At 65.2% G+C, this 57671-nt stretch carries 42 protein-coding genes and 1 pseudogene (2 of these 43 cut by a window edge); 34 read left to right on the plus strand and 9 right to left on the minus strand.

Translation table 11 applies throughout. The features are described 5' to 3' along the window. Both ACZYSP_RS32520 and ACZYSP_RS32525 read right to left on the minus strand, forming a co-directional pair. Positions 1 to 517: pseudogene (locus ACZYSP_RS32520) on the minus strand (site-specific integrase); its annotated part reaches 281 nt to the left of the window's first position; the annotation flags it as partial. A 343-nt stretch (positions 518 to 860) separates the two neighbouring features. After that, the gene (locus tag ACZYSP_RS32525) at positions 861 to 1763 is read right to left on the minus strand and encodes a LysR family transcriptional regulator (RefSeq protein ID WP_489018656.1); all 903 of its coding nucleotides are present in this window, start codon (positions 1761 to 1763) and stop codon (positions 861 to 863) included. A gap of 116 nt (positions 1764 to 1879) precedes the next feature. Here ACZYSP_RS32525 and mdlC point away from each other — a divergent pair, with 116 nt between their 5' ends. The 7 genes from mdlC to ACZYSP_RS32560 all read left to right on the plus strand — a co-directional run bounded on the left by mdlC (position 1880) and on the right by ACZYSP_RS32560 (position 11458). Further along, positions 1880 to 3502 carry a benzoylformate decarboxylase gene (gene mdlC / locus ACZYSP_RS32530; RefSeq protein ID WP_489018658.1) on the plus strand — a complete coding sequence of 541 codons (1623 nt, stop codon included), beginning with the start codon at positions 1880 to 1882 and terminating at the stop codon, positions 3500 to 3502. A gap of 66 nt (positions 3503 to 3568) precedes the next feature. After that, a complete protein-coding gene (locus ACZYSP_RS32535) occupies positions 3569 to 5017 on the plus strand; it encodes an aldehyde dehydrogenase (RefSeq protein WP_489018660.1) in 1449 nt (482 codons plus the stop codon). A gap of 9 nt (positions 5018 to 5026) precedes the next feature. Beyond that, a complete protein-coding gene (gene pobA / locus ACZYSP_RS32540) occupies positions 5027 to 6217 on the plus strand; it encodes a 4-hydroxybenzoate 3-monooxygenase (protein ID WP_489018662.1) in 1191 nt (396 codons plus the stop codon). A gap of 153 nt (positions 6218 to 6370) precedes the next feature. Then, positions 6371 to 7741, plus strand: a complete 1371-nt coding sequence (locus ACZYSP_RS32545; RefSeq protein ID WP_489018664.1) for an MFS transporter — start codon at positions 6371 to 6373, stop codon at positions 7739 to 7741. A gap of 123 nt (positions 7742 to 7864) precedes the next feature. Beyond that, positions 7865 to 9361 carry an indoleacetamide hydrolase gene (iaaH, locus tag ACZYSP_RS32550; RefSeq protein WP_489018746.1) on the plus strand — a complete coding sequence of 499 codons (1497 nt, stop codon included), beginning with the start codon at positions 7865 to 7867 and terminating at the stop codon, positions 9359 to 9361. Further along, on the plus strand, positions 9358 to 10281 hold the full coding sequence (locus ACZYSP_RS32555) for a ketopantoate reductase family protein (RefSeq protein ID WP_489018666.1): 924 nt from the start codon (positions 9358 to 9360) through the stop codon (positions 10279 to 10281). The genes iaaH and ACZYSP_RS32555 overlap by 4 nt, the downstream gene beginning before the upstream one ends. 46 nt (positions 10282 to 10327) lie before the next feature. Further along, positions 10328 to 11458: an alpha-hydroxy acid oxidase gene (locus ACZYSP_RS32560; protein ID WP_489018668.1), complete on the plus strand. Its 1131-nt coding sequence runs from the start codon at positions 10328 to 10330 to the stop codon at positions 11456 to 11458. A gap of 4 nt (positions 11459 to 11462) precedes the next feature. On the opposite strand, the gene ACZYSP_RS32565 is transcribed toward ACZYSP_RS32560, so the two are convergent. Next, positions 11463 to 12443 (minus strand): AraC-like ligand-binding domain-containing protein, encoded by a 981-nt coding sequence (locus ACZYSP_RS32565; protein ID WP_354338923.1) that lies wholly within the window; start codon positions 12441 to 12443, stop codon positions 11463 to 11465. A gap of 270 nt (positions 12444 to 12713) precedes the next feature. On the opposite strand from ACZYSP_RS32565, the gene ACZYSP_RS32570 reads away from it, so the two are divergent. From ACZYSP_RS32570 to ACZYSP_RS32595, 6 genes are read left to right on the plus strand one after another with little or no spacing between them, the layout of a single operon-like run. Next, a complete protein-coding gene (locus ACZYSP_RS32570; RefSeq protein WP_489018670.1) occupies positions 12714 to 14027 on the plus strand; it encodes an ABC transporter substrate-binding protein in 1314 nt (437 codons plus the stop codon). Between the two features lie 9 nt (positions 14028 to 14036). Next, positions 14037 to 14780, plus strand: coding sequence for an ABC transporter ATP-binding protein (locus tag ACZYSP_RS32575; RefSeq protein WP_354338919.1), 744 nt, complete (start codon positions 14037 to 14039; stop codon positions 14778 to 14780). After that, entirely contained in the window at positions 14767 to 15459 is a 693-nt protein-coding gene (locus ACZYSP_RS32580; RefSeq protein ID WP_489018673.1) for an ABC transporter ATP-binding protein, read from the plus strand. Before ACZYSP_RS32575 ends, ACZYSP_RS32580 begins: the two co-directional genes overlap by 14 nt. 1 nt (position 15460) lies before the next feature. Further along, positions 15461 to 16327 (plus strand): branched-chain amino acid ABC transporter permease, encoded by an 867-nt coding sequence (locus ACZYSP_RS32585; protein ID WP_354401406.1) that lies wholly within the window; start codon positions 15461 to 15463, stop codon positions 16325 to 16327. Beyond that, positions 16324 to 17325, plus strand: a complete 1002-nt coding sequence (locus ACZYSP_RS32590) for a branched-chain amino acid ABC transporter permease (RefSeq protein WP_489018676.1) — start codon at positions 16324 to 16326, stop codon at positions 17323 to 17325. Before ACZYSP_RS32585 ends, ACZYSP_RS32590 begins: the two co-directional genes overlap by 4 nt. 47 nt (positions 17326 to 17372) lie before the next feature. Continuing rightward, entirely contained in the window at positions 17373 to 18386 is a 1014-nt protein-coding gene (locus ACZYSP_RS32595; protein ID WP_489018678.1) for a nitrilase, read from the plus strand. 254 nt (positions 18387 to 18640) lie between these two features. Here ACZYSP_RS32595 and ACZYSP_RS32600 read toward each other — a convergent pair whose 3' ends face one another. Next, entirely contained in the window at positions 18641 to 18955 is a 315-nt protein-coding gene (locus ACZYSP_RS32600) for a hypothetical protein (RefSeq protein WP_489018680.1), read from the minus strand. A 156-nt stretch (positions 18956 to 19111) separates the two neighbouring features. On the opposite strand from ACZYSP_RS32600, the gene gspG reads away from it, so the two are divergent. The 9 genes from gspG to ACZYSP_RS32645 all read left to right on the plus strand — a co-directional run bounded on the left by gspG (position 19112) and on the right by ACZYSP_RS32645 (position 30963). Then, positions 19112 to 19564 carry a type II secretion system major pseudopilin GspG gene (gene gspG / locus ACZYSP_RS32605; RefSeq protein WP_489018682.1) on the plus strand — a complete coding sequence of 151 codons (453 nt, stop codon included), beginning with the start codon at positions 19112 to 19114 and terminating at the stop codon, positions 19562 to 19564. 83 nt (positions 19565 to 19647) lie between these two features. Continuing rightward, positions 19648 to 20604 (plus strand): type II secretion system minor pseudopilin GspK, encoded by a 957-nt coding sequence (gene gspK / locus ACZYSP_RS32610; protein WP_489018684.1) that lies wholly within the window; start codon positions 19648 to 19650, stop codon positions 20602 to 20604. 1 nt (position 20605) lies between these two features. Next, entirely contained in the window at positions 20606 to 21862 is a 1257-nt protein-coding gene (gspL, locus tag ACZYSP_RS32615) for a type II secretion system protein GspL (protein WP_489018686.1), read from the plus strand. Next, positions 21859 to 22488: a type II secretion system protein M gene (locus ACZYSP_RS32620; protein ID WP_489018688.1), complete on the plus strand. Its 630-nt coding sequence runs from the start codon at positions 21859 to 21861 to the stop codon at positions 22486 to 22488. Before gspL ends, ACZYSP_RS32620 begins: the two co-directional genes overlap by 4 nt. Then, positions 22485 to 25253: a type II secretion system secretin GspD gene (gene gspD, locus ACZYSP_RS32625; RefSeq protein ID WP_489018690.1), complete on the plus strand. Its 2769-nt coding sequence runs from the start codon at positions 22485 to 22487 to the stop codon at positions 25251 to 25253. The genes ACZYSP_RS32620 and gspD overlap by 4 nt, the downstream gene beginning before the upstream one ends. Continuing rightward, the gene (gene gspE, locus ACZYSP_RS32630; protein WP_489018692.1) at positions 25250 to 26701 is read left to right on the plus strand and encodes a type II secretion system ATPase GspE; all 1452 of its coding nucleotides are present in this window, start codon (positions 25250 to 25252) and stop codon (positions 26699 to 26701) included. Before gspD ends, gspE begins: the two co-directional genes overlap by 4 nt. Before the next feature lie 11 nt (positions 26702 to 26712). Further along, positions 26713 to 27915 carry a type II secretion system inner membrane protein GspF gene (gene gspF / locus ACZYSP_RS32635; protein ID WP_489018694.1) on the plus strand — a complete coding sequence of 401 codons (1203 nt, stop codon included), beginning with the start codon at positions 26713 to 26715 and terminating at the stop codon, positions 27913 to 27915. 396 nt (positions 27916 to 28311) lie between these two features. Continuing rightward, a complete protein-coding gene (locus tag ACZYSP_RS32640) occupies positions 28312 to 29538 on the plus strand; it encodes a substrate-binding domain-containing protein (protein WP_489018696.1) in 1227 nt (408 codons plus the stop codon). Positions 29539 to 29802: 264 nt separating this feature from the next. Continuing rightward, on the plus strand, positions 29803 to 30963 hold the full coding sequence (locus tag ACZYSP_RS32645) for a substrate-binding domain-containing protein (protein ID WP_489018698.1): 1161 nt from the start codon (positions 29803 to 29805) through the stop codon (positions 30961 to 30963). A 162-nt stretch (positions 30964 to 31125) separates the two neighbouring features. On the opposite strand, the gene ACZYSP_RS32650 is transcribed toward ACZYSP_RS32645, so the two are convergent. Genes ACZYSP_RS32650 through ACZYSP_RS32660 form a run of 3 tightly spaced genes read right to left on the minus strand, consistent with a single transcriptional unit; the run spans position 31126 to position 32693 of the window. Further along, positions 31126 to 31806, minus strand: coding sequence for a type II secretion system protein GspJ (locus ACZYSP_RS32650; RefSeq protein ID WP_489018700.1), 681 nt, complete (start codon positions 31804 to 31806; stop codon positions 31126 to 31128). Then, on the minus strand, positions 31803 to 32204 hold the full coding sequence (gene gspI / locus ACZYSP_RS32655) for a type II secretion system minor pseudopilin GspI (RefSeq protein ID WP_489018702.1): 402 nt from the start codon (positions 32202 to 32204) through the stop codon (positions 31803 to 31805). Before gspI ends, ACZYSP_RS32650 begins: the two co-directional genes overlap by 4 nt. Positions 32205 to 32207: 3 nt before the next feature. Continuing rightward, positions 32208 to 32693 (minus strand): prepilin-type N-terminal cleavage/methylation domain-containing protein, encoded by a 486-nt coding sequence (locus ACZYSP_RS32660; RefSeq protein ID WP_489018704.1) that lies wholly within the window; start codon positions 32691 to 32693, stop codon positions 32208 to 32210. Positions 32694 to 33005: 312 nt separating this feature from the next. On the opposite strand from ACZYSP_RS32660, the gene ACZYSP_RS32665 reads away from it, so the two are divergent. After that, entirely contained in the window at positions 33006 to 33323 is a 318-nt protein-coding gene (locus ACZYSP_RS32665; protein WP_489018706.1) for a type II secretion system protein N, read from the plus strand. 213 nt (positions 33324 to 33536) lie between these two features. Further along, on the plus strand, positions 33537 to 34166 hold the full coding sequence (locus ACZYSP_RS32670) for a transposase (RefSeq protein ID WP_489018708.1): 630 nt from the start codon (positions 33537 to 33539) through the stop codon (positions 34164 to 34166). Positions 34167 to 34207: 41 nt separating this feature from the next. Here the strand turns inward: ACZYSP_RS32670 and ACZYSP_RS32675 are convergent, their stop codons facing one another. After that, positions 34208 to 34720, minus strand: a complete 513-nt coding sequence (locus ACZYSP_RS32675) for a hypothetical protein (protein ID WP_489018710.1) — start codon at positions 34718 to 34720, stop codon at positions 34208 to 34210. Between the two features lie 286 nt (positions 34721 to 35006). On the opposite strand from ACZYSP_RS32675, the gene ACZYSP_RS32680 reads away from it, so the two are divergent. The 5 genes from ACZYSP_RS32680 to ACZYSP_RS32700 all read left to right on the plus strand — a co-directional run bounded on the left by ACZYSP_RS32680 (position 35007) and on the right by ACZYSP_RS32700 (position 51648). Next, complete coding sequence (locus ACZYSP_RS32680; protein WP_489018712.1) at positions 35007 to 35657, plus strand: TonB C-terminal domain-containing protein; 651 nt, start codon at positions 35007 to 35009, stop codon at positions 35655 to 35657. Further along, on the plus strand, positions 35654 to 36166 hold the full coding sequence (locus tag ACZYSP_RS32685; RefSeq protein ID WP_489018714.1) for an RNA polymerase sigma factor: 513 nt from the start codon (positions 35654 to 35656) through the stop codon (positions 36164 to 36166). Before ACZYSP_RS32680 ends, ACZYSP_RS32685 begins: the two co-directional genes overlap by 4 nt. Before the next feature lie 104 nt (positions 36167 to 36270). Then, positions 36271 to 37254 carry a FecR family protein gene (locus ACZYSP_RS32690; protein ID WP_489018716.1) on the plus strand — a complete coding sequence of 328 codons (984 nt, stop codon included), beginning with the start codon at positions 36271 to 36273 and terminating at the stop codon, positions 37252 to 37254. 297 nt (positions 37255 to 37551) lie between these two features. Next, entirely contained in the window at positions 37552 to 50919 is a 13368-nt protein-coding gene (locus ACZYSP_RS32695; protein ID WP_489018718.1) for a filamentous hemagglutinin family protein, read from the plus strand. An 87-nt stretch (positions 50920 to 51006) separates the two neighbouring features. Beyond that, the gene (locus tag ACZYSP_RS32700) at positions 51007 to 51648 is read left to right on the plus strand and encodes an RNA polymerase sigma factor (protein WP_489018720.1); all 642 of its coding nucleotides are present in this window, start codon (positions 51007 to 51009) and stop codon (positions 51646 to 51648) included. A 22-nt stretch (positions 51649 to 51670) separates the two neighbouring features. Here the strand turns inward: ACZYSP_RS32700 and ACZYSP_RS32705 are convergent, their stop codons facing one another. After that, complete coding sequence (locus ACZYSP_RS32705; protein ID WP_489018722.1) at positions 51671 to 52021, minus strand: hypothetical protein; 351 nt, start codon at positions 52019 to 52021, stop codon at positions 51671 to 51673. Between the two features lie 261 nt (positions 52022 to 52282). Between ACZYSP_RS32705 and ACZYSP_RS32710 the strand changes: the two genes are divergently transcribed. The 5 genes from ACZYSP_RS32710 to ACZYSP_RS32730 all read left to right on the plus strand — a co-directional run. Beyond that, complete coding sequence (locus ACZYSP_RS32710; RefSeq protein WP_489018724.1) at positions 52283 to 53899, plus strand: ShlB/FhaC/HecB family hemolysin secretion/activation protein; 1617 nt, start codon at positions 52283 to 52285, stop codon at positions 53897 to 53899. Between the two features lie 65 nt (positions 53900 to 53964). Then, positions 53965 to 55770, plus strand: a complete 1806-nt coding sequence (locus ACZYSP_RS32715; RefSeq protein WP_489018726.1) for a DUF2341 domain-containing protein — start codon at positions 53965 to 53967, stop codon at positions 55768 to 55770. A 12-nt stretch (positions 55771 to 55782) separates the two neighbouring features. Beyond that, positions 55783 to 56199: an ExbD/TolR family protein gene (locus ACZYSP_RS32720; RefSeq protein WP_489018728.1), complete on the plus strand. Its 417-nt coding sequence runs from the start codon at positions 55783 to 55785 to the stop codon at positions 56197 to 56199. A gap of 10 nt (positions 56200 to 56209) precedes the next feature. Further along, a complete protein-coding gene (locus ACZYSP_RS32725; RefSeq protein WP_489018730.1) occupies positions 56210 to 56938 on the plus strand; it encodes an energy transducer TonB family protein in 729 nt (242 codons plus the stop codon). 89 nt (positions 56939 to 57027) lie between these two features. Beyond that, positions 57028 to 57671, plus strand: the beginning of a protein-coding gene (locus ACZYSP_RS32730; protein WP_489018732.1) for a putative porin. 1126 nt of this gene lie beyond the right edge of the window; 644 of the gene's 1770 nt are visible here — the first part of the coding sequence; it begins with the start codon at positions 57028 to 57030; the stop codon falls past the right edge of the window.

Below are 57671 nucleotides of genomic sequence, written 5' to 3' on the forward strand. Positions count from 1 at the left end.
GGTCATTGCCGTTCTTGTCCCGCGGATCCTTCCGGTCGCGCACGATCACGGTACGGGCCTTGGCATCGATGTCCTCCCATCGGATGCGGCAGATCTCGTCCTGGCGCATCGCGGTGGCGACCGCGAACCGCATGATTCGCCCCAAGGGGATGATCTGCCGCGAATTGCTGGCGAAGTAGTCGGCAAGCGCCTGCAGTTCGCCGAGGGTAGGGCGGCGGTCGCGTTCCCGCCCCTTGCCGACCAGGCCCAGGCGCTTGAGCGCGATGCGAGCCAGATCGATGGGCTCTACCGGAACGCGAACCCCGTGAACGGCTGCGGCGTGAGAAACTACCAGCTTGATGTAGCCGATGTCCATGCTGATGGTGACGGGGCCGGCACCTTCCTTGGCGCGGTCCTTGCCGAACTGGATGAGCCGCTCGCGCGTGACGTCCTTCAGCTTCAGCTTGCCCAGCTTCGTCTTGAGCGCATCGAGGGTGAAGGCCTTGGAGCGCCGAGGCGCTCGCAGCACTTCCTTCATGTCGGTGATGGATTGAGCCACTTCGCGGCCATGTGCCGACTACCATGTGAGCCAGGCATATCGCCCCAAAGGCCGCATCTGTAGTTGATTTTCTGTTCGTACGGGTGGCGCAGTCGAAAGTTGGCGCGGTGGCTCAGATTGGCATCGGCGCAAACACGCTCAGCACCTGAGCGGGCGGAGTTTCAGCAGCAACCTCTTTCGCTGATACGCGTGGGCGAAGACACCCGCATCCAGGTGCTGCTCGACGGCAAAACGGCCATTGACGTCGAGGACACCCACATCGCAGGTCCCGGCGCAGTGGGTGTATGGACTAAGGCTGACAGCGTCACAGCCTTCGACGACTTCAGTTTGCTGTCAACGCGCGAAGCTCTTCGAGAAGCTTGGTCGAAGGGCCCGGCAGCATGCCTGCCCGTCTCCGGAAGGCGGTCAAGGTCCTCTTGTCGCTCGCCCCGGGGATGTCTAGCGCATCGATCAGCCCGGCCTTTCGCTCCGCGTCGTACATCGGCGCCGGCATCCACCCAAGAAAACCCGAGTGGCCGATCAAGCTCTTGAGCGCCATCACAGAACGGGTCTCGACGACCACGTTGGGCAGAGCAAGGTTCTGCCGCGCAAATACGCTCTTCATGTGCTCGAACGGTCCCGTCCCCTTTGGAAGGATCGCCCAGCGCTCGGCCAGAGTGTCTGACAGCTTCAGCTTCGGTTTCTTGCGCAGAGGATGGTGACGGCCCGCAACGACGTAGCTGGTGTCTTCCCATCTACAGTCCTTGACGGCAACGATCTCGCCTGTGTCCTCTACGTCAACCCCTAGCGCCAGGTCGATCTCGTGCGAGACGAGCGCGTCCGCCAGCCGATCCCATACGCCTTCGATGATCTGAACCTGAAGGTTCGGCCACTTCTTGCAAGTTCGGCCGATGGCCAAAGGAAGCACAAGGCAAGCGATGCTCCCAACTGCACCGACGCGGATCGTTCCCTTCGCCAGCCCGAGCATGGCCTTGATGTTCTCGCTTGCGTGCTCCGATTCGCGCTGCAGCAGCAGTGCATGCGGCTGCAGCGCCCGGCCCACATCGGTGAGCTGCATTCCCTTCGAATGGCGCTCGAACAGCGGTGCCCCAGCCTGTTCTTCCAATCTGCGAATCGTGCGACTCAACGCAGGTTGAGTGATGTTCAGCGCATCGGCCGCTCGCCCAAGGCTGCCCGACGAAACGATGGCGTTGAAAGCGACGAGCTGTTGCAGATCAAAAGTCATGCATAACGGTAATGACTTTTTCTCAAAAAGGCAATTTTCAAGATGAGTGTGCGGTTTCACACTCCCGCCATCGAGACAGCATTGCGAGTTCGCGGTGCACAGCAGGAGAGCACGAAATGACCGCACCCATACCGCACGCCGTCGTCGCAAAGGCCACGCAGCCAGCAAACGCCATCACCGTCCGCGAGGCCGTGTTCGACTTAATGCGCCGCTTCGGGATGACCTCCGTGTTCGCGAATCCAGGGTCGACCGAGCTTCCGATGTTCCGCGACTTCCCGAGCGACTTCCGCTACATCCTCGGTCTGCAGGAAGCCTGCGTGGTCGGCATGGCAGACGGCTACGCGCAGGCGACTCGAAACGCTGCGTTCGTGAACCTTCACTCGGCGGCCGGCGTGGGCAACGCCATGGGCAACATCTTCACCGCCTACAAGAACCGCACGCCCATGGTGATCACGGCCGGGCAGCAGGCGCGTTCGATCCTTCCCTTCGACCCGTTCCTGTCTTCAGCCCAGGCGACCGAACTGCCGAAGCCCTACGTCAAATGGAGCATCGAGCCCGCCCGTGCAGAAGACGTGCCGATTGCGATCGCCCGGGCCTACTACCTGGCCATGATGCCGCCTTGCGGCCCGGTCTTGGTTTCGGTGCCCGTCGACGACTGGGACCAACGCGCAGAGTTGGTTCCGACCCGGGTCGTGAGCACCCGAATGCGTGCGGAGCCCGAACTAATCGCCCGGGTCTCGGCTGCGCTGGAAGCAAGCGAGCGCCCGGCATTCGTGGTGGGCGCTGCAGCCGACCGGGACGACGCGTGGAACGAAGTCGTCGCACTGGCAGAGGCTCACAACGCGCGCGTGTGGGTCGCTCCGATGTCCGGGCGCTGCAGCTTTCCGGAAGACCATCGCTTGTTCGCCGGCTTCCTTCCGGCAATGCGCGAGCGGATCGTCGAATTGCTCGACGGCCACGATCTCATCCTCGCCATCGGCGCGCCGGCGTTCGCTTATCACGTCGAAGGCGCGGGACCTCATGTGCCTGCCGGCGCAGCCCTCTGCCAGTTGACCGAGGACCCCGATACGGCAGCTTGGGCGCCTGTCGGCATCTCGGCGGTCGGCAGCATCCGTTTGAGCGTGCTCGACCTGCTGGCCCTGCCGCCGAAGAAGACCCGCCCGCTTCCCCCCGCAAGAAACGCCGCGCCGCGCGCAGAGCCGACGCCGCTGATGTCGGTGGCCTATGTGCTCCAGACGCTCGCCGAAGCAAAAAAGCCGGAACACATCGTGGTCGAAGAGGCGCCGAGCGCAAGGCCCGTGATGCAGGCGCATCTACCGTTCACTCGCAGCGAAACCTTCTACACGATGGACAGCGGCGGCCTCGGCTACGGCATGCCCGCATCGGTGGGCGTTGCCTTGGGCAAGCCCGGCAGCCGGGTCATTTGCCTGATCGGCGACGGGTCGAGCATGTACTCCATCCAGGCGCTATGGAGCGCGGCTCAGAACAAGCTGCCGATCACTTTCGTGATCCTGAACAACCGCCGGTACGCCGCACTCCAGGATTTCGCGCCGGTGTTCGGCTTCTCGCCCACCGATGTCGTGCAGGGCACCGAACTCCCCGACCTCGATTTCCAGTCGCTGGCCAAAGGGATGGGATGCACGGCATCGCGTGTGACCGATCCGGCCGATCTGCGCAAGGCCCTCGACGAGGGCTTGTCCAGTGACACGCCAAGCGTCGTGGAGGTCCGAGTCGCCTGACCTTGCCAATCATTCCCGTTCCAACGGACGACGCATTCTTTCAAACCACCATACGGAGACAAGCCGATGAAGATTTCGATGTTGATCAATGGCGAGCGCACGGACGCTCGCAACGGCGCAACCTTTGAGCGGCGCAATCCTCTGGACGGCAGCGTCGCGACGACCGCACCCGCGGCCACGACGCAAGACGCCATTGCCGCGGTGGATGCCGCAGCCGAGGCCTTCAAGACCTGGTCGACCACCGGTCCCGGCGAACGCCGGGTGCTGCTCATGAAGGCTTCGCATGCGCTGGAAGCCAAGGCGGAGGCCTTTGCAGCGGCCGTGGCCGCCGAGACCGGCGCATCGGCCATCTGGGCAGGCTTCAATGTCCACCTGGCCGCCGGCATGCTGCTGGAGGCCGCATCGCTCACCACCCAGATCAGCGGCGAGGTCATCCCCTCGGATGTGCCGGGCAACCTGGCCATGGCCGTGCGGCAGCCTGCGGGCGTCGTTCTTGGCATCGCGCCCTGGAACGCACCGGTGATCCTGGCCGTGCGTGCCATCGCGACGCCGCTGGCCTGCGGCAACACGGTCGTTCTCAAGGGCAGCGAAATCTGTCCGGCCACGCATGGGCTGATCATCGAGGCGCTGCAGGAGGCCGGCCTCCCCAAGGGCGTGGTGAACTTCGTGACCAACGCGCCTGCGGACGCCGCTGCCATCGTCGAAGCGATGGTGGCGCACCCCGCGGTTCGGCGTGTCAACTTCACGGGTTCGACCCACGTCGGCAAGCTCATCGCGGCCACCTGCGCCAAGTACCTCAAGCCCGTCGTGCTCGAACTCGGCGGCAAGGCGCCTTTGGTCATCCTGGACGACGCCGACGTTGATGCTGCCGTCAACGCAGCGGTGTTCGGTGCATTTGCCAATTCGGGACAGATCTGCATGTCGACGGAACGCGTCGTCGTCGACGAGAGCATCGCCGATGAATTCGTTGCCAAGCTCAGCGCACGGGCCGCGAGCCTTCCGCTGGGCGACCCGCGACAGGGACCTGTGGTGCTCGGTTCGGTGGTCGACATGAGCACGGTCAACCGCTGCAACGAACTGATCGACGACGCGATTTCCAAGGGCGCCCGGCTCGTCATCGGCGGCAAGGCGAAAGACACCCTGATGCCCGCGACGCTGCTCGATCACGTCACCTCGGAAATGCGCATCTTCCGGGAGGAGGCTTTCGGCCCTGTGAAAGGCATCGTTCGGGTCAGCGGTGTGGAAGCGGCCGTTGCCTGCGCCAACGACAACGAGTACGGCCTTGCGGCCGCGGTGTTCGGCCGCGACGTGGCGCGCGCCATTCATGTGGCGGGGCGCATCGAGTCGGGCATCTGCCATGTGAACGGTCCCACCGTCCACGACGAAGCACAGATGCCGTTCGGCGGCGTCAAGGGCAGCGGTATCGGCCGCTTCGGCGGAAAGGCCGGCGTGGAAGCCTTCACCGAACTGCGTTGGCTGACCGTGCAGACCACGCCGCGCCAATACCCCTTCTGAATGTCGAACATGAAGACCCAAGTCGCCATCATCGGTGCTGGCCCTGCGGGGCTGATGCTGTCTCACATTCTTCACCTGCAAGGCATCGATTCGATCGTTCTGGAAACGCGCAGCCGTGCCGCCATAGAAGCAACCATCAGGGCCGGCGTTCTGGAACAGGGGACGGTCGACCTGATGAAGGAGATCGGCGTCGGTGCCCGCATGGAGCGCGAGGGGTTTCGGCACGAGGGAACCATTCTTCGCTTTGATGGAATCGACCGGCGCATCGACTTCCCGGAGCTGACGAACGGCAAGGCCGTGATGGTCTACGCGCAGCATGAGGTCATCAAGGACCTCGTGCAGGCACGTCTGGCCACGGGCGGCGACATCCGGTTTGAAGTGGCCGATGTCAGCCTTCACGACCTGGATTCGAAGTCTCCGCATGTGCGCTTTCGCCAACCAGGCGGCGAACTGCAGACCATCCAGGCGGATTTCATCGCCGGCTGCGATGGCACGCAAGGTGTCAGCCGGCCGGCGATTCCGCAGGGAGTTCTCAAAGGCTTCGAGCGCCTCTATCCGTTTGGATGGCTCGGCATTCTCTGCAAGGCTCCCCCTTCGTCCGAGGAGCTCATCTACGCGCTCAGCGACCGCGGCTTCGCATTGGTAAGCACCCGGTCACCCGATGTGCAGCGCATGTACCTTCAATGCGAGCCGACGGACAAGATCGAGAACTGGTCGGACGACCGCATCTGGAGTGAGTTCCGCGCTCGTCTGGCAACTCGCGACGGCTGGGCTCCCATCGAAGGCGAGATCTTCAGCAAGACCGTTGTCGGGATGCGCAGTTTCGTGACCGAGCCGATGCAGTACGGCCGTCTTTTCCTGGCAGGGGATGCCGCGCACGTGGTCCCTCCAACGGGCGCAAAAGGGTTGAACCTCGCGGTAGCCGACGTGCGGGTTCTTGCTCGTGCTTTCGTGGAGTTCTACAAGTCAGGCCGGGAAGACCTTCTCGAACGCTACAGCGACACCGCGCTGCGACGCATCTGGAAGGCGCAGCGCTTCTCCTGGTGGATGACCTCGATGCTGCATCGCTTCCCGGGTGCCGATGACTTCCAGCACAAGGTGCAGATCGCGGAACTCGACTACGTCACCGGCTCGCGCGCCGCTTCGACCGCCCTGGCAGAGAACTACGTTGGACTGCCATTCGACGAACTCGTCGACTGATTCGTACACGACCGCCCATCAATAGGCGGCAGCCAATCGTTGGCGCTGCACACCCTGAGCGCCAGGCAATGCCGGGCGCCCCATCTGGAGACAAGACATGAACCATCATTTTTCGTTGGCGCTCGACGAGCCGTTCAACTTGCGGGGGCGCCCATGAGCGCTCCTGCTGTTCCCTTCAAAGGCAACGCAGACATCGGCCGGCTGCTGGACGACGGCGCATACACAACCATGCAGAAGGTCGTGGTTTTCCTGGCAGCCCTTTCGATCGTGATGGATGGGTTCGATGGACAACTCATCGGGTTCGCGATTCCATCGATGATCAAGGAGTGGGGCATTACGCGCGGAGCCTTCGTTCCGGCTGTGGCGGCGGGCCTGGTCGGCATGGGCATCGGAAGCGCTTGCGCGGGGCTGTTCGCCGACCGTTTCGGCCGGCGGATGGCTGTCATCGCAAGCGTTTTCCTGTTCGGCGCCGCGACCTGCGCGATCGGCTTTGCGCCGGACGTGTCGACCGTCGCTGTGCTTCGATTCATCGCCGGCCTCGGCATCGGCGGTGCGCTCCCGAGCTCGACCACGGTCACCGCCGAGTTCACGCCCGCCCGCCGCAGGACGCTCGCCGTGACGGCGACGATTGTCTGCGTACCCCTCGGCGGCATGCTGGCAGGCCTCTTCGCTGCGGAAGTGCTGCCGACCTTTGGATGGCGCGGATTGTTCTTCATCGGCGGCATTTTCCCGATGGCGTTGGCGGTGCTCCTGCTCTTCACGTTGCCGGAGTCGCCGCGGTTCCTCGCCCGCCATCCGGCGCGCTGGGGCGAGCTGAGCAGACTGCTTGGACGCATGGGCCGCCCCATGGCTCAGGACGTTACCTACACCGATGTCGCTGAACAAGTCGTCGAAAGGCGCGCTGGCTTCTCCGCACTCTTTTCAAACGGCCTGGCCCGCGACACGCTGGCGACCTGGGCTGCGTTCTTCATGTGCCTGACTGCCGTGTACACCGCCTTCAGTTGGCTGCCGACGATGCTGGCGTCGGAGGGGCTTTCGATGGCGGTCGCCGGCTCGGGACTGACGGCATACAACCTCGGAGGCGTGATCGGGGCGCTGGCCTGCGCGGTGGCAATAACCCGCTTTGGATCTCGCTGGCCGCTGGTCCTGTGCTGCGCCGGTGCCGCTGCAAGCGCGTTCGCCTTGCAGACCCTGAACGTGGGAAAGGATACAAACCTGCTCATCTTCGGATTCGGCGTGCACGGCATGTTCGTGAACGCCGTGCAGTCCACCATGTACGCGCTGTGCGCATTCATGTACCCCACCAGCGTGAGAGCGACGGGAACTGCATCCGCATTGGCGTTCGGGCGCCTGGGAGCCATCCTGAGCGCCTTCGCGGGAGCTGCGGTGATCACGGCAGGCGGAGCCATGGCGTATCTGGCGTTGCTGGGCTCGGCGATGTTCTTCGCAATGGTCGCGCTGCTCGTCGTTCGCCGGCACATTCCTGGGCGCGAAGTGCTCCTCCATCGCGGCCATGACGCCTGAATGCGTACTTCCAGGTTGCCGCCCATCAACTTCCATAGGTGTCCAATGTCCGTTGAATCTTCACGTCGAGGCTTTCTGAAAGTTTCCAGCACCATCACTGCTTCCTCGTTGCTGGGCGGCGTCATGAGTGGTTGTGCTTCCACATCTCTCGGCGGACTGTCCAAGGCCGACCAACTCGGTTTGACAGCGTCGCAGGCGGTGGAAGCAATCAGCACCGGTCGACTGTCAGCCGAGGTGTACATGACAACGCTTGTTGCCCAAGCCGAAGAGTTCTCCTACCTCAACAGTCTCATCACGCTGAACAAGGCTGGGGCCCTCGCGGCAGCGAAGGCCGTGGATGCCAAGCGTGCCCGTGGCGAGGAGCTGCCACCGCTGGCGGGCTTGCCGATCGTAGTCAAGGACAACATCAACACAAGCGACCTGCCGACCACGGGGGGAACGCCCGCGCTGCGCGATCTTCGACCCACGGCCAACGCGCCGACCCTCCAGAAGCTCCTTGATGCGGGTGCCATCGTGCTTGGCAAGGCGAACATGCACGAGCTGGCGTTCGGCGCCACCAGCACAAACTTCTCGCCGTTCGCGGGGATGGCGCGCAACCCCTACGATATGACGCGCGTCCCAGGCGGCTCTTCGGGCGGCACGGGAGCGGCGGTCGCCGCGCGGATCGCACCGGCCGGCCTGGGCACCGACACCGGCGGCTCGGTGCGAATCCCGGCATCGTTCTGCGGATTGGCTGGCCTGCGCCCTTCGGTAGGAAACGGAGGTCGGGACCGGCGATACGACGGTACCGGTGTTCTCCCGATCAGCCACACGCGCGACACGATCGGGCCGATAGCCCGGACGATGCAGGACGTCGCGCTGCTCGACGCCGTCATGTGCGGGTCGCCCATTGCGACACCGGTGTCTCTGCCCGGCTTGCGTCTGGGTGTCCCAGCAAGCTTCTGGTCGGGCGTTGACTTCCAGGTTGCCGCAGTCATGGAACGCGCGAAGGCGCGATTGCTCTCGGCCGGCGTCGTCCTGGTCGATGTCGACACGGTGGGGCTGGCGGAGCTCAACGCCAAGGCAGCGTTCCCGATCGCTTTGCATGAAGCGCACGAAGACATCCCGAAGTACCTTGCCGCAACCGGCGCAAAGGGAATCACGCTGGCAGACATCGGCGCCAAAGTCGCAAGTCCCGATGTCAAGGGCGCCATGGGCGCCGTGGTGAGCGATGCCGCCGGCGCCGAATACGACGCTGCAATCAGGATCTATCGTCCGCGCATGCAGACGCTCTATGCCCGCTATTTCGCGGACAGCCGGCTGGACGGGATAATTTTCCCGACCACGATCGTGCCGGCTCCAGTGATCGATCCGGTGAACGGATCTTCGAGGATTTCGGTCAACGGCGGCGCGCTCGTCGACACGTTCGGCACCTCGATCCGCAACACCGACCCTGGCAGCACAACCGGGATCCCCGGTATCACCTTGCCGGCAGGTCTGACCCCCGCGGGTCTGCCGGTCGGATTGGCGATCGATGGCCCCATTGGCAGCGACCGCAAGCTGGTCGGCATCGGGATGTCCATGGAGACCTTGCTCGGTGTGTTGCCGCCGCCAAACATTTCACAGATGAAGTCGTCATGAAAATTTCGATAGTTGGCGCAGGCGCCATGGGGTCCCTGTTCGGTGGCTTGCTCGCCGAATCAAGCAACGAAGTCACGCTGATAGACGTGAACGACGCGCACATCGGAGCCATCCGCGCCAAGGGGCTTCGCCTGGCCACCGACGGTGGAGATCGGCAGGTCACGGTGCTCAAGGCGCTGCGGCCGGAAGATGCCGCTGATCTTCCTGACCTGCTCCTGGTGCTCACCAAGACGCTGCACACCAGTGCGGCCCTGTCCGGTGTGCGGCATCTGATCGGACCCAACGTGCATGTGCTGTCGCTGCAAAACGGCTTGGGCAATGTCGAGAAGATCGCCGGGTTCGCGTCACCGGAGCGCATCCTGATCGGGGTCACCACATGGCCGGCGGACATGGTCGGCCCCGGCCACGTGCACTCGCACGGCAAGGGCGTCGTGCGGCTCATGGCGGCCGACGGAATCGAGCGCCCCTTTGTTTCCCAAGTGTCAGAGGTGCTCACGAAGGCCGGGCTCGATTGCACCTCGGACCGCACCGTGTGGGCGGCGATCTGGGAGAAGGTGGCGTTCAACGCAGCGCTGAACAGCATCTGCGCCGTCTCCGGGTGCACGGTCGATGAACTCGGCAAGGTAGCCGACGGCAGTCGCCTTGCAAACGACGTCGTCACGGAAGTGCTGTCCGTCGCATTGCGGATGGGCATAGACGTGGACCCTGCCAAATGCCGGGCCAATGTGGCGAGCGCCATTGCGCAACACATCGGGCACAAACCATCCATGCTGCAGGACATCCTGGCAGGGCGCCGCACCGAGGTCGAGAGCATCAATGGCGCGGTCGTGGCGGCGGCCGGTCGCCTGAGCATCGAACTGCCTGTCACGGAGACATTGCTGTCGCTCGTGCGCCTCGCGGAAGTGCGCGCCATCGCCTGACACCGCGATCGATACAAAACGCTCACTGGACCCTCGTGTAAATCTCATGTTGTTGAACATCGAAGACTATCGGCGCAGAGCCCGCTCGGTGCTGCCGCGATTCGTCTATGACTACATCGAAGGATCTGCCGACGATGGACATTGCATGCGTCGAAACGCAGGCGATCTGGCGGCTATCGAACTCACGCCGCGCGTGCTGCGCGACACCACGCAGGTCGATACGTCGGTCGAGGTCTTCGGCCGGAAATGGGCATTGCCTTTCGGCATTGCGCCTACCGGGCTCAACGGCCTGGTTCGGCCGGAGGGCGATCGCCTGCTGGCGAGCGCGGCCGCCGGTGCGGGGATTCCTTTTTCACTGTCGACCGCCTCCAACATGCGACTGGAGGATGTACGCGCGGCCGCCCCGGGCGGCACGCAGTGGATGCAGCTGTACGTCATGCACCGCGAGATGGCGAGCCAGATCGTCGAGCGTGCCCAAAAGGATGATTACCAGGCGTTGGTGCTGACCGTGGACGTTCCCGTCAGCGGCAACCGCGAACTCGACATGCGCAACGGATTCCGCATGCCGTTTCGGCCAACACCCCGCCTGGCCTGGGATCTGGTGAGTCACCCCAGGTGGTCGCTTCGGATGGCCCCGCACGGCGCGCCGGACTTCGCCAATCTGACGCCGTCCGGAAGCGGCGCGGGTTCGACCAGCATGCAAGCCGCGTTGCTGGCTCGCGCCATGGACCGGTCGCTCGTCTGGGAATCCCTGGCGTGGCTTCGTGGATTGTGGAAGGGGCCACTCCTTCTCAAGGGCGTGCTCCATGCGGACGATGCACGCATGGCCGTCGACCATGGCATCGATGGCCTGATCGTGTCGAACCATGGCGGCCGCCAGAACGATGCGTCGCCTTCGGCGATCTCGGCGCTGCCGCGTGTCGTGCGTGCCGTCGACGGACGCATCCCCGTGTTCATGGACGGCGGAATTCGTCGGGGCGGCGACGTCGCAAAGGTCCTGGCCCTGGGTGCAACGGCTGTGTTCGTGGGCCGGCCCACGCTTTACGGCTTGGCGGTGGGCGGGCAACAGGGCGCGACAGCCGTCCTGAAAATCCTGGCCGACGAACTTGTCCGCAGCATGACCCTGCTCGGCGCGACAACCGTGCGCGATCTGCCCGGCTCGCCGAACGGCCGGTAACGCCTCAGGCAGTCAAGGCGGTGCCGCTTGCGCGGTACGCGCGGGGCGACAGGTCGAACCGTTGCCGGAATGCCCGGCTGAAGTGGCTCAGGTCGTTGAACCCGTGCGCCATCGCGATCGCGGAGATGCCGAGGCCGGCGCGCGCCGGATCTTGCAGATCGGTCGCTGCGCGTTCCAGGCGCCGGCGCCAGATGTAGCGCGTCAACGATGTGTTCTCGGCTTCGAACAATTTGTTGATATACCGCGGCGACAAATTCAATGCAGTGCTCACCATGGACGTGCCGAGTTCGCACACGTCGAGATTGCGCTCCACGAAGTCCCTCACGCGCATCAATGCGGTGGCCCGGTATTCCGAGAGCGGCAGCGGTGAGGCCAGGATGACCTCGTCCAGGGCGGCAGACAGCAATTCGGTGAAGTTCCTGACCACTTTTTCCGATGTGGCCGGCTCGAGAAGAGAGGCCTGCTTGCTGAAACTGACCAGGTACCCAAAGAGGATCGGGCACATCTGGCTCGATTCCGCCAGGTTTCTCGCGGTGATGCGATGGATGCTCGCGGCCCGGTGCGCGATGGCCGAATGCGCGAGCTTGATCGTGATGAGCTTGAACGCGTCGTCGAATCTGAGCGAATAAGGGCGCTGTGCATCGCAGACGGCACCATCGCCAGCTCTCAACACGACGCTTCTTCCGTCCTGCTCCGCCAAGGCGGTGCCCGAGAGCACGAAGTTGAAGATCAGCGACTCTTCGCCGCAACGCGATATGGCCGAAGGCTGACGCGAGACGCGATGCGCGGAAGCTTCGATCTGGACAACGCTCAAACCTTCAAGGATCGATCCCCTTACGGACGCCTCGAAGGCCGTTCCGTCCATGGGCCTGCATTCCAGGTCGACCAATGCACGGCACACGACCTCCTGCCAGTAGACGAATTTGTCGTGCTGATCGAAGTCGGCAGTGGAAGCGAGGATCGAGGTGGCAGTTGAGGTCGACATGGCGGCCCGCCTGGGGCTGACGTTGCACTTGCTAGGTGCCCGGGCAGCGCAGGCCCGGTGCATTCATCCGGATCTCCGGAGTCTGATCGAAATCACGCAAGGTTGATGCCAAGAAAACCCTAGGTCACTCCACGGTGGCGCGCGTCTGTAGCCCCTGGGAAGGGCCGTTCCAGTCAACTTTTCTGGCCTAGCCAACAAAGTCGCGCGTGCCGGAAAAAAGGAAAGTTGGGCAGGCCTTCGCGGAGGGCTGTAACCGCAACGGAGCGCACTTTGAAGACATCGACTCACATGCAGAACGCCAGCTACACCGGCCTCCTTGGCAACCGTCGCCAGTTGCTTCGCGGCGCGGCGGCGCTGGGTGCGGTAGCGGCTCTTGGCCAGGCCAGTTCGGCTTGGGCGGCCGATAAGGACACGATCAAGATCGGCTACATCAGCCCGAAGACGGGTCCTTTCTCGCCGTTTGCCGAGGCCGACGACTTCATCCTCGATCAGGTGCGCAAGTCGCTTGCGGACGGGCTGACCGTCGGCGGCAAGAAATACAAGGTCGAGATCCTGGCGCGCGACGACCAGAGCAGCCCGGACCGGCAGTCCAACCTGGCGGCCGAGCTCATCAACAAGGAGAACATCGACCTCATGCTGGCGCAGGTGTCGATCGGTCCCAACGCATCGCAGCAATGCGAACTCAATGGCGTCCCCTGCATCTCGACGGTAGGTCCGTGGCAAGCGTGGCTGTTCCCGCTCAAGGGCGATCCGGCCAAGGGTTTCAAGAGCGTCTTCCACTTCTTCTGGGGCCTTGAAGACATCGCCGACGTGTACCTCGACATCTGGTCCAACGTGCCGTCGAACAAGGTCGTCGGATCGGTCTTCAGCAACGACGTGCCAGGCAACGCCATGGGCGATATGAAGCTTGGCATGCCCGGCGCCTTTGCCAAGGCAGGCTACAAGATCGTGGACATCGGGCGGTTCCCCGCCGGCGCCGACGACTTTTCCTCCTACATCCAGGCCTTCAAGAAAGACAACGTCGAGATCGTTACCGGCCTGTTCAATCCGCCCGAGTGGGCTTCGTTCGTCAAGCAGTCCGCGCAAATGAACTTCAAGCCGAAGGTCGCGACTGTGGCCAAGGCTCTGCTTTTCCCCGGTGGGGTCGCTGCACTCGGCCCGCGTGCCGACGGCATGTCCACCGAGATCTGGTGGACGCCCGCCTATCCGTTCAAGTCGAGCCTCACCGGCCAGACGGCCAACCAGTTTGCCGATGCCTATACCACCGCCACGAAGCGCGAGTGGACGCAGCCATTGGGCGTCGTTCACGCGCTGTTCGAAGCTGGAATCCAGGCGCTCAAGGCCAGTGGCGACCCCAAGGACCCGGTCAAGGTGGCCAACGCTGTGCGCGTGATGAAACACGACACCATCATTGGCAGGCTCGACTTCGCATCGAGCGGTATCAAGAACGTCTCCAAGATTCGTGTCGTCGGGGGGCAATGGCGAGTGAACGCCGCAGGCAAGCCGGAGCTCTTCATCACGAACAACAAGACAGCACCGGAGATTCCCGTGCAGCGCAAGTTCGAACTCCTGAAGCTGGCCTGAGGAACTGCCATGCTGCTCGAATTGCGCGACGCAACCAAGCGCTACGGCGACATGGTTGTCATCCCGAAACTCTCGCTTTCCGTAGCGGACGGCGAATTCATCGGCGTGATCGGTCCCAACGGCGCAGGTAAGAGCACCATGTTCGGGCTCATTTCCGGAAGCACGCGCTGTGACAGCGGCAGCGTGCTTCTCGACGGCATGGACGTCACCACGATGGATGCAGCGCAGCGATGCCGTGCCGGCATCGGGCGCACCTTCCAGATTCCGCAGCCGTTCGAAGGCATGACCGCCTATGAAAACGCGTTGGTCGCCGCGACCTTCGGCAGCAGCGGGAACGGGAGTGCCGCACAGTCATTGGCGGTCGACGCGATCGAACGCTGCGGCCTCGCTCCCGTCGCGAACAAGCTGGCAGGCACGCTCACGCTGCTTCAGCGAAAACGTCTCGAGCTTGCGCGTGCGATCGCCACGCAGCCACGCCTGCTGCTGCTCGACGAGGTGGCCGGAGGGCTGACCGACGGCGAGATGCAGCAGCTGCTGCAGCTGATCGTCACGATTCATCAAAGCGGCGTCACCGTTCTCTGGATCGAGCATCTGGTGCATGCCCTGGTTTCGGCGGCGGATCGTCTTGTGGTGCTTGCAAGCGGTGCCGTCATTTGTGATGGCGACCCCAGGTCGGTCATGGACGACCAGACTGTGCGGGACACATACCTCGGCTCCGACATTGGCGAGGAGGTCGACCGTGCTGCGCACTGAACGACTCGATGCGTACTACGGCCTGTTCCAGGCGTTGTTCGGTCTCACATTCGAGGTCAAGCCGGGGGAAACCGTGGCCTTGATCGGATCGAACGGTGCGGGCAAATCGACGCTGCTTCGTTCGATCGTCGGTTCGGTCCGCGCACGCCCCGACGGGGTTCTGCTCGACGGCCGGCCCGCGGGCGGCGACCCGGAGCGCAAGCAGCTCGATCGCGGCATCGCACTGGTGCCGGAAGGCCGACGGTTGTTTCCCAGCCTGACGGTTCGTGAAAACCTTCAGCTGGCCATGCGCAATGGACGCAAGGGGCCATGGACCATCGAGCGCCTGATGAAGGAATTTCCGGTGATGGAAGCATTTCAGCATCGCCCGGCGACCGCCTTGTCGGGCGGTCAGCAGCAACTCGTGGCGCTCTCGCGCGCGCTGGTCTGCAACCCCAGCTATCTGCTGTGCGACGAGATCTCGCTGGGCCTGTCTCCGGTTGCCGTCAACGAGGTTTACGAACTCCTGGGGCGGGCCCGCAGCGATGGCCTGGCCGTCGTGCTGGTGGAGCAGAACGTCAAGCGCGCGCTTTCCGAATCCGATCGCTTCTATTGCATCCAGAAGGGGCGCGTGGTGCTGGAAGGAACGTCCGAGCATGCGGACCATGCGCAAGTTGCCCAAGCCTACTTTGGAATCTGACATGCAAGCATTTATCGAGACCATCGCAGGCGGGCTGATGCTCGGTGCGCTCTATGCCCTTTTCGGACTGGGACTCAGCCTGAGCCTCGGCGTCATGAAGATGATCAACATCGCGCACGGCGATCTGATCGTGCTGGGGGCTTATTTGTGCAGCACCGTGATGCAAGCCCTGGGCGTCGGTCCGTTTCTCTCGTTGCTCGCGGTGGTTCCCATGATGTTCGTCATCGGCTATGTGCTGCAACGGGTCTTGCTCAATCGCGTGGTCGGCAGGGGAGCGCTTTCGCCGCTGCTGCTGACGTTCGGCCTCTCGATCGTCGTGCAGAACGTCCTGCAGGAGGTCTACACGGCCGATACGCGCAGTCTTCAGGCTGGCGAGTTTGCCTTGCGGGGCTTCGATCTGGGCGGCGTGTCGATAGGGCTGCTGCCGCTCGCCTCGACATTGATCAGCGTGGCCATCTTTGCGGGCACCAGCTGGTTGATCGGTCACTCCCATCTGGGACGGCAGGCGCGCGCCGTCGCGGACGACCCCGGCACCGCGCGTCTGGTTGGCGTCAATGACCGCAACTTCTTCGCGCTGGTCACCGGCTTTGTCCTCGCCGTGATCGCGCTGGCGTCGGTGATGTACGGCATCAGGACGCCGTTTTCCCCGACGGCGGGGCCCGAGCGCCTGCTGTACTCGTTCGAGGCCGTTGTGCTCGGCGGCCTTGGCAACGTCTGGGGCACGTTCGTCGGGGGATTGGTCATCGGCGTGGCACAGCTTCTTGGTGCCAAGGTGTCGTCGGGGCTTGGCCCCTTCTTCGGACACCTGGTCTTCTTGATCGCGCTGCTGGCACGGCCGCAAGGGCTTTTTGGAAAGGGTTCCCGATGAACTCGGTCGCATTGATGGACGGAGCACGGCGCCGCAAAGCGGGGAGGGCGGCAGTTGGCTTCGCCGTGCTCGTCGTGCTGGGTGCCTTGGCTTTGGCGCCGTGGTTCACGAGCTTCGCAACGCAACGTCTCCTTGTGGAGATCTTCACCGTCTTCGCGATGGCCCTGGCCTGGAATCTCCTCGCAGGCTACGGCGGGCTGGTCGTCGTGGGGCACCAGATGTTCGTCGGCGTGGGGGCTTACGCTCTTTTCGCCCTTTCCAACAGGTTGGGAATCAACCCCTGGGTGATGCTGCCGCTGGCAGCGGCGTCGACTGCGCTTTTCGCGTTGCTGAGCGCACTGCCGATGTTTCGGCTCAGCGGCGCCCACTTTGCGGTAGGCACGTGGGTTCTTGCGGAGATGCTGCGAATCCTGACGCTCAATAGCGAATGGCTGGGAGCCGGGGGCGGCATGCCGCTCGAAGCACTCGCAAGCTTCGATCGTTGGACTCGCAACGCGGGTGTCTATTGGTCGGCGCTGATCACGGGCGTTGGCGCACTCGTGATCGCGCGCCTGATGCTCAGGGGCAAGCTGGGCCTGGCGCTGATGAGCGTGCGGGATTCGGAGGCTGCTGCGGCCGCATCCGGCGTTTCGATCCAGCGGGCCAAGCTTGCGCTCTGGGTCATCGCGGGATCCATCACCGGACTCGCGGGAGCTGTGGCCTACATGAACACGCTGCAGGTGACGCCGGACGCGACCTTCTCGTTGAACTGGTCCGCCGCTGCCATCTTCATTGCAGTCCTGGGGGGTATCGGAACATTGGAAGGCCCGATCCTGGGAACGATCCTTTACTTCCTCTTGCGCGAGTCCTTCGCCAGCTATGGCTCGTGGTATTTCATCGGTCTCGGCTCGTTGGCCATTGCCACCATGGTGTTTGCACCCGGCGGCGCCTGGAGTCTCGTCACCCGGCGATGGGCCATCGATCCTTTTGGCGTGCGACGCGACATGCCTCGCCGCTGACCTCATCTCCCCCTTACTTCAGTTCACTTCCGGTCAAGGAAATCCAGATGTCCGAAACAGCATTCAAGGTCGCCGTCGTCCAGGCTTCCCCAGTCTTTCTCGACGCGCGGGCGTCAACGCAAAAAGCCATCGGCCTCATTGCCGAAGCAGGTGCAAACGGCGCCAAGCTCGTGGCCTTTCCCGAAGTCTTCATTCCGGGCTACCCGTGGTGGCTGTGGCTCGGCACGCCTGCATGGGGAATGCAGTTCGTCTCCAGATACCACGCGAATTCGCTTCGAGCTGACGGACCGGAACTCGCAGCAATCGCCGCGGCTGCCAAGAGGTCGGATATCAATGTTGTGATCGGTTTTTCCGAAATCGAGGGTGGCTCCCTGTACCTCAGCCAGGCGCTCATCAGTGACAAGGGCGAGATGGTGTTCAAGCGCCGAAAGCTGAAACCCACGCACGTCGAGCGCACGTTGTTCGGCGAGGGCGATGGCTCGGACTTCCAGGTCGCCGACAGCAGCGTCGGCCGGCTGGGTGCATTGTGTTGCGCAGAACACATCCAACCGCTCTCCAAGTACGCGATGTACTCGATGCACGAGCAGGTGCACGTCGCGTCCTGGCCGTCGTTCACGCTGTACCGCGGCAAAGCCTTTGCGCTTGGCCATGAGGTCAATCTGGCCGCCAGTCAGATTTACGCGCTCGAAGGGGGATGCTATGTGCTTCATTCCTGCGCCGTCACCGGACAAGACATGTTCGACGTGTTGTGCGATACGCCCGAGCGAGCGGAACTGCTCAATGCCGACGGAGGCAAGCCTGGTGGCGGTTACTCGATGATCTTCGGACCGGACGGACAGCCCTTAGTGGCGCACATGCCTCAGGACCAGGAGGGCCTGCTCTACGCAGAGCTCGATCTCGCCGACATTGCAGTTGCCAAAGCCGCCTATGACCCATCAGGTCACTACGCTCGCGGCGACGTTGTACGCCTCATGGTCAACAAGAATCCACGCCGGACGAGCATCAGTTTTGGTGAAGGCGTAACCGACGGGGACCAATGGACAGAAGCAAAGGTCGATTGATTGACTTTCCGGCGTCGGACTCCCCAGGCGCCTGTGACTCAACATGCGTTACGAAAAGCCTTCGCAGGCGCATCTCGTAGGTGAGATGGTTTTGCAGACGCTGAAACAAGGGAAAGGCGCACGAGGCACCGGAGCCTGGACTTGCACCACTCGCCGTACTGGGCGTTTTCAGTTGAGCTTGCTCCTAAAGCCGAAGCCAAACGAGTTCTGCTTCGACTTCTTGCCCCCCGGCGGAGGCTCTTCGCGATAGTTCTTCATACCCGCGCTACGGTTGGACACTCATCGTGCTCGACCGGGCGCTCGTTCGTGTGGAAATGCAGATTACCAAAGCTGGAAAGAAATATTGTGATCACGTCGACATCCGCATCAATCCTGGCCTTCCTATAGACCTCGCTGAGGTTGTCCGTGACGAAGATCGAGATCTGCCCAGCCGCTGTCGTTTCGACCCAGTAGAACCGAAGAGCAACTCTTCGGCCGCTACAGGTGTGCGCAGCAATGATGGAGCCGATCGCTGCTTCCAATGCAGCGCAAGCTGCTGAGGGTGCCGGCCAGAGCTGTTGATTCTCCATCGTTGGAAATGGTCGGGAGGATTCCGCAACCCCGACGCCCAAAAGCATTCCTATTGACGCCCGGCAACCGCCATTCCTCCCGAGCTTCGTCCATCAAGCTGACACGCCGCATTGCGATCATCTCCAGGTGTCAAAGGCATCGCATTGGAGAGAAAAATGGCCGCAGGGAACCTCAAGAAGACAAACCTGCGCTTGCGGCTGCAGCAGGGATTCACGCTCATCGAAATCATGGTCGTGCTGGTCATCATGGGTGTCCTCGCAGCACTGATCGTCCCCAATTTGATGGGGCGCCCGGATCAGGCGCGGGCATCGGCGGCACGCCAGGATGTGGGCGCGCTCATGCAGGCGCTCAAGCTGTACCGTCTTGATAACGGCGAGTATCCGAGTGCGGCCCAGGGGCTGCGGGCACTGGTCGAAAAACCAACTTCGGGCAAGGTTCCTCTGAACTGGCGCAGCTATCTGGAGCGCCTGCCCAGCGATCCCTGGGGAAAGGCATACCAGTACCTCAACCCTGGCACCAACGGAGAAATCGATGTGTTCTCGCTCGGTGCCGATGGGGAGCCGGGCGGAGAGAAAGCCAACGCCGACATCGGTTCCTGGCAGCTGTAGGCCGCCTCATGTGTGGAATCTGGGGGAAGCCCGCGGGCCTGCGGCGGCGGCTTTGCTTGTGGACAGGTCATGCGCAGCAAGGCATGGCCGTTGTCAGCATGCTCCTGGTGGTTGCCGTGATCGCAGTGCTTGCGGCGGCATTGCTCGGAAGGCAGACCGCAGCCATTCGCGCTGTTCAGACAGAGCAGACCCGGGCCCAGGCCCGGTGGCTGCTTCGCGGCGAGATCAGTCGCGCACAACTCGTACTGCGTTCGGCGGCTCAGCGTGAAACCGTCACCCGCCTCGATGGCCCATGGAGCCTTCCCGTGATTGGAAAAGTCCTCGGTCAGATCGAGGGAGCACCCGCGCATGTATTCACGGAGATCACCGATGAGCAGTCCAAATTCAATCTCCGCAATCTTGTGAGCTCGGGGCAAGCCGACCGGGGCGAAGCTGCAGCGTTCTTGCGGTTGTGCGCGATGGTGGGGGTGTCACCGGACCAGGCCGGCCGTATTGCCAGGCGGGTGGCCGTGAGCCTGGTTGAAGCCGATCGGCAGTCGAGTACGCTCGTCACTGCATCGGAGACCAAGGCAGCACCGGAGGCTTCGCAGCAACTGGGGCTTGCAAGCCTGCCCGCGCGGGAGCAGGCGCCACGTTTGCGCGCAATCGAAGACTTGCTTGCCGTTCCTGGCGTCGATGCCGGCAGCGTCGCGCGCTTGCGCCCGTTCGTGACGGTGCTGCCGCAGCGGACCTGGATCAATGCAAACACCGCAAAAGCCGAGGTGCTGGCCGCCTGGGTGCCCGGACTCGAGCTCGACCGCGCCCGCGCGTTGCTCCAGGCGCGCGACAACGGGCAGTGGTTCGTCAATCGCGGCGACTTTGCCAACAGACTTCAGATGCCTCAGATCGACGAGACCGAAATCCTCGTCGGAATAACCAGTCAGTGGTTCCGCATTTCCAGTGCCTTGCAGATGTCACACACAACGCTTCTGATGCAGGCACTGGTGCACGACGACAAGGAAGTTCTGCCCCAGGTGATCTGGCTAAGAGAGGGCGCCTGAGATGATGCGGGTCGATCTACTGCGGCTGATGCTGCCGCCCGCGCGACATGGAGGCGTGTCATCCGTGCGATGCGCATGGCGCACGCCGCAGGGTGCATGGCAAAGCGAAACGTTCGAAAGCGTAGGACTGATCGCCGCGCAATTCGAGCCCAAGCGCGTCGAGGTTTGTCCGCATCCGGCCGATGTCGCGATGACGGACATCGAACTGCCACCTCTGCCGGTCAAGCGGCAGCGCATCGCGGTGCTTGGCGTCGTCGAGCTGCTGGCACTCACCGCCCTGAAGAACCTCACAGTGGGATTCGGTCCGCGCACCGACAAGGGCACGGTGCCGGTGGCCTGGATGAGCGCCGACGTTCTATCGGCGTGCCTGCGGGAGCTGCACAGGCATGGCCTGCCTGTGCATGCGGTGCTGCCGCCGCCGGCCTTCCTGCCTGACCCGGAAGATGAATCCTGGGTCGAAGGAACAGTGGCCGCGATCTACGTAGACGACTGGGCGGTCGTGCGGACCGGCACCGATGGGGGTGCCTTGCATCCCGGGCCCGCGGAGCGCGCGGATCTGGCCCAGATGGAGGCGAAACTGCAGCCTCTTCTGCCCGACTCGCCTCGGCTGCATTGGCTGCAGGTCGACGAGGCAGTCGATCCAGACCACGATCAAGTGCCTGTTGCCTGGACGGGAACCGGATGGAGCTGGGCGCTACCCGCGGGCAAGACTTCGGCCCAAGGGGCTGCTCATCGCTGGCTGCGCCCGGCGGTCGGCTGGGCCGGGGTGACGGTCGTGGCGTGGTTGCTGGGCCTCAATCTCTATGCGTCGCAGGTCGCCGCGGAAGGACAGGCGTTGACGCGTCAGATGGCGGCGCAGGTCAAGGCTGCCTTCCCCGACGTTTCGGTCGTTCTCAATCCGTTGCAACAAGCGCGGCAGCTGCGCGATGCGCGGAACAAGGCGGGCGCCGGCAATGTCGAAGTGGCGGACTTCGGCGCGCTTGCGCGTGCGTCCGCAGCGCTGCTGACCCAGGCCGAGGGGCAGGTGCAGAGCCTCGATTTCGAAGATGGGCAGTTGCACGTCCGGTGGAGAGAGGGGGCCAGGCCCGGCACGGACGAATTGAAGGCCCTGCAGGGACGAGCCCAGGAGCTGGGTCTGGCGGTGCAGCCCGAGGACGGTGGACTGCGCATGCAAGCCGCCTCCGAGAAGAAGAGCGACAACGTTGCGCCTCCCGCTGCAGCCGCGCCACGGCCTCCCGCTACGGGAGCAACACGATGAGCGGCAGGGCGAGCGCACTGCGTTCCCTGCGGTTGCCGGGGCACAGGCGCGCGGCCGCTATGCCCTGGCATGGATGGGTTGCGCAGCTTCAAGCACGCACGCAGCCGATCCTCGAGCAGGTACAGAGCCGCTGGCGTGGACTGTCGCAGCGCGAGCGCAACCAGATCGCAGGGATGATCGCTGTCGTGGTCATGGCCCTTGTCTGGCTGTTGCTGACCAAGCCGGCCCTGGACACGCTGGGGCACTGGGACAACGAGTTGCCCCGTTTGCGCTCGCAGGCCGCAGCGCTCAAGGACGTGTTGGCCGATGTCGGCAGTCCCTCGGCGGCGCCCAGCGATTCGTCGCTGGACACCGCCAGTCGTGTACGGGCAAGCCTGGATGCCGGTGGCTTGGCTGACGGATACCAGTTGCGCGAGGTTGACTCCGCATTGCAAATCGAATTCGAACGCTCCGCCGATGCCTCGCGGGTGATGGCCTGGCTGCTCAGTGCACCAGCCTCGCTGGGGATGACGGTGCAGAAAGCCACGCTGCAACGGTTCGAGGACGGCGGCTCAGCCGTCCAGAAGAACCATGTCCGGGCCAAGGCAACGATGGTGGCGCGACAGAAACCAGGAAACGGATCATGACGCGAGCCACTGCGGCGCAATCGGGAAGGCGCTATGCGCTTGTGTGCACTCTGGCCCTGGCGGGCTGTGCCACCGCCACGACGGCCACCACGGACGAACCCCTGTTTCGGGAAGGAACCTACGTTCCGAGTTCGGGGGCGAACACCGGTGCGGCGGTACAGGCGCAGCCCGTTGCCCAGTCGCCCGTGCCGGGCAAGGCGCCCGCATCGGGCACTGCCGCAAGCGCTGTCCGCCCGGCGGGGCAGGACAGGCGCCCGGCAGCGGAGGCCACGCCCACGCGTCGGCCTGCGGCGGGAGCCGAAGAAAAAGCGGTGATGAACTTCGTCGATGCGGACATCCAGTCCGTGATCTCCGCACTGTCCCGATTCCTGGGCCGCAATTTCCTGATGGATCCGCGTGTCAAGGGCCAGATCACCCTGGTCTCCGATGGCGAGATTCCCTCGGCGACGGCTTACGACATGCTGGTTTCCGCCTTGCGTATGCGTGGCTTCACCATCGTGGACGTCGGCAAGGTCAGCCGCGTAGTGCCGGTGGCCGATGCAAAAATGCAAGGAGGCTCCGTCAATTCGAGAGCGCCTGGCGGCGGCGTCGCGACGCGGACTTTCCGGTTGGCCTACGAGAACGCCGAGGCGCTGGTGCCGGTGCTCAAGCCGATGATCGCGCCGGAGAACAGCATCGCGGCTTACGCGGCGAACAACACCCTGGTCATTACCGACTACGTCGACAACCTGGAGCGCATCGCGCGCATTGTCGAGAGCATCGACACGCCGACCTCGCTCGATACCGACCTGGTGAAAGTGTTCAAGGGCGTGGCGGTGGATATCGCGGCACTGGCCAACGAACTGCTCCAGGGCGGGGGCAACGAGACCCGGCGCGACATCGTGGTGCTGGCCGATCCGCGCTCGAACAGCGTGATCATCCGCTCGAGCAGCCCGGCGCGTACATCGCTGGCACGCGATCTTGTTGCCAAGCTCGACAACGCGCAGAACGATCCCGGCAATCTCCACGTGGTGTATCTGCGCAATGCGCAGGCGACTTACCTGTCCGGGGTGCTCCGGGGGCTGCTCACCGGCGATTCGGGCGGCACTGCGCTGGGAAGCGGCGACAGTGCCCGGGCTGCACTCGGCTCAGGCGGCATGCTGGGTGGTGCCGGCGCCGCAGGCAGCACGGGCAGCACAGGCAGAGCGGGTTCCTCCACGTCAGGCACCAACGCACGCAGCGGGTCGAACAGCACCAGCGGTGGCAGTGCGAGATTCGGTGCCGGTGGCGGCAGCAACGTCGGCGGCTCGCAGCAGGGCGGCACTGGCAGCGCCGGTGGAGGGACGGCGTTCTCGGCCAACGGCGTGACAGTGCAAGCCGACTCCACCACCAATGCCCTCATCATCGCTGCGCCCGAGCCGATGTATCGCAGTATCCGGCGCGTCATCGACATGCTCGACCAGCGGCGCGCGCAGGTGCTGGTCGAGAGCCTGATCGTCGAGGTCACCGAACAGGACGCGGCGCAACTGGGCGTTCAATGGATGCGCAACAGCGGCCGGTTGACCGGCGGCACCAACCTGGGTGGCGGCACGGGTCTGAACAACAGCGCGACCAACACGATCGACCGGCTTCCGCAGGGGCTCAGCCTGGGCATCGTCGACGGAACCGTGAAGCTGCCCGGCGGGGGCGAGATCATGAATCTCAACTTGCTGGCGCGTGCCTTGCAGACCAAGGGCGGCGTCAACATCCTCTCGACGCCGAACATCCTGACGCTCGACAACGAGGCGGCTTCCATCATCGTCGGCAAGACGGTTCCCTTTGTCAGCGGCCAGTACATCACGCCGGGCGGCGGCGGCTCCGACAACCCGTTCCAGACCGTGACGCGCGAAGACATCGGCCTGCAGCTGAAGATCAGGCCGCAGATCTCCGAAGGCGGAACGGTCAAGCTGGACATCTACCAGGAGGTCTCGAGCATCGACGACCAGAACTCGGGTGTGTCCGGCATCGTGACCAACAAACGGGCGCTGGACACCAGCGTGCTGCTCGACGACGGGCAGATCATGGTTCTGGGCGGATTGTTGGAAGACAGCGTCAACAACGCTGCGGAGTCGGTGCCAGGGCTCGGGGCGATTCCCGTGCTTGGCAACCTGTTCCGGTACGACAAGCGCCAGCGCGTGAAGACGAATCTCATGATCTTCCTGCGGCCCTATGTGATTCGCGACGCCAATGCAGGCCGGGGGCTGACCATGGACCGCTACAACTTCATGCGCACCCAACAAAGCCGGGTGCAACCCGGCAAGCACCTGCTGCTGCCCGACATGGCGGCGCCCATCCTGCCACCGGGCGATGTGCCCGTTGCGGGCCAGCGTCCCAAGCTGGACCTGCGACCGGAGCAGTGGGGCAATACACGCGAGCAGCAAGCGCCTGCCACGCAGACAACAAGCCAGGTGCGCGAACGGCCCGCACAAGGAGAATCGAAGGAGCCCGAAGTACGGTCGCAGTTGCCCTCCAACGTCGGCGTGACCGGAGACCCTGCCGTGCTTTACGCCACGACCGAAAACAACAAGAGCGTGCTGCAGGTGGCCGACGTCTCCCAGCAGGAAGACGCGGTGCGCGTTGCCAGGCGCATTCGCATCAGTGGAATGCCGGCGTACATCGTGACCGGTCCGGGCGGCACGGGCTATGCGGTGCGGGTGGACCTGCCACGCGATTCGCGCTCCGTCGACACGGCCACGGGCGTGCTGCGCGAACTGGGCTATCACCCGGAGATCGTGGTGGCGCCATGAGCTCAGTGCCGAGCCCGGCCCCGATCCTGCCGCATGCCTGGGCGCGCGCCCAGCGCATCGTCGTCTGCAAAGGCGGGGAAGAAGCCATGGAGCTTGCGTTCAGCGCGCGCACGCCAGGTTGGGCCGTGGTCGAAGCGCAGCGCCAGACCAGCATCCATGCACGGCGCGAAGTGTCCGAGGAAGAAATGGATGCGCTGCTGTCCGCCGGCTACGCGGAGACAGGCAGCGCCGCGGCCGTGGTGGGCGCGGCCGAGTCCGAAGTCGATCTCGAGCGGCTGATGCAGGACATTCCTGCCGTGACGGACCTGCTCGACGCACAGGACGATGCCCCGGTCATCCGGATGATCAACGCGCTGCTCGCTCAAGCTGCCCGCGATGGCGCCAGCGACGTGCACTTCGAGGCGTTCGAGACGCATTCGGTGGTGCGTTACCGCGTCGACGGCACGCTGCGCGATGTGGTTTCGCCGCGCAAGGAATTGCATGCTGCGCTGATCTCCCGCATCAAGATCATGTCGCAGCTCGACATCGCCGAAAAACGCATTCCGCAGGACGGGCGCATCACCTTGCGCGTGGGAGGGCGTCCCATCGACGTGCGCGTCTCCACCGTGCCCACCGTGCACGGCGAACGTGCCGTGCTGCGCCTGCTGGAGAAGGATGCCGGCCGGCTGCAGCTTCAGCGCCTGGGTCTGGCGCCCGACACGCTGGAGACGCTCACGCGGCTGATCCGACAGCCGCACGGCATCGTGCTCGTGACGGGCCCCACCGGCAGCGGCAAGACCACCACGCTCTATGCCGCGCTCGGCCAGCTCGACAAGAGCGTGAGCAACATCCTCTCGGTGGAAGACCCTGTCGAATACGACCTGCCTGGCGTCAACCAGATCCCTGTGCACACCAAGATCGGCATGACCTTCGGCGCGGCGTTGCGGGCTGCGCTGCGCCAGGACCCGGACAACATCATGATCGGCGAAATCCGCGACCTGGAGACCGCGCAGATCGCCGTTCAATCGTCGCTCACCGGGCATGGCGTGCTGGCCTCGCTGCACACCAACGACTCGATCTCTGCCGTCACGCGCCTGACCGACATGGGGATCGAGCCCTTCCTCTTGTCTTCGTCGCTCCTGGGCGTGCTCGCCCAGCGGCTGGTGCGGTGCCTGTGTCCGCAATGCAAGCGCGCCGAAACACAACCCGACGGCAGCACTCGCTGGGTGCCCACAGGCTGCGCCCATTGCAATCACTCCGGCTTCAAGGGACGCACCGGCATTCATGAGCTCTTCGTGATCAACGATGAGGTTCGCCGGATCATTCACGATGGTGGCAACGAGCATGCCATGCGCGAGGTCGCTCGCCGCAGCGGCATGCGCACCATGCGCGAGGATGGCCAGCGCTGGGTCGCCGCGGGCGTCAGCACCTCCGAAGAAATCATGCGTGTCACGCGCGATGACGGGTAGGGGAATGCAGCATGCCGCGATTCCACTTTGAAGCCGCCAACCCGACCGGACAGATCGAGGCCGGGACGATGGATGCCGAATCGGTGCGTGCGGTGCGCCTGCAACTGCGCGAACGGGGACTGACGGCGCTGGGCGTTCACGAGACTTCCGGCGGAAGCAGCCTCTCCTGGCTCGGCCCCAGGCTCGGCGCCGCGGACCTGTGCTGGGCCACGCGCGAGCTGGCAAGCCTTTTGGGCGCGCGCTTGCCGCTGGAGTCGGCCTTGATGGCCACCATCGAACAGGCAGAGCAAAAGGTCGTGGCCGATTCGCTTGCCGCGGTGTGCAACCACGTTCGAGGCGGCATGCGCCTGGCCGACGCCTTGGGTGAGCGTCCTCGCGACTTCCCTGCGATCTATCGCGCGTTAGTGAGCGCAGGTGAAGATTCGGGCGATCTGGCGCGCGTGATGGAGCGGCTGGCCGACTACCTGGAGAGCCGGGACAACCTGCGCAGCAAGATGCTCACGGCCTTCATCTATCCCGCGGTCGTTGCCTTCGTCTCGGTGTGCATCGTGATCTTCCTGCTTGGCTATGTGGTGCCGCAGGTTGTCAGTGCGTTCTCCCAGGCGCGCCAGGAATTGCCGATGCTCACGCAAGTCATGCTCGCCGCCAGTGGCTACGTGCGCGAGTGGGGATGGCTCACTGCGTTGGTGATCGCGGGAGCTGTCACCGCATGGCGCTGGTCGCTGCGCGACGATTCGGTGCGCCTTCGCTGGCACAGCTTCCTGCTGAGGGTGCCCATGGTGGGCAAGTATGTGCTGGGCGTGAATACCGCGCGCTTTGCTTCAACGCTGGCCATCCTGATGGATGCGGGGGTGCCATTGCTGCGCGCGCTCGACGCCGCGCGCCAGACGATGGGCAACGATCGGCTCAAGGCATGCGCGAGCGACACCACCGCGCGCGTCAGAGAGGGTGCGCCACTCGCGTCCGCGCTGAAGGTGCAGAAAGTCTTTCCTTCCAACCTGATTCACCTGGTGGCGAGCGGTGAGAAAACCGGTGCCCTCGCGCCCATGCTCGATCGCGCGGCCGCCAATCTCTCGCGCGACCTGGAGCGCCGTGCCACGCGCCTCACGGCGTTGCTGGAGCCGCTGATGATCCTGGGCATGGGGGGCGTGGTGATGCTGATCGTTCTCGCCGTGCTGTTGCCGATCATGGAAATCAACCAGATGGTGCAGTGAAGGGAACGCGACCACGGGGAGAACAAGTTCTCCCGAGTGGTTTCTGCGAGTTCGGGAGGATCAGCCGTTGAAGACCTTCTCTTCGAGCCGAGAAATTTCTTGCTCCGAATATCTTTGCGGTGCATCGTCACACGGGAAAAGTGTGAATCTTCAGGCGATTCAAATTCCATTTAAGCGATTGAGAACTCGGGTGAATATTTGGTCGCACTGGGGGTTCTTGTTCAAAGCGACGTCACCGTCCATATCCAGAATCAATACGTCGTCAGGGCAATGACGATGTGTCGACCCAAAGGGCGACGGGGCGCTATGGAGAACCTTTGGGGTGAGGCGCTCAGAGACCTAGTCAATTTGTTTTAGGGTTTTCAAACTTTTCCAGTTTGCTTAAGGAGCAATTCGATGAAATCGGTTAACTTCAAACTCAATGCACTCTCCGCCATCGTGGCGGCCGGCATGATGGTCGCGGCAGGTGCCGCATCGGCGCAGACGGTGACTTCCGGTGGCGCCACGCTGCCCCAGCCGATGTACACCGACATCTTCACCAACGGCCCCATCACGGGCACCTGGAGCTACGCCGGCACGGGCAGCGGCACCGGCAAGACGGCCTTCCTGACCAACAACTCGGCGCTCTTCAGCACGACCGGCACCGTTCACATCGTCGGCAGCGACTCCGCACTGTCGTCGACCGAACTCAGCACGTACAACGCCGCCTACAACAACGGCGCCAGCTCGACCGTGGCCAACTATGGCCGTCTGGTCCAGGTGCCGGCAGTTGCAACCCCGGTTCTGCTGCCCTACAAGGAAACCGGCCTCACCACGCTGAACCTCACCACCCAGGAAGTCTGCCGCATCTTCTCGTTCGACACCGCTACCCGCACCTGGAACCAGGTGAGCACGGCCGCGGACGACGGCGCCGTGGGCAGCACGACCGCCATCCAGGTGGTCTTCCGCTCCGACAACAGCGGCACGACCGAACTGCTGTCACGCTTCCTGAGTGCAGCTTGCGGCTCGTTCCTGCCCGCCGGCAAGTCATTCACCATTTCCAACAACTTCAAGACGATGGTTGCCACCGCGCTGCCGACCCTGACGGCCGCTCAAGACGCCAACGCCGACGGCATTCCCGATGTGTGGGTCGCCGCTGCAGGCAGCGGCGGTGTCACGACGGCCGTTGCCGTCAATCACCGCTTCGGCTATCTGAGCCCCGATTCGACCTACACGGGTGGTTCGAACAGCGTCGTCGCCCGGATCAACACCTTCCTGCCGACCGCGGCATCCATCCAGGCAGCGCTGCCCGCGCCCCCGGCTGCCGGTGTGGCCCGCAACAACCCGCTGAACTGGGTGCCCGCCTACTCGGTCCCGGCCTCGGCCTACCCGATCTACGGCACCACCAACCTGCTGATCGGTCAGTGCTACGCCGCTGGCGTTGGCGCTGGTACGCCTGGTGGAGCGGTCAAGGGCTTCCTGAACAGCCTGAACAATGGCACCTATGACAGCTACATCACGGCTCACAACTTCGTGAAGCTGCCCGCTGCATGGAACACCGCCATCAAGGACGCCTTCCTGACCGCGGGCAGCTCGCTGGAAATCGGCAATACGTCCGTCTGCAACGGCATCGGCCGTCCGTAAGCCTTGTTGTAGGACTCTGATGTGTCACGGGCCAGCGCGCTCGTGACTCATCTGTCCGACTTGAAGAAGCCATGCAGGTGCTTTCGCGCCTGCATGGCTTGTGAGTTCTTGCCGCCGACCCTTAGCGACGTATCGATGACGTAAGCGAATCGGCAGGCACCTGGAAGCCAGAGACTTCCTTGGCTTTTGCCACTGAGCGCAACAACCATAGAAATCACGACCATGAAACACGGACTACTTCTCGCATCCATCACAGCCGGCCTGATGGCCGCAACCGGCGCTGCATCGGCGCAGACGGTGACTTTCGGTAGCGGCACGCTGCCCTTGTGGATATACGGAGACATCTTCGCCAACGGCCCCATCACGGGAACCTGGGACTACGTCAACGCGGACGGCAAGAAGGCCTTTCTGACCAACAACTCAGCGCTCTTCAGCACGACCGGAACTGTTCATGCCGTCGGCAGCGACTTCGCACTGTCGTCGACTGAACTCAGCACGTATAACGCCGCATACAACAACGGCGCCAGCTCGACCGTGGTCAACTATGGTCGATTGATTCAGGTTCCGGCGGTAGTAGCTGCGGTTCTACTGCCCTACAACGAGCCCGGCATTGCCACGCTGAACCTCACCACCCAGGAAATCTGCCGCATCTTCTCTTTCGACACCGCCGCTCGCACCTGGAACCAGGTGAGCACGGCCGCGGACGATGGCGCCGTGGGCAGCAAGACCGCGATCCAGGTGGTCTTCCGCTCCAACGCCAGCGGCACGACCGAAATACTGTCGCGCTTCCTGAATGCAGCTTGCGGCTCGTTCCTGCCCGTCGGCAAGTCGTTCACCATTTCCAACAACTTCAAGACGATGGTCGCCACCGCGCTGCCGACCTTGACGACCAGTCAAGACGCCAGCGGCGACGGCATTCCCGACGTGTGGATGTCCACTACGAGTGACAGTGGCGTAGTGGCTGCCGTTGCATCAATTCATCGCTTCGGCTATTTGAGCCCAGATACGACATATGTGAGTGGCGCGAACAGCGCTGTTGCCAGAGTCAACGGTTTGCAGCCGACCGTGGCATCCATCCAGGCCGCGCTGCCCGCGCCCCCGGCTGCCGGTGTGGCCCGCAACAATCCGCTGAACTGGGTGCCGGCCTATTCGGTCCCCGCCTCGGCCTACCCGATCTACGGCACCACCAACCTGCTGATCGGTCAGTGCTACGCCCCTGGCGTTGGCACGGGCACGGCTGGCGGAGCGGTCAAGGGCTTCCTGAACAACCTGAACAACGGCACCTATGACAGCTACATCACGGCCCACAACTTCGTGAAGCTGCCCGCTGCATGGAACACCGCCATCAAGGATGCGTTCCTGACCGCGGGCAGCTCGCTGGAAATTGGCAACGCGTCCGTCTGCAATGGCATCGGCCGTCCCTAAGCCTTTGATGGGTCGAGGGCCAGCGCGAGCTTGACCCGTCTTTCCGACCTGGAGCCATGCAGGTGCTTTTGCGCTTGCATGGCTTTTGTATTTCTAGCGTTCCATTGCTGTCTTGCCAACCGGTGCGTTGCCGGCAAGACCCCCGGATCAACATGGCCCAAGTCACTCCAGCGCAATGACCCTTCGGTACTGCATCACCGGCCCAGCGCTGCGGCGCGTGCTCAGCGTGATCTCCAGCCCTGAAGCCGGTGCACGCGCCAGGCCGGCTGCCGGCAGTCGGCGCCAGCCCTGCTCGGGTTCCCATGCACGCACGTCGAACGAATCAATGCCTTCCAGCACGGCCACACGGTCGGCAGATTGCGGTGCCGGAAGCGGGTAGTCGGCAACTGCCGGACCGGCCGCGCGGTAGAGCGTGCCGGACTGTAGCCACCACTGCACGCGTTGCCAGCTTCCAGGCGCGGCGGGCGCCGCGCGCACCAGTTCGATGAGGAACGGCGTCTGGTTCAGGCGGCGCGCGTCCATGCCCACCGGCAACAGTGAGACCGGTATCTGCGGCGGGCTGTCGCGCGGTGCCCCGTCTTTAGGCAACGCATCCATGGCCGCGGACGGCAGCTCGGTCGTCGTGCGCCATGTCAGATCACGCTCGATCTGCTGCAGTGCGCGCATGAGCCGTGCCGTTTCTTCCGTGCGCGCCTGCAGTTGGGTATTGGCGCGGCTCATGCTGTCGAGTCCCCGCCATGCGATCAAACTCAAAACGGCCATGATCACGATGGCGATCATGACTTCGATCAAGGTGAAGCCCGATTGGGGGCGCAGGGGTCTGCGTCTGCCTGTTCTCTTCATCGACGCCTCTCGGGCAACTGCGACTGCAGGTTCGCCAGGCGCTGGTCGCTGTCGCGGCCCAGGTAGACGTCGACCGCGACCGTGCGCATTCCTTCCTGCGAAGGGCCGATCTGCACCCGGCAAACGAAGGGCTGATCCGCCTGGGGGCACGCGACCTGCCGGAGCCCGGAGGACGGCAGCGAATCGATCTGCAACTCGGCCAGGCTGTTCTGTGCGGAGAGCATCGCAAGCGACTTCTGTTCGACCTTGCCCAGGTTGGTGGCGGTCTGGCTCGTGAGGCGCACGAAGGCGGCCAGGGCGATGCTGATGATGGCCAGTGCGATCAGCACCTCGATCAGCGTGAAGCCCCATGGCCGACGTGGGCCGCGGCGTTGATGCGAGAGCCGATGCGGGCGCATGCGTCATTGCACCCTGAAGCCGCCCGTGGCATCGCGCACGATGGCCACCGCATGCGGGCCGCTGCGCAGCTCCAGAGAGACGGGCGCACCGATCCATTCGGAGGTGAGCAGCAAAGGCGCTGCGGGCGTGACCTCCACGACGCCGGCCCGCCACCTGCGGGGGCGCAATGCATCGTCTTGCGCGAAGCGATCGAGTTCGCCGCCGGTCGTGACCATGGGGACAACGCTGCCGGGTGTGTTCGTCCATGTGCCGCGCACGAACTGGTAGCCGTCGCCGCGTGCTTCCCAGGCGATGACGCGGCCATCGATGCGCGCTTCGTGCTGCGCGGTGGTCAGCCGCAGGGCGAGTTCGCGCGCGTCGAGCCGCAGCGGCTCGGACGGGTCCGGCGCGGCGCTGAGGGAAATCGCGGCCGTTGCGATGCCGACGATGACCAGCACGATCATCACTTCGATCAGCGAGAAGCCAAGATTGCGGCGAAGGGAGTTCATAGGGAAGCGTCGCCATTCCATGGAGGGCAGAAGTCCTTCCGCAGTGGCTCGCAAAAATACTAAGCGCGGAATGTGGCGTTGACATGAATTGCCAACATGTCTCTGCTAATACTGCGGTTCCCGCGGGAGCGCAGCGTGCTGTGCCCCGCAGCGTACGGACATTGAAGGAATTGCACGATGACTCCGACATGGAAATGGCCGGCTTCGATATCGCCGGCAAGCGCTGTGCATGTGCATGTGCTTGGCTTGGCTGCGGTCATTGTTGTCGCGACCTTCTGGGCCAACAGATTGCACCAGCCTCGACCAGCACCGGTGCAGACGAAAGCTGCCGCTGCGGCGCCCACCGATCCCGCGGCCCAGACCGTGGCCGCCTGGCTGGGGCCGGGGCAGTTGCGCCTGAATGTTGTCGTGGTCGGTCTCATGCGTCGGGCCGATCGTGCGGTGGCGGTGCTGGCGATCAACGGCGCACCGCCCAAGGCCTTCATGGCCGGAGAGACCCTGATGCGCGACGTCACCCTCGCGTCCATCGAGCCCGATGCGGTGACGATCGAGCGCGCCGGCATTGCGACTCGCATCGCGTCTCCCTTGAGACCCGACTACGGTCCTCCAGGCATCGTCCGGGTGCCCTGATCTCGTGCGCCTGGGGGGCGAGAAACATTCATGTCTTTTTTCCTGCGGGTTTGCCGGATGACACTCGTCTAGAAAGATCAGTCCCGAACCATGGTCGGAAAGCGCCCATCGCTGCCTGGGGCTTCCACATGCAGGTTGGATGGAGGAATCTGGATGAAGAAAAAGAAGTTGAGCTCAAGCGTCTCATCATTCGACTTGGTCAAGAGCGTATCGATGCAGACCCTGGACAAGGAGCTGTCCAAGCATGTCGAAATCGCCAGGACAAAGCCGGTGCCCATCGACCGGTATGGCGTACCGTGGGTGTGGATCGTGTCGCATCCGTTGTGGATGGAGGTCGACTATCTGAAGTCCTTCGTGCCCGAGAACCACGCGCTGGTGGCGTTGAGGGAGGCCATCGACAGCATCCTAGCCTACGAAGGCCTCTTCATGAACGAACTCTCGATGCAGTGCGAGAGCGGCATGGATGCACGGATGATCACGCGTGCCTGGCTGCTGCAGATCGTCTATTCGTTGGCAAACCCCAAGCGGGTGCGCGAGGGGCTGGGCTACAACATGCTGTGGCGCTGGTTCGTCGGCTATCTGCTTCGCTCCGAGCCGTTGCCCGAGTTGCGTGCGTTCGTTCAGGACATCAACATGGCCAGCGCCCATCCCCATGTGGTCGACATCGTGTACCGCTGCCTGAGCAACGGGGCATTGCTGAATGCAGACACCGAGGAATTCAACGTCAACCGCGGTTTGCTGCATGCCTTGCGAGCCCACCACCTCGACGTTCTGGGTCTGGCAAAGGGCGACCCCTCCGCACGCGTCCAGCGAGAACATGACGAGCAGATCGTGGCCGAGTGAGAGGGCTCGCCCGCCGAAGTGCAATCGCGTTGACGTTCCATCTATGCCTGCAGGAAGCGTCCCCTGTACGCAAACCCAAGCCGGGCGTGCATTGCGCCGATATGGGTGAAGGAGCCGAGGCTGAAGAGCCACGCCAGCAGCACGTTCCAGCTCACCGCAGTCGCGGCCGCAACCAGAGAGAGGTGCCCGTGCGTGGTCGGCAAGGTGATGTCCGGCAGGAAGCCACTGCCCCAGCCGATGACCAGAAAGATCACGGCACCGAGGCGCTGACTCATGCGCTGGAAGTGTCGCGCCAAGGTCTCGCGGCTGATGTATGCCTCGCGGTGTTGGCGTTGATTGATGCGCAAGATGGTTGCAGCATTGACAAGCGCGACGCCGACCATCAGCGATGGCCAGAATGCGGGGTGATCGCTGCGTGGATCGATCGCGAGCAGGGCCCCGATGAACCAGAAGCTGGGTGCCATCGCTGTTCCGAGGAACCACGAAGCCATCAGGCACGCCCACCAGGGCGCGCGCCAATGCAAGACGCTCGGCATGTTCATCGGATGCTTCATGAGGATGTTGGTCTGTGGTCGCAGCCTTCACGCTGCGATCGGCTGTTCTCCTAGACGAATGCGGATGCATGTTTCCGCAGAAAACAGTTGACTGTTGTCACATACATGCAACTTCGCGCATGGATGATTTCTTTTTAAACAGGGTGCCTGCTGCCGAGATGACGCGATCCTCTACGTCTTTGTTGCGTACCCGGCATCTTGACGGTGGGCGGGGGGGCGTGCAGTGGTTCGTACTGTTGCGCGCGACGTAATAGGTCGTGCAGCGGTTTGTGCGTACGTACTGTGGATGGCGCTGGAACCCGCACTGGCGACGACGAGCGATCCAGCGCCTGCCGCAGCTTCGGTCCAGCAGGAGCTTCTCGACTTCGACATCCCCGGCCAGCCGCTGGCTTCGGCGCTGGAGCGCTACGCGGTTCTTGCGGACCAGACTGTTCTGTTCAGCGACGCATTGGTGGAGGGGCGCATGTCGGCACCGGTCAAGGGCCGATACGTTCCGCAGGCCGCCTTGGCAACGCTTCTCACGGGAACCGGCTTGATGGCTGATGGCCGCGGTGGTCAATTGAAAGGCACCTTCGTGCTCAGGCAGCTATCGGACGCAACCGCGGCTGCCATTGCAGAGCCCGGCCTGGACCGACGCTACGACGGACTGGTGCAGGCCCGCGTCTGGGAGGCGTTGTGCGCCGATCCGCGCACGGAGCCCGGAAACTACCGTGCATCGATTCGGCTGAACATCGACCCGGCCGGTCGCCTGACGGATGCACGCCTGCTCGGTTCAACCGGCGACGCGGGGCGCGACCGGGCCATGCTTGCTGCGTTGAACGGGCTGGCGCTGGATCAGTCGCCGCCCATGGATCTCAGGCAGCCGCTGATGCTGATCATCCTGCCGAGGGACAGGCTTGCGGGGCGAGCCTGCGGGAAGAGCGGGGCAGCACCATGATCGACGACGTCTTGCCCATGCTGCGCAGCGTCCTGACCCAGCGCTACGCGCAGATCAAGCACAGCCTCTCCATCCATCTGGGCAGTTCCGAGTTGGCGGGCGACACCCTGCACGAAATCTGGCTGCGCTTGCAGAGGGACAGCCGCATTGCCGGACCGGTTGCCAATCCTCAGGCCTACCTGGTCCGCATGGGGGTCAACATCGCAATCGATGTGCGGCGCAGCCAGAGCCGGATGCTGGCGGCCGAGGATGTGCAAGAGTTGATGGACGTCATTGCGGACCCCGCGCCGGGCCCGGCGCAGATCGTCGAATCCCGCTCGGAGCTGGAGGCTCTCAAGGCCGTGGTCAGCGAGATGCCGGCGCGCCGCCGCGAAATCCTGATTCTTGTGCGGTGGGAGCATTGGCCGCAGCGCGATGTCGCCAAGCGCCTGGGGGTGTCGCTGCGCACCGTGGAAAGCGAACTCAAGGCCGCTCAGGAATACTGCGCTGCCCGTCTGTTGCACCGATAGCAGGCTTTCATGACGGATGCGCGAAATTTTTCAGCGGGTTTGCGGGTCGATATCCGTCTAGTAGGCATCGCGAGACTTTTGCAAAGAATCTTGAGAGCGAGCCGATGACCCAACCCGATGACTGCAACAACCTGCCCGATGTGCTCAAGGATGCACAGGCGTGGGTGCGCAAGCTCACGTCCGGCCAGGTCAGCGCGTGGGAGGCGCAGGCATTCAAGCGCTGGCGCGATGCCAATGCGGCCCATCTGGCGGCGTTCCAGGAGGCAACGCGTCAATGGCGATTGCTGGAGTCCGTCAGCGGCAGCGTGCTTGCCACCCATGCAGACGCGGCGCGCTATCACCGCAAGACCCTGCATCAACCTCGCGTCGGCCGGCGCGCCTTTCTGGGTGTTGCGGTCAGCGGGGCGGCGGTTGCAGGTGTCGCTGCCTATTCGCCGTTGGGGTTCTGGCCCGATGCCGGGCAGTGGGGGGCCGACTACCGCACAGCCGTGGGCGAGCAGCGCGAGGTCTCGCTGGACGACCGCGTGACCGTGGCAATGAACACCCGTACCAGCCTGCGCCGGGTCAGCGACCAGGGACGGATGGTCGGTGTGGAGCTGCTGGAGGGCGAAGCGGCGCTGCAGGTCCGCGAAGATGCGCAGCCTTTCCGTGTGGTGGCGGGCTTGGGGCGGGTCGTTGCCGAAGCGGCGGATTTCGAAGTCCGGTATGTCGATGAACGCATTTGCGTCACCTGCCTGCGCGGCAGGGTGAGCATCGAGCACCCGGCGGGGAAGCGCCTGCTGCAGGCGCGGCAGCTTGCCGTGTACGACGGCCGGGCCATCAGCGATATCGCGGCCGTCGATCCGGACAGCGTCTCGTCCTGGCGCCAGGGCGAACTGGTGTTCAAGCAGACGCCGCTGCCCGTCGTCGTGGGAGAGATCAACCGTTACCGCCCGGGGCGCGTGGTGTTGGTCGGGGACGCGCAGCGCACCAAGACCGTCACTGCGCGCATCAAGATCGCGGAGATCGAGACCGCGCTGCTGCAGATCCAGTACAGCTTCGATCTTGGTGCGCGAACATTTCCCGCGGGCGTGCTCGTCCTGAGCTGATCTGCTTTCGGTGCAGACAGAGGTCTGCCGATGTGACCGTGGCATGACGATGCGACCGCGCTTGCAGGCATCGTGCCGATCTTGCTGCGCATGTTTCCCCGAAGCCACGCGGGGCGAAGACGGGGAAAGTATTTGTACTTTTTTACTGCGGGTCCGCCGACTGGCATACGTCTAAAAAAAACAGTCGTCGATCGTGACCCGCACACGCCTTTGGAGGGCTGAGCATTCCGGATCGGGCACACGCAAACATGTGTGCGGCGGGGTTCGACTTCGACACCTATTTCGGCAGGAACTCCAATGAGCACACGCGGGCGCATCGAAACGAACCGACCAACAAACACGAAGCATGCCGTGTTCCGGCTGGCGCCGCTGGCGCGCGCCATTGCCGTGATGGTGGCCACCGGCGGGGTGCTCGGCCATGCGCATGCGCAGCGCGCCTTCAGTCCGGCCTGGTATGCCAACAAGGGCGCGATCCAGAGCACCGCGAGCGCGACGGGCATGCTGCCCAACGGCACACCCGCCTCGACGCTGACCAGTCCGCAAGCCCAACAGCAGCGTGCCAACGAGCAACTGCAGCGCTCCATCAATAACCTCAACGTCGCAGCCCAGGCCATTGCGGTGCAGCAGGCGGCCCAGGCCGCGGCGCGCCGGGCCGCAGCGAACGACCCGTCGGTTCCGGATGGCATGGCCGACGGCGGCCTGAAGATCGACACGAACAGTCTCACTGCCGGCTGGCACAACGCCAACAGGCCTGTGCAGTCGCAGGCCGATGGCCGCACGAACGTTTCCATCCAGCAGACCGGCGACAAGGCCATCCTGAACTGGGAGACCTTCAACGTGGGGCGCAACACCACAGTCGATTTCAAGCAGCAGGCCGACTGGGCGGTGCTCAACCGCGTGAACGATCCTGGCGCACGCCCCTCGCAGATCCAGGGGCAGATCAAGGCCGACGGCACGGTGCTCATCGCCAACCGCAACGGCGTGGTGTTCTCGGGCGCCAGCCAGGTCAACACGCGCAACCTCGTGGCCGCCGCGGCCACGATCACGGACGATCAATTCCGCAACCGCGGCATCTACGCCAACGACACGACGCCGAGCTTCACCGATGCGCTCGGCAAGGTCGAGGTGAAGGCTGGCGCGCAGATCGCCACCCATGCGCCCGGATCGGTCACCCAGGGTGGAGGCTACGTGCTGCTGCTGGGCGGCGAAGTGCGCAACGCCGGGCAGATCAGCACCCCCTCGGGCCAGACCGTGCTGGCCGCCGGCGACAACTTCACCATCCGCAAGGGCGTGGGGACGGAGGCCAACCTGGGTTCGACCACCGCAGGCAATGAGGTCTCGGCCTCGCGCAATGCAGGCAGCGCCTCGGGCACCGTCGTCAACACCGGCCTGATCATGGCCCCCACCGGCGATATCACCCTGACCGGCCATGCGGTAACCCAGGCGGGCGTGGTCGTTGCCACCACCTCGACAGCCAAGCGCGGCACCATCCATCTTTCCAACCGAGCCAGCGACGACAGCGGCACGGTCACCCTGGCCCAGGGCGGCACCACGGCCGTGCTGCTCGAAGCCGGCAGTGCCACGGCGCTGGACAGCCAGCGCGATGCCGCGCTCCAGGGCCTCGGCAGCGCCGCCGGCAACAACGTCACCGGCGTGTTCGACAACCTCAGCGCCATCGTGGATCGCCGCGACCTCTCGCGCATCGAGATCGTCAGCGGCAGCACCGTGGAATTCCAGGGTGCCTCGATGACCCTGGCCACCGGTGGCGAGATTGCGGTGTCCGCGCCGAGGCGCACGCTCATTGCGCCTGGCGCCCAACTGGACGTCTCGGGCGCCGTGGGCGTCAAGGTGTCGATGGAGAGCAACAACGTCCTGATCGACACGCAGGGCAACGAACAGCGCGATGCACCGATCAATCGCGACACCAAGAATCTCAACAGCCTGAACCTGTGGGTGGACCGGCGCAGGCTGGTCCTGGTGCCGGCCGGCACCAACGGCTACGCCACGGACCGCTGGTACACGGAAGGCGGCCTGCTGGAAGTCAGCGGCTATCTGGCGACCAGCGGCCACACGGTGGGCGAGTGGATGGCCCAGGGCGGCACCGTCACGGTGTCGGGCGGCGATCTGGTGACCCGTTCCGGCTCCAGCATCAACCTGTCGGGCGGCACGCTGGACGTGGCCACCGGCATCATCCGGCAGAGTTGGCTCAAAGGCAGCGACGGGCAACTGCACGAAGTGTCCAGGGCGCCGGGTGACCTGATGTACACGGGGCTGTACCGGGGCTTCGAAGACCTGCACGCGCGTTGGGGCAAGAACACCACGGGGTACTTCTACAACCCGCTGATCGGACCGCAGAGCCGGCTGGAAAACGGCTACACGGTAGGCCGCGATGCGGGCAAGCTGGTGGTGGCCACCACCAGCGCGGTGCTCGAGGGCGCGATCGTTGGCGACACCTACCAGGGGCCGCAGCAAACCCAGGCCGCACGGGCGGACCTTGACGGTTACTACCAATCGCAGAATGCAGCGCCGCGCAATGGCCAGCTCGTCATCGGCCAGTACCGTCCCGTCTACGACGCGAACACCCGCCTGCTGCGCTACAGCCTGACGCCCCTGATCGACAGCGTGACGCTGGGCGAGATCACGCAGAGCATTGCCGATGGCCTGCAGCTGTCCGATGCGGTGTCGACCGAGCGCCAGGGCACCCTGGTGCTGGATGCTGGGAGCCTGAGCGCCTCCGGTCTTGGGGCCGTGCGCATTGCGGCCAGGAAGGACATCGGGGGCCGCAACGTGTTGCAGGTTGCCGACGGCGGCGAGATCGTGCTGTTTGCACCAGTGGTGGACCTGACTGCCGGCCTGACCGCGCACAGCGGCACCATTCGCCTTGGCAATGTGCTCAGGCAGCCTCAAGCCAGCACGGGCAATCCTGTCGGGGATGTCCGCATCGGTATTCCGGACGGCACCGAAGGCGGTGTCTGGGTGCACGAAGGCGTCACTCTCGATGCCACCGGTCGGGCGATCGATCTGCGGCAGCAAGGCAGCGAGCCGGGCGGCCTCGCGTACATCGACGGCGGCACGGTCAGTATCCGTTCGACGGAGAGCGTGACGCTGGCACGCGGTTCGCTGATCGACGTGTCCTCGGGCGCGGCGGTGCGGGCCGACGGAAGCATTACCGGCGGCACGGGCGGTTCCGTGCAACTGGGCTCGGGCCTTGTGAGTGCAGGTGGAGGCAATGCCACGGCGGTACTGACGCTGGATGGCGATATCCGGGGCTATGGCGTCAAGGGCGGCGGCACGCTCGAGATCGAGTCGGCGAGTGCCATCTCCATCGGTGGGAAGGTGGTGCAGACGGATGGAGTCCTGGGGGCTGGTGAATCGGCCCTGGCGGATTTGATTCTGCTGAAGGACTATCAGGTCAGGGCGGGGGAGGTATTGCCCGTCGATTACTCATACCAAACACTCACTGCTTCGCCTGGACAAAGGCTGCCCGGTGGAACGCCCGCAACCGACGTTTGGTACACGCTGGGGGCCGATTGGGTGGTGCCGCTGCCACCGCCCGGCTCAAGCCCTTTCTCGATCAATAACGTGGTAAGCCAGGATGGACAAGTGTGGCGTCTATCCAGCTTCACACCGCCTGGAAGCATTGTCATTCCGGCTGGAACCACTGTCCGATTCTCTGGTTCATCAGGCCTTTACTTTGCGGGATATGTGGTGGACCCGCGTGTCTTTCCCAACGGGATTCAGCTGAAGACGCCCATGACCGCCATCGTCTCCACCGGAGAGATCGCACCCGCCGATTTCACGGTGTCGTCCGGAACGCGCCTGGCAGCCGGTACGCAGTTGCTGCGACCTGCCGAGGTGGCGAAGACGACGGCGCTGTCGACCGGGTTGTTCCAGAGTGGTTTCTCACAGTACAACGTGCGAGCCCACAACGGCTTGGTGGTGCCCGACGGCGTCTCCCTGGACGTGAAGATGCCGGTGCTCCAGGCAGATGCGTCCGTGCTGTCGGCGGGCGTCGGCATCAAGGATCTGCTCCAGCCCTGGCTGCCCGAGCTGTATCAGGAAAATCCCGCAACCCGCACGCTGAACCAGCGTCGCGGGGCGGGGCTGTCGCTGGCGGGAGGGGTCGCGAACGAGCAGGGCAGTGTGGGCGACAGCGGCAACCTGTATATGGGCGAAGGGGCCAGCGTGCGCGTGGACCCCGGCCAGTCCATTGCCCTGTCCAGCCGGGGCAATCTGATGGTCAACGGTCTGCTGCAGGCCAAAGGCGGGCGCATCAGCCTGCTGGGACCCCAGAGCAGTGTGGTCGACCAGACATTGGCCGAAGGTGGCAGCTTGGCCGACGGCTCAGCCAACACGCGCACCATCCTGCTGGGCGAACATGCCGTGCTCGATGCCTCGGCGGCATCTGCCGTCGCATCGGACGCGCGAGGCCGTCCCTATGGCGTACTGACCGACGGGGGAAGCATCGTCGTCGGCGGCACCATGCAGGAGTCCGGAAGCCGTGCCATCGCCTCGGATGCTTTCGTGGTGATTCGGGAAGGCGCACTGCTGGATGCTTCGGGCGGGTCTGCGCAGTTGAATGTCGACGGCACGGGCACGAAGACCGTCGCCAGCAATGGCGGCAGCATCCAGATTGCCTCGGCCAGCGGCCTTTATCTGGATGGCAGCCTGCGAGCCCATGCAGGCGGGGCGGGCGCCGCAGGCGGCAGCCTCGCGGTGGCACTGGAAGCGCCCAACTACAAGACGTCGGGCGCCACCGTGGACGATGCGGTGCTGGCAGCGCGCGAACTGACGCTCGTCCAGCAGCGCACATCGGGCGCGTCCGATGCGGCAGGACTCAAGCACGGTCGAGCCGCATTGGCCGCGAACCAGGTGCAGGGCGGCGGCTTTTCTTCGCTGACCCTGTACAGCAACGGCCTGGTGAGTTTCGGCGGCGACCTGAATCTCGCCATGGACAAGGAACTGCGCATCTATTCGGGTGCACTGGCCGTATCGAGCGGCATCGATCCCAGTATCCATGTGTCGCTGTCCGCCCCCTACGTGCTGCTGGCCGGCATCGCCGACAACGCGGCGCGGAAAGACGACTATGTGCGCCCTTCCTACCAGGGCGGCGTGAGCACCCTGGACTCCACCGCGGTGTTGACAGCGCAGGGCAAGCTCATCGACGTGAAGGGGGCAGTGACGCTGGGCCTGAACGACACCGTGGGCACTTCGCTGGTGGAGCGGGCCGGTTTCGGCCAGCTCGAGCTGGCCAGCGAAGGCGATCTTCGCTTCGTGCGAGGCGCGCCCATGCTGCAGGGCGCTTCCTTCGGTGCCGAGCTCAGCACCACGGGCGACGTCCTGCTGCGCGCAGCGCAGGTGTATCCGGCCACGGGTACTTCGGCACGCGTGCTGGCGGGCCGGGCCGACAGCAACACCTACCGTCCGGACGGCCGTCTGGTCATCGAGCGCTACGACGCGCACGCTGCGGAACCCGCACTGCCTTACTCGGTGTTCGGCGGTCTCATCCTCGGCGCGGCCCACATCGAGCAGAACGGTGTGCTGCGCGCACCACTGGGTTCGATCGCGCTGGGCACGGACCTCACCGGTGTGGCGGTCGGCGAAACCACTTCGGTGAGGGTGGCCTCGGGCAGCCTGACCTCCGTCAGCGCCGACGGCCTGACGATGCCTTACGGTGGCACCTCCGATGGCGTGAACTACACCTATCGCGGCACGCCCGTATCGCTGCGCGGTGTGGATGGTGCCGGGACGATCTCGATATCCGCCCGAAACACCGCGGTGGAAGACCACGCGGTGCTGGACCTGTCGGGTGGTGGTGAGCTGCGCGGCGCCGGCTTCGTCTCCGGTCGTGGCGGCTCCACCGATGCGCGGATGTACCCGTTGATGCAGGTCGGTCGCAAAGGCTTCACGCTCCCGGGGCTGGGAAGCAATCCGGTCTACGCCATCGTGCCGGGCTATGCCTCGGCGTATGCCCCTGCCGATGGCGGCGGAGCCGTCGATCCCCGGATCGGCCAGCAGATCACCATCGGCGCGAACGACATCCCGGGTCTGGCCGCAGGCACCTACACCTTGCTGCCCTCCAACTACGCGTTGCTGCCGGGCGCATTCCGCGTCGAGATCAACGGGGCCGCAACGGGGCTGGCTTCCAGCCGCGCGCTTGCGATGCGCAACGGCTCCTACACCACGGCGGGCACGCTGGGTACCGCCAATACCGGCATGGCCGACAGCCTGTCGAGCCAGCTCATCGTCACGCCGGCGAGCGTGCTGCGCAGCTATTCCCAGTACAACGAAACCGGCTACTCGGACTTCGTGCTTCAGCAGGCGGCGCTGGCCGGCACCGTCCGCGCCATGCTCCCTGCCGACGCCAAGAATCTGATCTTCCTCTTGCCCTCGTCGGCCGAGAGCTCCTTCAGCTTCAACGGGATGGCCGACTTCACCCCTGGCAAGAATGGCTACGGCGGCACGGCCAGCATCATGACCAGCAGCGCCAGCGTCGGGGAGGGCGCGATCGAATTACTGGGCAGCGGCGCATCGCCGACAGCGGACTTCAACGGTCTGTCGCTTCATGCCAGGGATCTCAATGCCATCGGGGCCGCCCGGATGATTGTGGGAGGCAGCCTGTCGTCGACCTATGGCGCGCAGGCCAATGGTGCAAACCTCAGCAACTACGTCGATATCGCGGGGCAGACGGGCAGGATCGTCCTGCGCGAAGGTGCCATCCTGAAGGCGCCCGAAGTGTTCCTGATTGCAGGCAACCCCGACGGCGGCATCACCGTCGAGACCGGTGCGGGCATCAACACCATCGGGACGGGCAGGGTGCCCTTCGATTCGACCAACGGCTATATCTATCGGCCCGGTCCGGTTGCCGTGATGGCGGCATCCAACGGATGGCTGAACATGCTGCCGCCCCAGGCAGATCAGTCGCCGATGCAAGGGGCGGGCTCCATCGCCATCGGCGCTTGCGGCATCACCTGCACGGGCACGACCGAGCTGTATTCCGAAGGCACGCTGCTGGCCGCCACGCGGCGCGATTTCGAGCTGAGCGACAGCGTGCGCTATGGCACCCGCAATCTCGTGCTGGCGGTGGGCGCGGTCAATGCCGGCAGCAACGAAGACCTGGCCGCTGCGGCGGAGCGCGGCGCGCTGACCCGTGGTCTGACCCTGAACCAGACCGTGCTCGACCGCCTGCTGCGCGGCGACACCGCCTACGGCGCGCCTGCACTGGAACGGCTGGTGCTCACGGCCGCCGAGTCGGTCAACTTCTTCGGCAACGTCAGCCTGGACACCACCAATGCCGCCACCGGCAGGTCGTCGCTGGACAACCTGGTGCTGTCCACCCCGGCCATCTATGGCCAGGGGGCGGCGGGCGATGTCGCCACCATCACCACTGGCAAGCTCACCTGGGCGGGGCTGGGCAACGATGCACCGGCACCCATCATCGGTGGGCGCGGCACCGGCGCCGGCAAGCTGATGGTCAATGCCGACGTGATCGAGTTCGGCTACGACGCCACCGCGCAGCCCACCGGCATCGACAACTTCGGCCGCACCATCCTCGGCTTTGCCGATGTGCAGTTGTCCGCCAAAGAGCGCATCACCGCCAATCACAAGGGGGCTCTGTCGGTCTATCAGTCGCAGCTGGCCGACGCGGATGGCCTGCGCTACCAGGGCGGCAATCTGGTGCTGACGGCGCCGCTGGTCACGGGGGCGGGCGGCTCGGTCAACAGCATCACGGCCGGCGGCACGCTGCAGGTGCTGGCGCCGGCAGGCGGCGCGGCAAATGCCGGCGCCACAAGCCTGGCGGCCGGCGTGCAGACGGGCGCCGAACTGAACCTGACCGGCAGCACCGTGCGGGTCGACACCACGGTGGCATTGCCCAGCGGCAAGCTCACTGTCACCGCCGATGGAGACATCACTTTGGGCGATGCGGCCTGGCTGGATCTGGCCGGCCGCGAGGTCGTGATGCACGATGTCAGCCGCTATTCGTGGGGCGGCGACGTCACGCTGCGCAGCACATCGGGCAACATCGCCCAGGCGGCGGGTTCGACCATCGACATCTCCGCCAGCAACAACAACGCGGGCCTGCTGAGCGCCATTGCGTTGGCAGATGGCGCGGGCCGCGTGGACCTGCAGGGCACGCTGCGAGGCAGCGCCAGCGGCCACTACGATGCCGGCGGCACGCTGGTGCCTTACCGCGCGGGCGGCGTGAACATCCGGGCCCAGTACCTGGGCAGCGGCGGCACGCTGACCGATCAGTTCGCGGCCTTCAACACCCGGCTCAACGAGGGCGGCTTCCTGGGCGAGCGCAGCTTCCAGTTCAAGCAGGGCGACCTGCGCATCGGCAATGAGCTCAAGGCCCGCGAGATCAACGTCTCGCTGGACAAGGGCCACCTGGACGTGGCCGGCACCATCGACGCCAGCGGCGAACAGGTCGGAAGCATCCGCCTTGCGGCCGCCAACGGCCTGACCCTGGCGAACAACGCGGTGCTCGACGCGCACGGCACGGTGCTGCGCGTGGACAGCCGCGGCAAGATCATCGACAGCCCCAACCGGGCCATGGTGGAACTGGATGCCGGCACCGGCACCTTGACGCTGGCCGATGGCGTGCGCATCGACCTGCGCCACGGCACCGGGTCGGCCGGCGGCGACGGCCGAAACCGCGGCACGCTGGATCTCTATGCGGCCCGGCTGGGCAGCGGCGGCGGTGTGCTCGATGCCGACGCGGCCACCTACGGCGACATCGCCATCGATGCCCGCGGCACGGTGAACATCCAGGGCGCCAGGTCGATCGCCGTGTACGGGCGACAGCGGTACAGCGACGCGCCCTATGGCAGCGATGCGGCGGCCAGCGACCGCCCGTATCAGGTCATCGACCAGGCGTACCTGAATGCCAAGCACGACGAGGCCACGAGATTCATCGACGGGGCGCTCGTCAACGGCAACCTGCTCGGCACCAAGCTGGCAGGCCTGAACAATGCCGCGTACCGCGATGCCTTCCACCTGCGGCCCGCGGTCGAGATCGCCAGTGCCACGCCCGACGGCGACCTGGTTGTGCAAGGCGACCTGGACCTGTCAGGCTACCGCTACGCCAGCCTGAATCCGAACACGTCCAAAACCGGTGTCTACGGCTCCGGCGAGGTGGGCATGCTGACCCTGCGTGCGGGGGGCGACCTGTCCATCTACGGCAGCATCAACGACGGCTTCGCGCCGCCGCCAGCGACGCCGGACGACGGCGGCTGGATCCTGACCTCCGGCGTGCAGGCCTTCGGCGGCGATGTGGTGGTGCCGGTGGCCGGCGTCACCCTGGCCGAGGGCACCACCTACCCGGCGGGCAAGACGCTGAACTACGCCATCACGGCGAAGAACGTCACGCTCCCGGCCGGCACCGTGCTGCCGGGCGCCGTCACGCTGGACAGCGCGCTGACGCTGCCCGCCGGCACGGTGCTGGCGGCGGACGTGCGCGCGGCCGACGGCAGCGTACTGCTGGCGGCGGGTACCGTGGTGGGGGCCAATGGCCTCCTGCTGCCGACCGGGGCACAACTGCTGGCCGGTGCGCGCTTGCCTGTGGCGGTGACACTGGCGCGCCTGACCTGGCCCAAGGGCGCGGCGCTGCCGGTGGCCATGGTGCAGTCCGGTGCGCTCACGCTGCCGGTGGGCGCGTTGATTGCCTCCGGCACCCACATCGCGCTGACCGACGATGCCAAGTCGGTCAACTTGCGGCCGGCGGATTCGACGGGGCGCCAGGCGCAGAACTGGGCGGTGGCGCAGATGCTGCCGGAGGGTTCGCAGTCGTGGAGCATGCGGCTGGTAGCGGGAGCGGATCTCGGCGCAGCCGATGCGCGAACGCGCAATGCCCTGCGCACCGGCGACATTGTTCTGGCCGATGCCCACTACACCGTTCAGAAAGCGGGCGGCGGCACCCTGATCGGCCTGAATTCGCACGGCGTGGATGCCGTGGTGGCTGCAGCCGGCGGCCTTCCCGGCGGCATCAATAGCAAGAGCGAACTGGTGGGCAAGACGGAGGCCCAGATCATCGCCCTCTATCTGGCTTTCTCGTGGGACGACTTCGGTCTTCCCTCCGATTTCTGGAGTCCCTCGAACGGCAACATCCTGTTGGGGCTCACGCCGCAGGGGGTGGACGCCGTGGTGAATGTGGCCGGTGGCCTTCCGCCCGGCATGAACACCAAGAGCGAACTGGTGGGCAAGACCGAGCCTCAGATCATCACCCTCTACCAGGCCTTCTCCTGGGACGACTTCGGTCTTCCAGGCAATTTCTGGGAGCTCCCGGCCGGCAACGGCGCCACGATCAATCTGCCGCTCACCTACACCGTCAAGGCGCCCATCTTCAGCGTGCTGCGCACCGGCACGGGCGATCTGGACATCTCGGCGGGCCGCAACTTCTCGATGCTGTCGCCTTATGGCGTGTACACGGCCGGGACACCGACCAGCCTCGGCAATGCCGCGCTCGATGCCAGCTACAACCAGGCGCGCGGCCTGCTGGCGGGCAACTCCGTGCTGGGGTCCGTTGCCGGCGACGCTGCGGCCGACTACGAGAAGTTGGTCAGGGGATCAGACAGCTTGTACAAGGCATGGTATCCGGACCGTGGCGGCAACCTGTGGGTGGATGTCGGCGGGAATCTCACCGGCGATTCGTGGAGTGCCAGCGGGGAGTTGCCCTGGGCCAGCTCCAGCGTCGGCAACTGGCTGTGGCGGCAGGGGACGGGCAAGACCGCGGGCGTGGACGATGTGCCCACCGCGTGGTGGATCAACTTCGGCACCTATGCCTACAAGGAGCGCAAGGACGGCGCCGGGAACCCGCTGTACTGGCCAACTGTCGCCGGCTTTACCGGGATAGGCACGCTGGGCGGGGGCGACGCCACCATCCGTGTCGGAGGCGATGCGGGTGTCATCACCACGCGCTCGACGGACCTCGTGGCTATCAACGGCCCGAGCAGCAAATCGGCGCGCAGCCAGGGGGTGGTGCTGGCCGTTGGCGGTACCGGCCGGGTTCTCTCGGATGGCGGCCTCGCCCTGACGGGGGGCGGCGACCTGGACGTGCGCATCGGGGGCGGCTGGAACAGCAGCATGGCGGGCCGTCTGACAACCAACGGTCGCGACGTTCCGCAGACGCAAGAGCTGTATGGCGGCCTCGTCAACCTGCGTGGCGAAATCGCCATGAGCGCGGGCCAGATCGGAACGATGGAGCTGTTCTACGGCGCGGCGCAGGACGGCAAGGAGGTTCGGGCATCGAACCCCTATACGTCGAGCATCTCCCGGGCCACCGGAGGTCTGATGCTGATGGGCGGCGACGCCGGCACCACCATCGCCAGCCGCGGCGACCTGGTGCTGGGAGGCACGGGCGATCCGGGTCTGGTAGGCACGCCCAACACGACGGCATTCACGTCCACCGCGGGCAACGGACAGATGGGGCAGAGCTGGTTCAGCCTCTGGACGGACAAGACGGCCGTCAATCTGTCGGCAGCCGGCGGCAATCTGGCCTTCGATACCCGCGCCAGCGAAAGCATCGCCAACCCCTTGGTGGCCGACTGGGACTACACCAGCAACGGAGGCTGGTTCCTGCTGCCCGGCAATGTCAGCGCCGTCGCGAACACGGGCAGCATCTACTACGGCCAGTCGGCCGCATACCTCAACGCTTCCGGCAGCGCGAACCAGTGGAATACCGGCGGCCTGCTGCTCGCGCCGCTGGGCGGTCGTCGCATCGAACTGCTTGCAGGCGATTCGCTCTACGGCGGCGGTTATGCCATCAGTTCGTCCGGTGCGGATGCATCGGTCATGGCGACGGTCCTGCAGCCGGCCTTCGCCGGATTCGACGCGGCGAGTGCCCGCCTGGTCAGCAATGTCAGTGCCAGCGGCCCTCTGGTGGATATCGGGCGCTTTCCTCTGATGGCCTTTGGTGCGAACAGCGTGAGCGACCGGGTGGGCGTGTCCGAGAGCGCGTCCGGCCCGTCGCGCTTCTACGCGGCCAACGGCGACATCGTCGGCCTGCGAACGGGCTCCGTGGTGAAGTTCACCGCTTCCGGCGTTCGTGCCAACGAGGTCGACTACGTGGCCGCCGGGCCGATTGCCGTGAAGGCCGGGCGAGACATCGTCTATTCGGGTACGCGCGTCAACGACACCTTGCCCGAAATCGGCGACTTCACGAGCGACGCTTCGAGTGCAACGGTTTCCGGCGATCTGATCGTTCATACGCACAAGAACGACGTCTCCGTCATCGAGGCGGGCCGCGACATCCTCTATGCCAACTTCGATGTGGCCGGCCCCGGCACCCTGGAAATTTCCGCCGGCCGCAACTTCATCCAGAACGACCGGGCCAACCTCACGAGCATCGGACCCGTGGCCGCAGGCGACGGCCGTCCCGGCGCCGGCATCGTGGTGCAGGCAGGCCTTGGGCCGCATGGCGCCAGCTACACGGGTCTTCTGAGCCAGTATCTCGATCCTGCGAATCTGGCCGCGACCGGCACGCCGTTGGCCGATCAATCCGGCAAGGTTGCCAAGACCTACGGTGCCGAACTGGCCGCATGGCTGTCCGAGCGGTATGGCTTCGAGGGCACGACCGGGCAGGCACTGGCGTACTTCAATGCCCTGGCACCCGAGCAGCAGCGCATCTTCGCGCGCCAGGTCTTCTTCACCGAACTGCGCGAAGGCGGCCGCGAGTACAACGCCGTGGACGGCCCGCGTACCGGCAGCTATCTGCGTGGGCGCAATGCCATCGCGGCGCTGTTTCCGGGCAAGGATGCCAAGGGCAATGGGGGCAGCTATCAAGGCGACTTGCTGATCTACGGCGGATCGGGCATCCATACCAATCTTGGCGGTGGCATTCAGGTGCTCACGCCGGGTGGCGCGCAGACCTATGGCGTGGAAGGCGCCGCGCCGCCTTCCACCGCGGGTCTCATCACGCGTGGCGAGGGCGACATCCAGCTCTATTCGCTGGGCAGCATCCTGCTGGGCCAGAGCCGCGTCATGACCACCTTCGGCGGCAGCATTTTGGCCTGGTCGGCCCAGGGCGACATCAATGCCGGGCGCGGCTCCAAGACCACGGTGGTCTACACGCCGCCACGGCAGGTGTACGACGATGTCGGCAACATGAAGATATCGCCCGATGTGCCCAGCACGGGCGCCGGCATTGCCACGCTCAACCCGCTGCCCGAAGTGCCGCCCGGCGACGTCGACCTGATCGCGCCCCTTGGCACCATCGACGCGGGCGAGGCTGGCATCCGGGTGTCGGGCAACGTCAACATCGCCGCCCTGCATGTGGTGAACGCCGAGAACATCCAGGTGCAGGGCAAGTCCAGCGGGCTGCCGGTGGTTGCAGCGGTGAATGTGGGAGCGCTGACGAATGCCAGCGCGGCAGCAAGTTCGGCCGCTGCCGCCGCACAGGATGTGATGCAGCGAGAGCGCGCCGCGGCCCGCCAGAGCCTGCCCTCCGTCTTCACCGTCCGGGTGCTGGGGTTCGGCAACGAGTCGCCGCCGCAGGGTGGCGAGCAGGCGCCCTCGCAGCCCGCGAAAAGCGGCTTGCAAAGCAGCACGCGGTTTCCTTACGACGCGCACAACTTCGTTCAGGTCGTCTCGCATGGCGACCAGTTCGACCCCGCTGTGATGTCAAAACTTTCCGAAGCCGAGCAGCGTGAGCTGCGAAAGGCCAGGTAATTCTTCGACTTCGTTCCCACGCGGTTTTCTCGCTCGAGAAACTGAATGGGAACGGATTTGTCCAGCGTTTTCGATACGGAGGGTTCCATGTTGGACATGAGCACCTGGGCCTGCGCAGTGCCTTCTGGGGACGCGGATGGCGAGGCCGTTGAAGAGAGGACCGGGAGCGGTTCCCCAGGCGTCTTGCTGCGCGACTTTCTCGTCGCGAACTACGTGCACCTGCAGCAACGCCTGGCACGACATCTGGGTTGCTCCGACCTGGCCAGCGAGTGCTTGCACGACGCCTGGCTTCGCTTGGGCGAGCTGGCGGTCTTCACGTCTGTGCAGAGCCCTGAGGCCTATGTCTATCGCACTGCCTGCAACGCGGCGATGGACCGCATGCGCAGCAACCGTTCCTGGCAATACGCGGATGGCGCCGATACCGAACTCGACTACTTCGTGGATCTCGGCCCCGGCCCGGACACCATTGCAGAGGCGCGCTCCGAACTCGCTGCTGTAGAGCGTGCACTTCATCGCCTGCCACGACGCCACCGATCCGTCCTGGCCGCCCTGCGCATCGAGGACGCCACGCGAGAGGAGGTCGCCACTCGCTTCGATTTGACCTTGCGTCGCGTGGACACAGTCCTGCGCCAGGCACTGGACCACTGCGCCGAGCTCGCCGGCCGGTCGGTGAAGGGCGGGGTGAGAAAAGCCCGGAGCGCTGTGGCAACGGGGGCGCTTTCCCGGTGATGCGATGAAGATCCCGCGAGGCTCAGGGCTTGGGTATCAGCGGTGAAGACGGTGCGACCGGGGGAGGGCGTTGCGGGTAGACCGAGGTGCCGAAGGTGTTGCCCATGCGGTGTCCGGTCGCCGCGCGATTGAACAGGCCGAGCTGGTTCGAGGGCCGCTGCGTGATGGCTTCCGATGCCATGCCGGGTTGCGCGTCGTCGGGTCCACGGGGCGGCACCGGGGGACGCAGCTTCTGCGTGAGGCAGTCATAGGAGGGCGCGCGCTCACCGTTGACAGCAACTTCCACACAGCTGTCCGCAGCGTCTGCCGCTGCGGCGCTCCAGGGACCGCACGCCAGCAGGGCCGCGACGCCAATCATCAGACCCACACGCATCTGCCACCTCCATCACGCAGAACGCCCGGCCGAAGCGGCGGCGAACCCCGGCAGTCTAGGCCGCATGCAAGTCGGAAGAAAGACCGTCGCGAGCCGTGCGCTTCGACGGCCGATTTCTTGATGAAGTTTTAGTGACAAACGGCAGTCGCCGTGCACGCCGCGCGTCTAGGTAGGGGTACGCAGCAGCGACATGAAGGCTCTCCACCATGAGCAGTTGCCAAGCGAGCTTCATCTTTGAGAACCGAGCCGTAAATGCATGAAATGAAGAAGAACGGTCCACCGTCGCGCTGGAGAGCGGTGTGGCTGGCAGTGATGGCGATGGGCGCGCAGGGAGCAGCCTTCGCCCAGGCGCTCGCACCTGCTGCGCCGGCCGCCGCCGAGGCCGCGCGCAAGGTCGACATCGCCGAATACATCGTGCGCGGCAACACCGTGCTCGACGCGCGCACGATCGAGAAGGCGGTCACGCCCTTCCTCGGCCCCGAGCGCACGCTGAAGGACGTGGAGGGCGCGCGCGACGCGCTGCTCGCGGCCTACCAGGCGGCGGGCTACCAGTCGGTCTACGTCGACCTGCCCGAGCAGCAGGTGACACAGGGCGTCGTGTTCCTGCAGGTCAACGAGACGCGCGTGGGCCGCGTGCGCGTGGTGGGCGCCGAGTACAACTCGCCGCTCGACGTGCGCGACCAGGTGCCGGCACTGAAGGAAGGCGGCGTGCCCAATTTCAACAAGGCGCAGTCTGAACTCGCCGCGCTCAATCGCGGGCCCAAGCGCCAGGTGATGCCGCTGGTGCGCCAGGGCGGCATGCCGGGCACCATGGACGTCGACCTGAAGGTCGAAGACTCGAGCCCGTGGCGCGCCAGCGTCGGCATCAACAACGACTACAGCCCCGACACGCGCAAGCTGCGCGCCACCGCATCGATAGGCCACGACAACCTCTGGCAACTGGGCCACAGCGCCTCCATCAGCTTTTTTGGCGCGCCGCAGGACCTGAGCCAGACGAAGGTGATCTCGGCTTCGTACGCCGCGCCACTTCCGGGCACCAACTGGAGCCTGGAAGCCAATGCCCTCTCGTCCGACAGCAACGTGGCCACCGTGGGCGGCACCGACGTGCTGGGCAAGGGCCACTCGATCGGCCTGAAGGCGACCTACACCGTGCCCAACACCGGCAACTGGTGGCACGCGTTCAGCGTCGGTATCGACTTCAAGAACAACAAGGAAGCACTCACGCTGAAGGGCAGCGGCGACACCGTGCCGCTCAAGTACGCGCCGATCACGCTGTCGTACTCGGGCTTGCGCCAGTCGGAGAAGAGCCAGTACGGCGTGGGCATCTCGCTGGTGGTGGGCACCAGCAGCTCCTTCAAGTACGGCAGCGACTGGCAGGCCTTCGACTACAAGCGCTACAAGGCCTCGCCCAGCTTCATGGTGCTGAAGACCGACCTCAACGGCACGCACACCTTCGACGGCGGCTCGCAGTTTGCCTTCCGTTTCAACGGGCAGATGACCGATTCGCCGTTGGTGTCCAGCGAGCAGATCGCCGGCGGCGGCATGAACTCGGTGCGCGGCTATCTCTCTGCCGAGGCCACCGGCGACTACGGCGTGGTGGGCTCGATCGAGTTGCGCAGCCAGCCGCTGACCTTTCTGGGCAGCGCGGTCGAGAACTGGCGCGTGTACGCCTTCGCCGATGCGGCGCGGCTGCGCCTGAAGAGCCCGCTGCCCGAACAGGAAGACCGCTTCTCGCTGTACTCGGTCGGCGTGGGCACTACCTTCAAGCTTGGCCAGTACCTCGCGGGTCGCGTCGACATCGGCTACCCGCTCACCGACGGCCCGCGCACGAAGAAGCACGACCCGCGCGTGAACTTCAGCCTCACCGCGAACTACTGAGCGGCGCGGCTACCAGTTTTCCTTTCATTTTTTCTCTCTCTACGAGCTTTTCGGAGAACCCTGTCATGCGACGCCTTCTTTTCATCGTTCTCACACTGCTGAGCACACTCCTGCCGGGCCTGGCCCATGCCTGGTGGCAAGCCGAGTGGTCCTACCGCAAACCCATCACCATCGACGGCGGTCCGCAGGCCGGCGCCATCGGCAGCGATGCCGGCCGCGTGCCGGTGCTGGTGCGCCTGCACACGGGCAACTTCAAGTTCGAAGGCGTGAGCGAAACCGGCGCCGACCTGCGCTTTATCGCGGCCGACGACAAGACCGTACTGAACCACCAGATCGAGCAGTTCGATCCGCTGCTGGGCATGGCACTGATCTGGGTCGACGTGCCCAATGTCTCGGCCGGCACGCCGCAGAAGCTGTGGATGTACTACGGCAACCCGAAGGCGCCGGCTTCCGGCAACGGCCAGCGCAGCTTCGACCCCGACTACACGCTGGTCTATCACTTCGCCGAAGGCGCCGTGCCGCCGCGCGACACCACGGCTTATGGCAACAACGGCCAGACCTCGGCCGTGCCCGTCGAAGGCACCGTCATCGGCAGGGGTGCGCAGCTGGGCAGCGGCGCGCTGATGCTGCCGGCCACGCCGTCGCTCGCCGTGCAGGCCGGCGGCACGCTCACCTTCTCCGCTTGGGTCAGGCCCGACCAGCTCGGCGCGCGCCAGGCGATCTACACGCGCCGCGACGGCGCCGGTGAACTCGTGGTCGGCATCGACCAGGGCGTGCCCTTCGTTCAGGTCAATGGCCAGCGCAGCGCGCCGGGCCAGCCGATCCAGGCCGGCCAGTGGTCGCACATCGCGGTGAAGGCCGAAGGCGAGAAGGTGGTGCTCCACGTCGGCGGCCGTTCAACCGTGTCGCTCGCGGCGAAGCTGCCGGCATTGAACACGGCCGCTGCGCTCGGCGCCGATGCACCGGCCACCGCACCTGTTGCACAGGGCGCCCAACCGGCCGCCACCCTCGCGGCGTTCACCGGCGCCATCGACGAAGTGCGCCTGTCGAAGGTCGCGCGCGCCGACGCGCTGCTGCTGGCCGACGCCGTCTCGCAAGGCGCCGAATCGCGCCTCACCGCTTTCGGCGCCGACGAGCAGCAGGCCGGCAAGAGCCACTTCGGCTTCATCCTCGCCGCGATGCCGCTGGACGCCTGGGTCGTCGTCGGCCTGCTGGGCCTGATGATGGTGCTGTCGTGGGCCATCATGATCGGCAAAGGCCGCAGCTACGGCGCCACCTCGCGCGCCAACGCCGCCTTCATCGAGCACTTTCGCGAAGCTGCCGGCGCGTCGCTCGATCGCCTGGCCGTGAACAACACCGTGCCGGAAGAGGTGCGTGCCGATTCGTCGCTGTGGCGCCTGTACGAAGTGGCCATCGACGAGATGCGCCGCCGCCATGACCGCGGCTACGACCTGAGCGCCGTTTCCAGCGCCACCATCGGCGCCATCCGCGCCGCCATGGACGGCGTGATGGTGCGCGAGACCGAGCGCATGTCCAAGCGCATGAACTGGCTCTCGACCACCATCGAGGGCGCGCCCTACGTCGGCCTGTTCGGCACCGTTATCGGGATCATGCTGGTGTTCGTGGTGGCGGCGATGGCCGGCGCGGTGGACATCAACTCGGTGGCGCCCGGCATGGCCGCCGCGCTGCTGTGTACCGCCGCGGGCCTGGGCGTCGCGATTCCCGCGCTGTTCGGCTACAACTGGCTCGCCTCGCGTTCCGACGCCATCGGCGCCGACATGGCGGTGTTCGTGGACGAGTTCGTCACGCGCCTGGCGGAAGAGCAGGGCGAGGGCCGCTCGGTCCCGATGGCCGTTCGCGCGCGGGCTTGAGGGCGGCACGCCATGGCAAACAACACCGCAGCCAAGTTCGGCACCCGCAAGCGCGCGGGCGGCATCAACATCACGCCCTTCGTCGACGTGCTGCTGGTGGTGCTGGTGATCTTCATCCTCACCAGCAACGCCAGCATTCCCGGCATCAAGGTCGACCTGCCCAAGGCCAGCGCCTCGGTGGCGCTGGAGAAGCCCAAGACCAAGGCCATCACCATCGACAACGCGGGCAACGTGTTCCTCGACGCCTACCCGGTCACGCTGCCCGAGCTCGAGGAGCGCCTGCGCACCGAGAAGGCCCTTTCGCCCGACTTTCCCGTGATCGTGCGGGGCGATGCCAGCGTGCAGTACGCGAAGGTGATCGACGTGCTCGACCTGCTGCGCCGCATCGAACTGAACCAGATCGGCCTCGTGACCGGCAAGCAGAAGTGAGGAACGCAGAGTGAACCCCCGCGTCCCGACTTCTGCCGTCACCGCGCGCCGCGTGGGCAGGCAGGCTGGGCTGTGGCGCCGCTGGGGCGGGTGGGTCATCGGCCTGGTGCTTGCCGCCGCGCTGGTGGCGCTGGTGTGGCATCTGCTGAGCGATACCGCGAGCACGAAGCGCGTGGTGGCCGACGCACCGATGCTGATGCTGCCGCCTCCACCGCCGCCACCGCCCGAGCCGGAGAAGCTCCCCGAGCCCGAGCCGGAAAAGATCAAGCCGGTGGCCGAGCCCGAGCCCAAGCCGGTCGAGCCCCTGGAGCCGCCGAAGGACGACACCCCGCCCAGCCCCTCGAAGGACCTGGGCGACCCCGTGACCATGGACAGCGCCGGGCAGGCCGGCAACGACGCCTTCGGCATCCAGGCCGGCAGCGGCGGCGGCATGAACGGCACGGGCGCCGGAGGTGGCCTTGGCAGTGGCTCGTACGCGCGCTACGTGTCGAGCCTGCTGCAGCAGGCGCTGTCGCGCGATCCGCGCACCCGCCAGCTGGTGTTCGACGACATCCAGATCGACCTGTGGCTCGGCGTCGACGGCAAGACCACGCGGGTGCAACTGGTGCGCGGCACCGGCACCCCGGACATCGACGAAGCGGTGCTCGCGCTGTTGCGCGGCCTGGACCGCGTCGACGAGAAGCCGCCGGCCTCGCTGCGCTTTCCGATGCGCGTGTCCATGCGGGGGCGCCGGCCATGAGCACGCAGCGCCCGCAGCGCCTTCGGGCCGAGGCCGCCGCCACACCGACCGTCCCATTCAATCCTGCGAACCAAGTTGCGAACCAAGCGATGAACCACCTTCAACACATCCCGATCCTGCGCCAGTGCGCGCTCGCGGCGGCCGTGGCCTCCGTGTTCGTCCTGTCGGCCGGCCATGCCGCCGCACAGACGGCAGCTGCCCCTGCCGAGACCACCATGGTCAAGCTGATCCGCGGCCTGATCCAGAGCGGCTCGCTCGCCAAGGACGTGGGCGAGGCCCTGCTGGCGCAGGCCCAGACCGAGGCCATCGCGGCGCAGCAGGCCCAGCGCCTGGCCGCGTCCGCGACCGCCGCATCGGCCAGCACCGCCGGCGGCGTGCGCCTGGAGCCGGGCGACGTGCGTGTGCCCTACATCTCGCAGACCGTGCGCGACCAGATCCGCGACGAGGTCAAGGCCCAGGTCATGGCGCAGGCCAAGGACGAAGGCTGGGCCGCGCCCAACGAAACGCCCGAGTGGAGCAAGCGCATCCGCGTGGAAGGCGACGTGCGCGTGCGCAACGAGTCGCGCGGCTACTCGGGCGGCAACAGCAACATCGAGACCAACTGGGCCGAGCTCAACAGGGGCGCGGGCTTCGACGTCAATCCCAACACGAACCTTTCGCTGCCATCGATCCTGAACACCCAGCAGGACCGCCGCAACCTGTTCCGCGCTCGCGCGCGGCTGGGCGTGTATGC

It is taken from the genome of Variovorax sp. F042 (assembly GCF_057814215.1).

What these genes read in the sequence shown, in the direction of transcription:
- ACZYSP_RS32525 (WP_489018656.1), bottom strand. Translation starts at nt 1,763, where the DNA reads ATGACTTTTGATCTGCAACAGCTCGTCGCTTTCAACGCCATCGTTTCG.
- mdlC (WP_489018658.1), top strand. Translation starts at nt 1,880, where the DNA reads ATGACCGCACCCATACCGCACGCCGTCGTCGCAAAGGCCACGCAGCCA.
- ACZYSP_RS32535 (WP_489018660.1), top strand. Translation starts at nt 3,569, where the DNA reads ATGAAGATTTCGATGTTGATCAATGGCGAGCGCACGGACGCTCGCAAC.
- pobA (WP_489018662.1), top strand. Translation starts at nt 5,027, where the DNA reads ATGAAGACCCAAGTCGCCATCATCGGTGCTGGCCCTGCGGGGCTGATG.
- ACZYSP_RS32545 (WP_489018664.1), top strand. Translation starts at nt 6,371, where the DNA reads ATGAGCGCTCCTGCTGTTCCCTTCAAAGGCAACGCAGACATCGGCCGG.
- iaaH (WP_489018746.1), top strand. Translation starts at nt 7,865, where the DNA reads ATGAGTGGTTGTGCTTCCACATCTCTCGGCGGACTGTCCAAGGCCGAC.
- ACZYSP_RS32555 (WP_489018666.1), top strand. Translation starts at nt 9,358, where the DNA reads ATGAAAATTTCGATAGTTGGCGCAGGCGCCATGGGGTCCCTGTTCGGT.
- ACZYSP_RS32560 (WP_489018668.1), top strand. Translation starts at nt 10,328, where the DNA reads ATGTTGTTGAACATCGAAGACTATCGGCGCAGAGCCCGCTCGGTGCTG.
- ACZYSP_RS32565 (WP_354338923.1), bottom strand. Translation starts at nt 12,443, where the DNA reads ATGTCGACCTCAACTGCCACCTCGATCCTCGCTTCCACTGCCGACTTC.
- ACZYSP_RS32575 (WP_354338919.1), top strand. Translation starts at nt 14,037, where the DNA reads ATGCTGCTCGAATTGCGCGACGCAACCAAGCGCTACGGCGACATGGTT.
- ACZYSP_RS32585 (WP_354401406.1), top strand. Translation starts at nt 15,461, where the DNA reads ATGCAAGCATTTATCGAGACCATCGCAGGCGGGCTGATGCTCGGTGCG.
- ACZYSP_RS32590 (WP_489018676.1), top strand. Translation starts at nt 16,324, where the DNA reads ATGAACTCGGTCGCATTGATGGACGGAGCACGGCGCCGCAAAGCGGGG.
- ACZYSP_RS32595 (WP_489018678.1), top strand. Translation starts at nt 17,373, where the DNA reads ATGTCCGAAACAGCATTCAAGGTCGCCGTCGTCCAGGCTTCCCCAGTC.
- ACZYSP_RS32600 (WP_489018680.1), bottom strand. Translation starts at nt 18,955, where the DNA reads ATGGAGAATCAACAGCTCTGGCCGGCACCCTCAGCAGCTTGCGCTGCA.
- gspG (WP_489018682.1), top strand. Translation starts at nt 19,112, where the DNA reads ATGGCCGCAGGGAACCTCAAGAAGACAAACCTGCGCTTGCGGCTGCAG.
- gspK (WP_489018684.1), top strand. Translation starts at nt 19,648, where the DNA reads ATGGCCGTTGTCAGCATGCTCCTGGTGGTTGCCGTGATCGCAGTGCTT.
- gspL (WP_489018686.1), top strand. Translation starts at nt 20,606, where the DNA reads ATGATGCGGGTCGATCTACTGCGGCTGATGCTGCCGCCCGCGCGACAT.
- ACZYSP_RS32620 (WP_489018688.1), top strand. Translation starts at nt 21,859, where the DNA reads ATGAGCGGCAGGGCGAGCGCACTGCGTTCCCTGCGGTTGCCGGGGCAC.
- gspD (WP_489018690.1), top strand. Translation starts at nt 22,485, where the DNA reads ATGACGCGAGCCACTGCGGCGCAATCGGGAAGGCGCTATGCGCTTGTG.
- gspE (WP_489018692.1), top strand. Translation starts at nt 25,250, where the DNA reads ATGAGCTCAGTGCCGAGCCCGGCCCCGATCCTGCCGCATGCCTGGGCG.
- gspF (WP_489018694.1), top strand. Translation starts at nt 26,713, where the DNA reads ATGCCGCGATTCCACTTTGAAGCCGCCAACCCGACCGGACAGATCGAG.
- ACZYSP_RS32640 (WP_489018696.1), top strand. Translation starts at nt 28,312, where the DNA reads ATGAAATCGGTTAACTTCAAACTCAATGCACTCTCCGCCATCGTGGCG.
- ACZYSP_RS32645 (WP_489018698.1), top strand. Translation starts at nt 29,803, where the DNA reads ATGGCCGCAACCGGCGCTGCATCGGCGCAGACGGTGACTTTCGGTAGC.
- ACZYSP_RS32650 (WP_489018700.1), bottom strand. Translation starts at nt 31,806, where the DNA reads ATGAAGAGAACAGGCAGACGCAGACCCCTGCGCCCCCAATCGGGCTTC.
- gspI (WP_489018702.1), bottom strand. Translation starts at nt 32,204, where the DNA reads ATGCGCCCGCATCGGCTCTCGCATCAACGCCGCGGCCCACGTCGGCCA.
- ACZYSP_RS32660 (WP_489018704.1), bottom strand. Translation starts at nt 32,693, where the DNA reads ATGAACTCCCTTCGCCGCAATCTTGGCTTCTCGCTGATCGAAGTGATG.
- ACZYSP_RS32670 (WP_489018708.1), top strand. Translation starts at nt 33,537, where the DNA reads ATGCAGACCCTGGACAAGGAGCTGTCCAAGCATGTCGAAATCGCCAGG.
- ACZYSP_RS32675 (WP_489018710.1), bottom strand. Translation starts at nt 34,720, where the DNA reads ATGAAGCATCCGATGAACATGCCGAGCGTCTTGCATTGGCGCGCGCCC.
- ACZYSP_RS32680 (WP_489018712.1), top strand. Translation starts at nt 35,007, where the DNA reads ATGGCGCTGGAACCCGCACTGGCGACGACGAGCGATCCAGCGCCTGCC.
- ACZYSP_RS32685 (WP_489018714.1), top strand. Translation starts at nt 35,654, where the DNA reads ATGATCGACGACGTCTTGCCCATGCTGCGCAGCGTCCTGACCCAGCGC.
- ACZYSP_RS32690 (WP_489018716.1), top strand. Translation starts at nt 36,271, where the DNA reads ATGACCCAACCCGATGACTGCAACAACCTGCCCGATGTGCTCAAGGAT.
- ACZYSP_RS32695 (WP_489018718.1), top strand. Translation starts at nt 37,552, where the DNA reads ATGAGCACACGCGGGCGCATCGAAACGAACCGACCAACAAACACGAAG.
- ACZYSP_RS32700 (WP_489018720.1), top strand. Translation starts at nt 51,007, where the DNA reads ATGTTGGACATGAGCACCTGGGCCTGCGCAGTGCCTTCTGGGGACGCG.
- ACZYSP_RS32705 (WP_489018722.1), bottom strand. Translation starts at nt 52,021, where the DNA reads ATGCGTGTGGGTCTGATGATTGGCGTCGCGGCCCTGCTGGCGTGCGGT.
- ACZYSP_RS32710 (WP_489018724.1), top strand. Translation starts at nt 52,283, where the DNA reads ATGAAGAAGAACGGTCCACCGTCGCGCTGGAGAGCGGTGTGGCTGGCA.
- ACZYSP_RS32715 (WP_489018726.1), top strand. Translation starts at nt 53,965, where the DNA reads ATGCGACGCCTTCTTTTCATCGTTCTCACACTGCTGAGCACACTCCTG.
- ACZYSP_RS32720 (WP_489018728.1), top strand. Translation starts at nt 55,783, where the DNA reads ATGGCAAACAACACCGCAGCCAAGTTCGGCACCCGCAAGCGCGCGGGC.